The following is a 57,671-nucleotide window of genomic DNA, read 5'->3' as shown; positions in this document are numbered from 1 at the left end:
CTTTCCACCAAGTTCGAAGGGCATCTTTTCCGGTAACCAAACCATTAGTTTCGGGATGACGAATTTTTAATTTTGGACTAAAATGTTGTGCTTCGTCATCATATAACGACACTAATTTTTCTAAGTTATGCGCATTAAATGCTTCAAACCAAAGCATTGCAATCGATAAATTTTTTTCTGCTGACATTGTTTTTTAAATAAAAAACCCCAAAATAAATTGGGATTTATGATTGTAAATATACTTTTTTTGCGTTTGTCTAAAATAATCTAAACACGCTTTCTTTTGACAGACCGTATTTTTTTTAAAACATTAAGAAATTAAGAGAATTAAGTTTGGCTGAATGTTGCTTAATTTCTTAATGGTTCAAAATGGTGTTTAACCGTTCTTTAAATTGATAATTTCCTGTTCTGTCAGGAAACGCCAATTCCCGCGAGGTAAATTCTTTTTGGTTAACCCTGCAAAAGCAACTCGGTCAATTCGCAAAACATCATAACCTAAATGTTCAAAAATGTTACGAACTACTTTTACATTTGGTGATTTTAATTGTAAACCGATTTCGCTTTTTGGTTCGTTTTCGATATAGCTTACTTCCTGAACAAATACTTTGTGTCCGTCAAGCGTAAGTCCTTTGCTGATTTTTTCCAAATCATCAAACTTCAAATTCTTGTCCAATGAAACTTGGTAAATTTTAGTCGATTTTTGATTAGGCAACGTAAATTTCCGAATCATATCAGTATCGTTTGTAAATAATAAAAGCCCAGTTGTGTTTTTATCCATTCTACCAATAGCACCAATTTTTGCAGATGTTGAACCTTTAACCAACTCTAAAACATTACGGTATTCTTGACCTTCATCCAATGCTGTTGTGAAATTTTTGGGCTTGTTTAGCAAGATGTATTCTTTCTTTTCCGGCGTTAAAGTGGCACCATCAAAGTTAACAACATCGCCTGGTTTTACCATATAACCCATTTCGGTTACCGGAATTCCGTTCACTTTCACATTCCCTGATTGGATGTAAATATCAGCATCACGACGCGAACACGCACCCGAATTGGAGATGTATTTATTCAAACGAATTTCGTCAGCTGCTTTTGGTCTTTTTGCTACTTGATTCGGTTTTTTTTCTACTTTATTTGTTGCAGCTGCCTCTACTTTTGTGCTAGGTTTTACTTTTTTCGGACCTTGAGCACGTTTCGCCATGGCAGGTTTAGCTCCGCTTCGTTCGCCTCCGGCTCGGGTTGGCTTATTCGAACTTGGTCGCGAACTATTTGTACGTGAGCCACTTCCTTTATTATTTCCTTCCTTCTTATTCATAATTCTGTAATTTACTTCGTCAGTTCGGCCTTTTTGGCCTCGTGTGGTGCAAAGATACGTATTTCAGTTGCTTTTTTAGGAGCTATTTCCAGCTATCCACTTTATCTTTTGCTTTTTTAGTCATTGCTTCGTGCCTCGCAATGACTAAAAAGCAAAAGGATGCCGTTGCTATCTGGGCTAGGATAAAACTAAAACCGCAACAATCTTCTACCGTGAACCAGCACTTCTGGATTGATTAAAACAATACAGAAAACACCAGAAACCACAAGGAATTTCAGCATATTGTGGAGTTTTAGATAATCGGGTTTGGAGTTGGATTTCCAAAGTTTTTGAAGGAAGAAAATCAAAACAATTAAACTTACGTAAAAATAAATGTCCATATAACCCACTTCAAATATTTCTACAAGAAAATAAATTGGGACTATCGTTAAAGCGGTTAAGAGTGTTATAATTTTTTTGGCTGTGCTTTCGCCAAACATCACCGGAATGGTTTGATAATCATTAGCAATATCGCCTTTTATGTTTTCTAAATCTTTGATCATTTCACGGATTAGCAATAAAAGAAAAAGGAAAGTAGCATGAGCAAATATTTGTGGGTAGATGTTTTTATAATACAATAAAATCGCAAAAAAAGGCAAAACCGCAAGAAAAGCGGCGGTCAAATTTCCAACAACTGACATTTTTTTGAGCTTATGAGAGTAAAACCAAATTAGGAAAATATAGGTTGAGAAAAATAAAACGGCTCGAAACGAAACAAAAAACGACAATAAAAAAACAATAAAATTGACTGTAAAATAAACATTTAGCTTTGTTTTTTGACTTACCAATCGGTCGAGTTGTGATTTGTTTGGTCGGTTGATTAAATCTTTTTTACTGTCGTAAAAATTGTTGATGATATAACCAGAAGCAATCGTTAAACTGGAAACAAGTACGATGATAAATAAATACAAATCCAAGATTATATCGAGGGCTCGTTTTTTTTCAGGCGCTAAAATAAAAATAGCCGATAAGTATTGTGCCAAAACAATAATGGCAATGTTGTAGCCACGAACCACTGAAAGCATACTGACGATTTTCAGCAGTAAATGTTTGGTTTGTCGGCTTAACATTTTTGGGGAAATTAAAACTGGTAAACCACTTCCAATTTATAATCTTTCAAGGATTGTTTTGCTTTTTCTAAGTCTTCAGTAAAGCCTAAAATATAACCACCACCACCAGAACCGCAAAGCTTCAAGTAGTAATCGTTAGTGTCGATGCCATGTTGCCAAATACCGTGAAAGGCTTCCGGAATCATTGGTTTGAAGTTGTTCAAAACGACTTTAGATAATTGTTTTGTATTTGCAAAAAGTGATTTCATATCGCCACCGAGGAAATTTTCTACACAAGCGTCGGTATATTTGATGAATTGAGATTTCAGCATTTTACGGAATCCTTGATCTTTCAGATTTTCCATAAAAATGGTTACCATCGGAGCAGTTTCTCCAATAATTCCAGAGTCTAACAAAAACACGGCACCTTTTCCGGTTGTGCTTTGTGATGGAATTCCGGTTGCTTCAATATTATCTTTAGAGTTGATAAGAATTGGAATACTCAAATAACTGTTTAATGGATCAAGCCCTGAACTTTTTCCGTGGAAAAATGATTCCATTTGAGAGAAAATAGATTTCAGTTGCAATAATTTTTCTCTTGTCAGATTTTCTAAAACGGTGATTTTACTGTTGGCATATTTGTCATAAATCGCAGCGACTAATGCGCCACTACTTCCAACGCCATAACCTTGTGGTATACTCGAATCGAAATACATTCCGCGTTCAACATCTGTTTTTAAAACTTCTAAATTAAAAGTTACTAATTCAGATTGTTCGTTTTGAAGTTGCTCCAAATAGGTTACAAATTTTCTCAAACTTGCATTGGATTTAATGGCTTCCTGTGATGGATTTTCATCCACTTTCAAAGCGCCATTGTAAAAATTATAGGGAATAGATAAACCTTTTGAATCTTTTATAATTCCGTATTCTCCGAAGAGAAGAATTTTTGAGTAAAATAATGGTCCTTTCATAGATTTTTTATTGCTCCTGTTCCAATAGAGTCACAAATATAGTTACCATTTTGACAATAGCCAACTAATTCAGTGGTAATAAATTGCAAAACAGTATCTCTAACGTTTTCGGGGTACAAAACGTGTACGTTTGCTCCTGCATCTAAGGTAAAACATACAGGAATAGTTGTTTCATTTCTAAATTTCCAAATTTTATTTATGATTTCCAATGTATTAGGCTTCATTAATATAAAATAGGGTAAAGATGTCATCATCATGGCATGTAAAGTCAGTGCTTCGCTTTCTACTATTTTGATAAATTCGTCTAAATTTCCGGTTTCTAAAACGGTTTTTATACATGACAAATTTTGATGTGCTTGTGCAAAACGTTGTTCGGCAAAGGGATGATTATGCATCAAATCGTGTCCAACGGTTGACGATACTTGCTTTTCGCCTTTGTCAACTAACAAAATGGTGTCTTGATAGTTGTTGAAATTTGGATGAATGTTTGATGGAAATGTTACGCCAAACAAATCAGAACTATTTACAATTTCGTCGTGTTTTCCCCAAACAACTACATTTCCTTTTACGCTTCGGCACGCGCTTCCTGAACCTAACCTGGCTAAGAAAGAGGCTTTTTGGTTAAAGAAATCTTCATTCATTTCAGGATTCAAAGCTTTCTCCAAACTCATAATATTCATAGACAAGGCTGCCATTCCGGAAGCGGAAGAAGCAATGCCCGAACTATGCGGAAAAGTATTTTGGGTATCAATTATAAAATGATAATCAATTAAATAGGGACAATATTTTTCAATACGTTCGAAGAACTTTTGAATTTTTGGTTTAAAATCTTCTTTGGGTTTGCCTTCAAATAATAAATCAAACGAAAACTTCTCAATAGTAGCACCAATAGTAATCGAACTATTTTTTTTGATAAAAGAAAGTTTGGTAATCGTTTTACAATTATTTAGCGTAAAACTAATAGATGGATTGGCTGGAATTTGCTTATTTTTTTTCCCCCAATATTTTACTAAAGCAATATTACTTGGTGCGCTCCATTGAAAACTTCCGTTTTCGATTGAAGGTGAAAGTGGTTTTGCAATAAAATCCTTTTCGGACAACATAGATTTAAATTTACGCAAAGATACTTTTTTTATAAAACTAACTGATTATCGTTTAGTATATTTGAACTTATATAAATTACTGCTATGCAAAAGATTTTAAAAATAGTTTTGGTTGTTGTCGTATGTGTAACGATTGGTTACTTTTCGGGAATGGTGACAAGAGATAGTATTACCACTTGGTATCCAACTTTGGTAAAGCCTGTTTTTAATCCACCCAACTGGATTTTTGGACCCGTTTGGACTTTGTTGTATATCATGATGGGAATTTCAGCTGGTTTGGTTTGGACAAGTGGTTCTACTGTACAAACAACCAAAAAGGCACTTGGTATTTTTGCGATACAGCTTGGTTTGAATGCACTTTGGTCATACCTTTTCTTTGGTTTGCACAATCCGTTTTTGGCCTTAATTGAAATCATACTACTTTGGTTAATGATTTTAGAAACCTATAATCTGTTCAAAACGATTGACAAAACAGCCGGATTTTTATTGCTTCCGTATTTGGGTTGGGTAAGTTTTGCCACAATATTGAATGCGAGCATTTGGTGGTTAAATAAATAATTAAATAGTAATAGCTTCCGCCACTATAAAACCCGAAGTCCAGGCATTTTGGAAATTAAATCCGCCGGTAATTGCATCAATATTTACGATTTCGCCAGCAAAGAATAAATTTTCATGTAATTTGCTTTCCATGGTTTTGAAATTGATTTCCTTTAAATCAATGCCGCCGGCGGTTACAAATTCTTCCTTAAAAGTGCTTTTGCCATTTACCTGAAATTCGCCATTGGTGAGTTGGTTGGCTAAATCGGTAAGTTGTTTTTTAGATAAATCGGCCCATTTGGTTTCAGTTTCAATTCCAGATGCCAAAACAAAGCTTTCCCACAAACGATTCGGAAACTCAAACGGCGATTTTTTGCTCACTGCTTTCTTGGCATGTTCTTGTTTGAGTTCTTTTAAAGTATCCATCGCTTCTTCAAACGTGACTTCATTAAGCCAATTCACCTGAATTATAAATTGGTAATGCTTATCAAATAATTCTCTGGCGCCCCAAGCAGAAAGCCTCAAAATTCCTGGACCCGACATTCCCCAATGTGTGATTAGTAGCGGACCGGAAGCTTCTAATTTACTTCCTTTTACTTTCACTTTAGCGAAAGCCGAAAGTCCCATCAAATCTTTAATCCGGGCATCTTTGATGTTAAAGGTAAATAGTGAAGGAACTGGTGAAACAATGCTATGACCAAGTTCTGTAAGCATGTCCCATATTTTTGGATTGCTTCCCGTAGTCATAATGAGTTTTTGGCAGGCAAAAGTTTCGTTCCCGAAGTTTCGGGAGGTTTCTACTTTCCAATAGTCTTGAGCTTTGAAAATAGATTGCACACTTTGACCAGTCAATATTTGAATTCCCAATTTTTGCGTTGCCGAAAGAAAGCAATCAATAATCGTTTGCGAATTATCAGAAACAGGAAACATGCGTCCGTCATCTTCAATTTTTAATTCCACGCCATGCTTCTCAAACCAATCGATAGTATCGCCCGAACAAAACTGATGAAAAGGGCCGCGTAGTTCTTTTTCGCCACGCGGATAAAACTTTACCAAATCATTCGGCACAAAGCAAGCATGTGTCACATTACATCGTCCACCACCGGAAATACGCACTTTCTCCAGAACGGTTTTGCCTCTTTCAAGGATAGCAACTTTCAGTTTTGGATTTTTTTCTACAATATTAATTGCCGTGAAAAATCCCGCTGCGCCACCACCAACAAGTATAATATCGAAATTTGAGTTCATAATCTATCCGGAAAATCTGTAATGATACCGTCAACGTTTAACGATTTGACAAAGATAATATCTTCTTGTTCATTGATGGTCCATGGATAGACTTTAAAATTTTTGGATTGCATTTGAATAACGTTTTCTGCCGTCAGTAAATGATAATACGGATGAACAGAATACGCTTTTATGAATTTGGCGAAAGCCAATGCTAAATCTAAATCTGTGTTTGTCAAAACGCCAATGCGGATTTTATCATTTAGGAAATGGACTTGTTGCACCGCATTCCAATCAAAACTGGAAACGATGAAATCTTCATATGTCCAATGTTTTTCAGAAATATACTTTTCGATAAGTTCGGCTACTTTATCTGCAGTATCATAAGCTTTGAGTTCTACATTGATAAAGCATTGCTTATTCACCAATTCAAAAACGGATTCCAAAGTTGGAATGCCAAATTGTTTTAATTCTTTAGCACTAAAATCTTTTACAAAACCAGTTCCAGAAGTTGTTCGGTCAACAGTATCATCGTGAATCACCATCACTTTTCCATCCAAACTTAGATGAACATCAAGTTCAATTCCGTCAACGCCAAGTTCAATTGCTTTTTGGAAAGAGGCCAAAGTGTTTTCAGCAACATAGCCTTTCGCACCGCGATGACCTATTTTTAGCATTCTGTTTATATATTTTTCGGAACCATTAAGGTATTAAGTTGCATTAAGTTTTACTCTTAATTTTCTTAATACCTTAATGGTTTCATTTTTTAATTTTTTTCCAATAATACAATTCCGAAATCAGTATTGAGATTTACTTTTCCTTTAACAACAGTTGCCGTTTTTCCGGAATATGCATCTTTTACTTTGCTTCCATTTGGAAAGATTGTACCTATGGGAATGCTCTTTTGACCTTTATCTAAATCCAATCCAACAACAACTTTATCCGAATAATTTCCTTTGGTAAATTTTCTGCTAAATACATAAGGAGAAGCTGAAATCTGAGCATGAACTCCTCCACCAACGGCAGGATGTTTTTTTCTAAACTTGCCTAATTTCTGCCAATGTGATACTACTTCTTTAGTTGTAGCGTTATTGGCAATATCATCCCAATTCATAAACGAACGCAAAGTTGCATCGCCTTGTGTGCCTTCAATATCAAGCGGACGTGCACTTTCGTCACCATAATATACTTGTGAAATTCCCGGTGTCAATAATAACTTGGTGCCGCTTTCAAAAGTTTTTTCTCGCTTTTTATCAAACGGATACCCATCATCGTGCGACGAAACATAGTTCATCACCGTGTTCCCTTTTAAATCGTTTTGCAAGATGTTGGAATATTTAGAAAATAATTCTTCATAGTTCATTTTGGCCTCATTTCTAAAATCAAAATTGATTAAACCTGTAAAACCATTTTCAAAATAATTCACTTTTTTATCGCCAAAGTCATAGAATTTTTTTCCGCCAATGTTATACCCGTAAACTTCTCCAACAGTAAAAAAAGGATTGCTATCCAACACTTTTTTCGGATTGGTTTTTTTGTATTCGACGAAAGCCTTGTCACAAACTTTTTTAAAATCAGCCCAAACATCTTCGGTTACATGCTTTGCGGTGTCCACTCGGTAGCCATCAATTCCGAACTCGGTGATATAATCCGATAGCCATTTCATGATGTAATATTTTGGTGCTCGTGGATAACCTGTCTTTTTGAAGAAAGCATCAAGCGAAGCCACTTCTTTATCATAACGACCTTCTTTTTTCCATTTGTTGGCTAAAAACGCTGGCAATTCTACATTCTCATTGCTTTCTGTTTTTACATCCGGAAGATTGTCGACCAAAGTACAATTGATATACGTGTCGTATGATTTATAAGTACATTTTGGCGAAGTTCGAACCCAATCATTCGGATAAACAGAATCTTCGGGAGTTACTGGTCCGGTGTGATTAATTACAGCATCGAGCATAATTCTAATGCCTCGAGCGTGGGCTTTCTGAACCAATTCGGCTAAATCTTTTTTGGTTCCAACACTTGGGTCAAGCGCGCTCCAATCTCTGGTCCAATAACCATGAAATGCATACGTGAATCCGGTTCCTTCATCAACGCCATCATGGACTTGCTCTACAATTGGCGTCATCCAAATTACATTGATTCCAAGATTAGTGAAATAACCTTCGTCTAGCTTTTGAATAATTCCGCGAATATCACCACCATCAAAACCGCGAAGTTTCCCAGTTGGTTTGTTTCTGTTGAAAGTATTGTTGTTGGTTTTATCGCCATCGTTAAATCTATCGGTAACGATAAAATAGACATTGGCACTTTCCCAAACAAAAGGAGTTTTTGGTTGCTTCTTCTGAGCGAATAAATTTCCGCTAATGAAACATGCAATTAAAAGTAACAAAACTGTTTTTTTCATAAATTTTATTTTGCATACCTACAAGGTTTTTAAAACCTTGCAGGATATTGCTTTATCTAATCCTAATAAGGTTTTTTTTACAATGTTGGTAAATTGTTAGTATTCAATTTTAACTTCTTGTGTTGTTCCTTTGGTCATTGTAACATTTACTTGTAATGGCTCGTGAAAGGTTTTGTAAATCTGTTCCTGACCATTTACAAAAATTCGTTTGGCTTTGATGTTGTGAATTAATACCGATACAGTTTTGTCTGTAGATGTAAAGTTTTTTCCTGTAACAGTAGCCATTTTAATAACTAATGATTTGCTATTGTTATTGCTATTGAAATTAATTATTTCATATTGTTCCTTTTCAAAAGCGTTTGGCGTTGCGCCATCATCATTGTATAATTTCCCTGAAGAATTGGTAACATTGCCATCAAAATAATAGTGCAGGTTGAAATTGGCTAACGAGAATTTTGTTGTGTTTTGAATGGTTTCAATCATCGGAATAAAACTACCGCCACGAACAAAGGTTGGAATATAATCTTCATTTACTTTTACAGTTTCTGTTGCTCCGGCTGCGTGTTTTTCATTTGTATAAAAATCAAACCAGTTGCTGCTTTTTGGAAAATATACATCTGTTGAAGTCACACCAGCTTTTGTAATTGGTGTCACCAAAAAGTCATTTCCCCAAAAATAGGTTTCAGCAACAGCTGTCAATATTGGATTATTTGGCTCTTCAAAAAACAACGGACGCATTAATGGCGTTCCTTTTTGATTGTTATCGAACGATAAAGTGTAATTATATGGCATTAATTGATAACGCAATTCGACTTGTTTCTTAGCTTTTGCCATTGTAGCAACATCTTTTCGAGCCACTTCCGAAGCAACATCTTCCTGTGCATGCGGACGAAATATCGGGTTGAAAACTCCGTATTGCAACCAACGCAAGTACAATTCGTTATCAAAATAATCGCCTGCAAATCCTCCAAGATCAGAGTGCATATAACCCAAGCCTTGCATTCCCATTTGAAGCGCAATTTCCATTTGACTTTGCAATCCGCCCCAAGAACGACTCACATCACCGCTCCAAGGGACCATTCCGAAACGCTGAGAACCAGAATATCCAGCACGCATCAAAATAAATGGGCGCTGTGTTGGAAAATCTTTTTTATAACCATCAGCGATTAGTTTGGCCCAATTATGGCCATAAATATTATGTACTTCATCTGCTTTTCCGCCAGCCGTAATTACTTTGGATGGGAAGACTTCAGGTTCACCCAAATCGCCCCACATTCCGCCAACGCCTTGATTGATTAGTCGTTTGTAAATATTCCAAAACCAGTTTTTCCCTTCTGGTTTGAAAATATCTACAACACTCGTATTTCCAAAATAAAAATCCCAGGTTGCCGGTTTTCCTCCCGAAGCTTCGGGATTATCAGTTACCAATACTTTTTTGTCAACTGCTTCCTGCCATTTTGATGAGGTTGTTAGAATGAAAGGTTCAGTAATCAAAACGGTTTTTACACCTTTGGCATTCAAATCAGAAATCATTTTATCCGGATTTGGAAAATTGTCTTTATCCCAATCCAAATTCCCCATGGTGCCTTTTACGGTTTTTCCAAACCAATACAAATCCAGAATTATGGCATCAACAGGGATTTTGTTGTCTTCAAATTTCTTAATCGTATTTTCAACTTCTTCCTGAGAATGATAGCCAAAACAGCTTGAGAAATTACCTAAAGACCAACGCGGTAACAAAGGTTGCTTTCCGGTTAAATCAGTATAATTCGAAACTAAGTCCGTCCAATTATCACCAACAATAACTTGATAAGTCTTTCTTCCCGAAATGGTTTCATAGGTTAACGTATTGTCTTTTTTGCTATCCAAATCCAAATAACCAATTGCTGAATTATCAAAATGAACGGCGTATAATTTGGATGACATCACTAACGGAATACAGAAATTCATCAGTTCGGCTTTGGTTTCATACCCATAATGCGCACGATTGTATAACGGCAAGCGATTGCCACGACGGTTCATGCCTAAAGCACGCGCGCCACCACCATAAAGTGCTTCGGAATTATCTAGATTGAAGGACAAGGTTTGGGTAGAATCATTGACTTTGGTATAACCCAATTTTTCGGATATGAGTACTTTACCCTGATTGGAGTAAGTGATTTTAAATGGAACTTTATTTATAACAACCGTTATGTTTCTTGTGTTTAACACTAATGAACTTTCTGTTTTTTTGAAAGTTACATTTACCTTTTCAGGAGTTTTTATAACGGCTTGCGAATTTGGATTAAAAATCTCTCCGTTTGGAATGAATGAAGTTTCCACAATCTTATGAGAATAAGGCTTTACCAAATACGAACCATCTGAAGTTTTGACTTCTAAAATGTTGTTTTTCCAAGAATGGGAAATGTATTTTCTATTTGCATTTTGGGCAAATGAAATTGTGGTAATCAGTAATAAAACAATTATTTTTTTCATGAGTTTTTTTTTAACCATATAAGCCATATAAGTCTTTCTTATATGGCTTATATGGTAAATTTTATTTTAATTCTAATACGAGAACCGATTTCTCTTCAATAGTAATATCGTTTTTTAAATCAACAGTTTTTCCGGATAAAATGTCTTTTCCGGTTTGATAATTTTGGATGCTTTCGTTAAATCGTTTCGTTTTGAACGTTTGATTATTGTTGCTGTTATTGATAACAACCATAACGCTCTCCGCTTCGGTGTAACGGAAATAAACATACACATTATTTTCCGGAATATAATGCGTCATTTTTCCGCTGTGAATTACGGCTGCCGTTTTTCTCCAGTTGAATAATTTAGAGGTGAAGTCAAAATACTTTTGTTGTTCTATTGTTCTTCCAGATTTAGTAAATGCATTATTGCTATCACCATTCCAACCTCCAGGAAAATCTTTTCTAATATCAGCATCGCCTTTGTTTTTGTCTCCAGCCATACCAATTTCGGAACCATAATATAATTGCGGAATGCCGCGAACCGTTGCCAATAAGGTCATTGCCATTTGGTATTTCTTGAAATCGTTTTTATAGATTTCATTAAAACGATTAGTGTCGTGATTTTCGGCAAAAATTAAAAGGTTGTTAGTATTCGCATACAAAAAATCATTTGAAAAATTATCATATACTTTAACCATTCCATCTGTCCAAGTTTCTTTATCTTCATTGAAAACTTTTGTAATGGCATCTTGTAACGTAAAATCCATCACACTTGGTAAATTGGAGTTATAACTCTGAATTCTGCTTATGGGACTGTCTTTTTGCCAATAAGAAATTGCTGCTTGAGTATACATCCATGCTTCACCAACGATATTAAAATTTGGATATTCATCAGTGATATTTTTTGTCCATTTGGCAATACTTTCTTTATCGGCATACGGATACGTATCTACTCTAAATCCATCTAAATCGGCATATTCAATCCACCAAATGGCGTTTTGAGTCAAATAATTCATCACTAAAGGATTGGATTGATTTAAATCGGGCATTGATTTCACAAACCAGCCATCAACACATATTTTGGCATCTATTTTTGATGCGTTTGGATCAGATTGGGTTGTTTTTCGGTCATTGGTTCTGGCATAACCTGGGAATTGATGTAACCAATCGTAAGTTGGTAAATCGTTAATCATCCAATGTTCTATTCCCCAATGATTGGTAACATAATCCATGATGTTTTTCATTCCTCGTTTGTGTAATTCTGCACTTAATCGGACGTAGTCCTCGTTGGTTCCATATCGTGGGTCAATTTTATAGACATCTGATTGCCCATAACCATGATAGGAATATTCTTTGTCATTATCTTCGCAAATAGGTGTTGGCCAAACAGCAGTTGCTCCAAGTTCTTTGATATAATCTAAATTTTTAATAATACCTTCTATATCGCCACCATGTCTTCCGCCAGGTTTATTTCTATCACTTTTTTCAAAAGTTTCCTTAGTAGTATCATTGTTTGGATTTCCGTTTGCAAATCGGTCAGACATTATTAAATAAATCATATCTGAACTGTCATAGCTTTTTCTGAATTTGGAATTTTCTCTTCTTGCTCTAATGGAATAGTTTTTAGTAAACGATTTTTTACCATTTTTAAACGAGAAAACTAAATCTTGAGCTGTAACATCTTTAGTGTCGATAGTTACAAAAACATAGTTTGGATTCTCTGTTTTTCTGATGTTTTCAATAACAACATTATTAGAAACAGCAACGTTATATTGTGCAATATTTTTACCATAAAACATAATTTGAACGCTGGAAAGATTCATTCCGGCATACCAAAATGGAGGTTCAACGCGGTCAATCTGTGCGAATGCGGAAACTGAAATCAGTAAAAAGAAAAGTGCTTTTTTCATAACGTAATGTTTATAAACCATTAAGGCATTAAGAAAAATTAAGAGAAAAACTTAATGGAACTTAATGCCTTACTGGTAATGTCTTTTATTTTTTAAATCTATACAGTCACCAAACTATTAGGTTCTACCAAAACTTCTTTTCCGTTTACGAAAACAGAAATCGCTGTTTCGCCTTCAAGAACAAATTTAGTTTCATTCTGATGAACAGAAATTTTTAAAATTTGGTTTCTGAAATTGATTTTAAACGAATAGTCATTCCAGTCTTTTGGGATTCTTGGTTCGAAATGGAGCGATTCGTTTTTCACACGCATTCCGCCAAAACCTTCTACAATACTCATCCAAGTTCCAGCCATTGATGTGATATGTAAACCTTCTTCGACTTCTTTGTTATAGTCATCTAAATCTAAACGCGAAGTTCTTAAATAGAAAGTATACGCCTGTTCCATTCTCCCTAAAGTTGCCGCCTGAATTGAGTGCACGCAAGGCGAAAGTGAACTTTCATGAACGGTAAATGGCTCGTAGAAATCGAAATGTTTTTCTAATTGTTCTGTGCTAAAGTGATCTTCAAAGAAATAAAAACATTGTAAAGTATCAGCCTGTTTGATATATGGCGAACGCAAGATTCTGTCCCACGACCATTTTTGATTTATTGGTCGTTGCGATTTATCTAAATCGTGCACTTTTACCAATTCTTTGTCTAAGAAACCATCTTGTTGCAAATACACATCATGCTCTTCCGAAAATGGAAAATACATATGGTCTGCTACTTTTTTCCAATGTCCGATTTCAGTTGCATCCAATTTGACTTTACTCATGATGCGGGTAAAATCGGAGCTATATTCTTTTTCAACTTTATTGATTTGTTCAACGGCATAATCTATACACCATTTGGCCAAATAGTTAGTATAGAAATTATTATTTACATTGTTTTCGTATTCATTTGGACCTGTAACACCAAGAATTACATACTGATTTCTATAGGTAGAAAACGTAGCCCTTTGATGCCAGAAGCGTGCAATTCCGATTAGCACTTCTAATCCTTTTTCGGGAATGTATGAGTAATCGCCGGTATATCTGTGATAGTTGAAAATGGCAAAAGCAATAGCGCCATTTCGGTGGATTTCTTCAAATGTAATTTCCCATTCGTTGTGACATTCTTCGCCATTCATTGTCACCATTGGATACAAAGCAGCGCCATTTGTAAAACCTAATTTACCTGCGTTTTCAATCGCTTTGTCCAATTGATTGTAGCGATATGCTAACAGATTACGTGCCACTTGCTGGTCTTTCGTAGCCATATAAAACGGAATGCAATAGGCTTCGGTATCCCAATACGTAGAACCACCATATTTTTCACCGGTGAATCCTTTTGGACCAATATTCAAACGGGAATCTTTACCTAAATAGGTTTGATTTAAATGGAAAATATTGAAACGAATTCCCTGTTGCGCTTTCACATCGCCATCGATAGTAATATCGCTCATTTCCCAGATTTTTGCCCAAGCTTCAATTTGATTATTCAATAATTGGTCGTAGCCAAATGCTAATGCTTTCGCAATAACATTTTGAGCTGCAGCTTGTGTGTTTTCGTGATTCATTGAAACAGTATAGCCACCCAATTTTTGTATAGCCGCCGTTTGACCTTTTGCCGCCGTAACTTCATAAGTAAACTGAACTTTCTCGTTTGAAGCTTCAACATTTGACGGAGAAATATTCTGATTTTCACCATTTAACAAAATACTATTTTGCATGAAAGTTGTAGCCGTAAAATGAGTTTTGAACGTTCTTGCTGTTACAAAAGCTTCATTGCTTGAATTTTTCACATCTAATGGTTCCCAGAATTTTTCTTCCCAGTTGGCATCTTCGTTATGAACTCCGGCGTCAACGTACGGTTTGAAAGTGATTTTGGCATCATTGTTTAATGCTGTGATTTCATAATTGATGACACCAACTTCATCCAAATCCAACGAAAGAAACCGACGAACGTTTACTGAAATTTGAGTTCCGTTTTGGAGTGTTGCTTCGAAAGAACGGTTGTAGATTCCTTCTTTCATATTCAATTCGCGACGGAAGTTTTTCACTGCTGCGCAAGTTGCTAAGTCTAGGTTTTCGCCATTGATTTCGATATTAATTCCAATCCAATTTGGTGCATTTAAGACTTTGGCAAAATATTCGGGATAGCCGTTTTTCCACCAACCCACTTTGGTTTTATCCGGATAATATATTCCGGCGATATAACTTCCCTGGAATGTTTCACCAGAATAGTATTCTTCAAAATTGGCACGTTGTCCCATGGCACCGTTTCCGATGCTGAATAGGCTTTCGGAGGATTTCACTTGGTCTAAGTCAAAACCTTCTTCTATGATTGACCAGTTGTCTGGTTTGATATAATCTTGATTCATTTTCTTTTTCCTTTTATCATTCGATTTTAGTTTATGAACGCTTCTATAAAAGAAGTATCCATAAAGGCAAAATCTTTAAAATTGTATTTTGCTTCGTGTAGAATTTTCTCATCACCAATTCCGATACTTGTCATATTGGCACTATTGGCAGCTTGAATTCCGGCAACCGAGTCTTCAAAAACCATAGAATTCTCGTTTGTTGCGTTTAGTAATTTGGCAGCTCGGAGAAAAACTTCAGGATCTGGTTTTGCATTGGTTACGTCATTTCCATCGACAATAGCATCGAACAAATGCAAAATTTTCACTTTTTCTAAAATTGGTCGGGCATTTTTACTTGCCGAACCTAATCCGATTAATTGATTTTTCTGTTTAATAAATTTTAAAATATTGAGAACGCCGGGAAGAATTTCTGATTCGTCCATGTGCTCAATATAAGCGAGGTAATCTTCATTTTTTTGTTTCAGCCACTTGTTTTTGTTCTCTTCAGATGCTTGAATATTTCCAAGTTTCAGAATGATATCTAAAGAACGAACACGGCTAACTCCTTTTAATTCTTCGTTGTGTTCTGGTGTAAATTCGATTCCTAAATCACTTGCTATTTTTTGCCAAGCTAAAAAATGATATTTAGCGGTGTCAACAATGACGCCATCTAGGTCGAAGATGAAAGCTTTTTTACTCATTTTACTATTTTTAACCTGAAATTGCGTTTTTGTCTGTAATAAAGAAGTTACATAATCCAGCTATAATTAGAGAAATACCAGCTAAAATCATTGCGTTAATATGAGCCTCTCCAATTAATTTATATAAAAAATTAATTCCTCCAAGAGCTGCAATAATTTGTGGGATAACGATAAACATATTGAATAAACCCATCATCATTCCCATTTTCTTTGGATTAACAGAACTTGATAACATGGCATAAGGCATTGATAAAATACTTCCCCAAGAAAATCCTATCAAGATAAATGAATAAACTAAAGTTGTTGGGGTTGCATAATACATATAAATAAACCCTAATCCACCAAGAATCAATGATGCCATGTGGATATATTTTCTGTTTATTTTGTTTTTCATGGTGTAAAAAGTCAGCAATAATGCAAATGCCATTGATGACAATCCATAAACTCCAGTTGAAGAGCCAACTAAGTCAGCAGCATCATTATAAACTTTGTCTTTTGCTTTGTAATCTTGTTCATTGGATGCATCTAGATAGACAACTTCTTCTTTGGTATTTTTTAACACATTACCTTCTTTATCTAATTGCGCATACTCTTTAACATTTGGCTTTGGAGAGTTGAAAACATGCTCCGTTAATGCAGGTGTAGATAAGCTCCACATGGTAAAAAAAGCAAACCAACTGAAAAACTGAATTAATCCAAGTTTTTTCATTGTTGACGGCATTTCTTTTATGCTTGCCATTAAATCGGGAATGAACCTCGATTCTTTTTTTTCTGACTTAAATTTTTCTAAATCAATAGGTGGATCCTCTTTTGTTGTAAAAATTGTAAATAAAATACTGATTAGGAAAACAAAAGCGCCAATTGAAAAAGCAACAACAACTGACGGAGGAATTACTCCAGCTTCGGCTTCATTTGTTACACCTAATTTATTAACTAACCAAGGTAAATTACTCGCAATCCAAGTTCCAATTCCGATAATTAATGTTTGAATTACAAATCCGTTAGAGCGTTGAAATTCTGGTAATTTATCGGCAACTAAAGCTCGAAAAGGTTCCATGCTAATGTTTATAGAAGAATCAAGAATCCATAATAATCCAGCGGCAACCCACAAAACAGGGGAATGAGGCATGAAAAATAATGTTATAGATGCTAAAATGGCTCCGATTAGAAAATAAGGTTTTCTTCTGCCATATTTTGGACTCCAAGTATTGTCGGATAAATATCCGATTATTGGTTGAACTAAAAGTCCGGTTAAGGGTGCAGCAATCCATAAGCCGGGAATGCTGTCTACTTCTGCGCCAAGAGTTTGAAATATTCTGGACATGAAACCTCCTTGCAAAGCAAATCCGAATTGTATTCCCAGAAATCCGAAACTCATGTTCCAAATTTCCCAGAAACCTAATTTACGCTTTTCCATTATCGTAATTTAATGATTTATAATACGATAAGCGCGATGCTTATCAAAACTTATTTTAGTTCGAAGTAAAAGTAAAAGCTTTGATAATTGTCGTAAAGATAATAAAGAATTTAAATTGTGTTGATTTTAAGTAAAAAATTTGCAACCATATAATTACGAAAACGTTTTTTTGTTGATAAAATTATAGTGTGGATTCTCTTTCCACCAACTCGGTTTCGATGACTTCGGTGCTGTATTGCTCGTCTTCTTCCTCTTCTGACTCTAGTCTTTCAATAAGCATTTTTGCTGCTTTTCCGCCCATTTTTATACCATTTTGACTTACTGTAGATATACTTGGTGTTGAATATTTTGAAATGATTCCGTCTGTGAAACCAATAATTGAAAGTTCTTCCGGTACTTTGATGTTTAGCTTTCGGGCTATTTTGATGGCGGTTACGGCAAAAATTTCATTTACGGCAAAAACAGCATCCAAATTGTTATTAGTCAATAAGTCTTCGATTAAAGGTTCGAAATTTTCGGTATCTTCAATTTTAAGGATTAAACTTTCGTCAACATTTATATCATTGTTTTTTAATGCTTTAACATATCCTTGAGTTCTAAGTTTACCAACACTTACATAGTCAACGGTTGTTATCAAGGCTATTTTTTTAAATCCTTTATCGATAAGAAATTGAGTGGCGTTAAAAGCAGCCAAATTATCGTCAATAATTACTTTGTCACACAAAATATCATTGGTAACTCTATCAAACATTACCACTGGCATTCCTTGATTGATAACTTCAACAATATGGTGAAAATCTTTTTTCTGCTGGGTTTCTTTCGACAGTGACATGATAAAACCGTCAATACTTCCGTTGGCTAACATTTCCATGTTGATGACTTCCTTGTCAAATGATTCGTCAGATAAACAAACTAACACATTATATCCATTTTCATTGGCAACATTTTCAACGCCACTAATAACGGTTGCGAAAAAATGATGAATAATTTCAGGAATAATAATACAAATTGTCTTTGTTTTTCTGTTTTTTAAGCTGAGGGCAATATTGTTTGGTTTGTAGTTGTATAATTTAGCAAATGCCTGAATTTTTTGTCTGGTGTCTTCGCTAATTTCTAAACTGTTTTTTAGCGATTTTGACACCGTAGATATTGACACGTCTAATTCTTTGGCAATTTGTTTTAGTGTTACTTTTCTTTTCATGTTGTGAATTTGATAAATACTAATTTCTGAATAAAGGTATATGATATTTTTTATTCTATCAATTTTACTATTAATTAATTACAAAAAGCAAAAAGTTTTCAACACGCAAACGTTTTCGAAGCTTATTTAACGGCTGTTTTTTATGTAAATTGAAATTTTTACATAAATTTAGCATTCGAAGTAAATGTACAAGCACAAAATTATTTTTTAACCTAAACAAAATGTATGAAAACAATTTACAAAAAGTTGTTATTTTTATTCCTATTGTTGCCTTTTACTGTACTAGCTCAAAGTACTTTAAGCGGAACTGTTGTTGATAAAGCTACAGGACAGCCAATACCGGGAGTAAATGTAAATGTACAAGGTTCGCCAACTGGTGCATCAACTGGATTTGATGGTAATTACCAACTGTCAAATGTTAAAAACGGTAACAAAATTGTGGTATCTTTTATTGGATACAGAACGCAAACGATTGATTTCACCGGACAAAAAACACTAAACGTTTCTTTAGAAGAAGATACCAATCAACTTAAGGAAGTTGTAGTACAAGTAGGTTACGGTACTGTTAAGAAAAAAGATGCTACCGGATCTGTATCGCAAATTTCTGCTAAAGAATTTAATAAAGGTATTAACGTTACTCCTGAAACTTTAATTAGCGGTCGTATTTCGGGTGTTAATGTTACCGGAGGAGGAGCTCCGGGAGCAAAAGCTGATATTAGAATTCGTGGAGGATCTTCTTTAAATGCTTCAAATGAGCCTTTAATTGTATTAGATGGTCTTCCGTTAAGTAATGCAGTGCCAAGTGGTTCTACAAGTATTTTATCTACAATTGATCCTAATGACATTGAATCGTTTACGGTTCTTAAAGATGCTTCTGCTGCTGCAATCTACGGATCGAGAGCTGCAAATGGTGTAATTGTTATTACAACTAAAAAAGGAACTAAAGGTGGCGTAAAAGTGAACTTTAGCTCGCAGGTTGGTATTAATACAGTAGCTAATACAGTTGATGTAATGAATGCAGATCAATTTCGTCAATTGGTAAATACAAAAGGTACTTCGGATCAGAAAGCTTTATTAGGTACTGCAAATACAAACTGGCAAGATGAAATTTTTCATACTGCATTAACAACCAACAATAATATCTCTGTAAGTGGTGCTTTATTTAATAAATTACCGGTAAGATTATCTGTTGGAAATGTTGATAATCCTGGAATCCTAAGAAACACTTCTTTTGAAAGAACTACGACATCGATATCGTTAAATCCTGTTTTATTTGATAATCACTTAAAAATTGATATTAGCGGAAATTTATCTTTCAGTAAAAACCAATTTCAGGATGAAGGTGGCGTAATTGGTAGTGCTATCGGATTTGATCCTACACAACCGGTTTATGAAGCAGGTTCTCGTTACGGAGGTTATTTTGAATGGTTAGAGCCTACAGGAAATCTACCATTATTGCCTGCAAGAAACCCTGTTGCCAGATTAAATCAGGATAACAGAAGAGCTACTTCAACCAGAAAATGGGGGAATGTCAGATTAGATTATAAATTTCATTTCTTTGAAGATTTAAGAGCTGTTGTAGAAGCAGGTATCGATAGATTTGACAGTAGCGGATTTACAGAAGTAAGCACTCAAAGTGCTTTAGGATATCAGCCAAAACCATTTAATGGACCTGATTATGTAAACTTAGGAAACTACAGTAACTATACTGATATGCTTCAAAATAAAAACTTAAATGCTTATTTTAATTATACTAAAGATTTAGGAAAACTTAAAATTGATGCAACTGCGGGTTATAACTACCAATTGTTTCAAAAAGAAAAATATCAATCTGGAGAAACAAGACAGCCGAATCCTAATGAAGATGTTATTACAGATCCGGACGTTAATTTACAATCGTTCTTCGGACGTTTGAATTTAGGTTATGACAGCAGATATTTATTGACTTTAAATTATAGAAGAGACGGAACTTCTCGTTTTTCTGAAGATAACAGATGGGGTAATTTTGCAGGGGCTGCTTTTGCCTGGAATGTATCTGAAGAAGCTTTCTTAAAAGGTAATTCGACTCTTTCGACTTTAAAATTAAGAGCTGGTTACGGTTCAACAGGACAGCAGGATATTCCACCTCAATATGATTATTTACGTAGAGTAACGTTAGGTACAATTAATTCTCAATATGTTTTTGGAAATACTATTTATAGTACGGCCAGACCTGAAGGATATAACGAAAATATCAAATGGGAAGAATTAACAGAGATGAACCTTGGTGTCGATTACGGATTCTTTAATGATAGAATTACAGGGACAATTAATTACTTTGATAAAAAATCAAGTGATTTATTAGCAGAGATCGCAATTCCTGATGGTGCCAATTTGAGAAATCAGGGATATGTAAATATTGGTAGTGTAAGAACTAAAGGGGTTGAGTTTAGTATTGCTTCTGATATTGTTAAAAATGATAATTTAACTTGGAATGTAGCTTTCAATACGACTTACATCGATCAGGAAATTGCTGATTTAGGAATTACAGTTCCAGGTTTTCAGGGATATTTAACAGGAGATAACATTGCTGGTGGAAATGGAAATAAAATCCTGATTAACTCTGTAGGATATGCGCCAAATTCATTTTTTGTATACGAGCAATTGTATGATGCAAACAAAAAACCAATCGCCGGAGCTTATGCTGATAGAAACGGGGATGGAAAAATTGATGCAGGTGACCGTTACAGAGCTGGTAAAACAATGCCGGACTATACTTTCGGTTTATTTTCTACTTTAAACTACAAAAAGTTTGATTTTACAATGAACTGGAGAGCAAGTGTAGGCAATAAAATTTTTGATAACGTAAGTTCTAACTTCGGATATTCTGATGCAGGTTTAAGAAGACAAACAGATTTGTCTAATGTAAGTTCAGATTATTTTAATACCGGTTTTACTTTTGAAGATAATGGAACACAACGTTACCTTTCAGACTATTATATAAAAGATGCTTCTTTTATCAAATTAGATAACGTAACGCTTGGATATACTTTTGATAAAACAATCATCAAAGCTGCTTCTTTAAGATTTACAGCTGGTGTTCAGAATGTTTTCATTCTTACAAAATACAATGGTTTAGATCCTGAGAAATTCAACGGAATTGATAATAATGTTTACCCAAGAGCGAGAACTTTCATATTTGGAGTAAATGCCAATTTCTAATAGTAGATTGAAAATCAAAAATTTAAAAACAAACAAAATGAAAATATCATTTAAATATATATCTTATTTTTTCCTATTCGTTTTAGGATTAAGTATGACGCTTACTTCGTGTACGGACGACTTAAACGTGACGCCAAAGGATGATGATGAATTTTTATCTGAGACCTTTTTTCAAGATCCGGCATCGTATAAACAAGTATTAGCTAAGTTATATGCAGGTTTATATGTTGGAGGTAATGATGGTGACGGTGATGCTACAATACCAGGAAAAAACCCTGATATTGCGGGACTTGGGGGTGACTTTAGCAGTTATTTAAGATTGCTTTTTGTAACACAGGAATTTACTACAGATGAAGCCATTATTGCTTGGGCAGATGGTACTTTACCAACTTTAAATTCTCAAACATGGGCTCCGGCTAATGAATTTTTAGAAGGAACATTCTCAAGAGCATTTTATCACATTAGTGTTGCAAATGAGTTTTTAAGACAAACTACTGATGAGAAATTAACAGCAAGAGGTGTTGATGCAAATTTAAAAGCTGATATCGCTAAATTTAGAGCAGAAGCTCGTTTTTTAAGAGCTTTCTCTTATTATAACTTAATGGATTTGTTCGGAAATGTGCCAATTACAACAGAAAATGATCCTGTTGGATTCTTTTATCCGGTACAAAAATCAAGAGCAGAAGTTTTTGCTTTTATCGAATCTGAATTGAAAGACTTAGACAATAGTTTAGTGGCTTCAAAACAAAATGAATATGGTAGAGTAGATAAAACGGCTGCTAAATTTTTATTAGCACAGATTTATTTAAATTCTAAAGTATATACAGGTGTAGAGAGAAACAATGAAGCTGCAACATTATGTAGTGAAGTTATCAATTCTGGATATACTTTTGCAAACGTTCCTTACCGTTATTTGTTCTCTGCAGATAATAATAGAAATGGTGCTGAAAGTGAATTTATATTCCCAATTGTTGGAGATGGAAACGCAATCAGAGCTACTGGTGGAGGAATGAGTTTCATTATGCACGCTTCTATTGGAGGTAGCATGGATGCTGCTTCAAGAGGTATGGATGGTGGATGGCAGGGAATCAGAACTCGTAGAGAGTTTGTAAATCTTTTCCCTGATGCAACTGCAACTGCTGATAATAGAGGAACATTTTATACAGCTGGTCAATCAAAAGATATTAATAATGTTGGAACTTTTACAGACGGTTATGCTGTAACAAAATACATCAATAAAAATGCTGATGGATCTGCAGCTCAAAGAAATGATATCCCGGATATCGATTTCCCAATGTTCAGATTGACTGACGCTTATTTAATGTATGCTGAAGCAACTCTAAGAGGCGCTACTACCGGAAATCTAAACACAGCCTTAGGTTATGTAAACCAAATTAGAACCAGAGCAAATGCACAAACAATTACTTTAGGTGAATTAACACTTGACTTTATTCTTGATGAAAGAGGTAGAGAATTGTTTTGGGAATGTCACAGAAGAACTGATTTAATTCGTTTTGGAAAATTTACCGGTGGATCTAAAATCTGGCAATGGAAAGGTGGATCTGTAAACGGTAACTCAACAGCATCATTTAGAGATTTAATGCCTATTCCTGCAAGAAATATTCAGGCAAATCCAACATTGAAGCAAAATACAGGATACTAATTTTATAAAACATTAAAATGAAATATATATATAAAATTTTAATCGCATTTATTGGTGTATTGGCGATTTCATGTAATGCTGATGATGTAGAAAACAGATCTGTTATTGAAGCAGGAACACCTGCGACATTATTAACACCACAATCTGGTTTTAGTATTGTACTTTCAAAAGAAACAGAGAAAAATATTGCTACAACTGTTACATGGAACAAAGCAACATATACAGGAACCCAGACAGTACTGAATTACACTGTTCAAATTGCAAAAGGAGGAACTAATTTTGCTAATCCGATAACTTTAACGAATACAACTGGAGTTTCGGAGGAAATAACGGTAGGAGAATTAAACTCGGCATTAGTTAATGGTGGTTTTGTTGAAAAAGAAGTAAACGATGTTGATATTCGTATTAAATCTGTGGTAGGGGCAAGCGGGCTTCCTCAATATTCTAACTTTTTTACGATCAAAGCAACTCCTTATCATATTCCATTGGCTAGTTCTCATTGGTTGGTAGGTGCTGCTACTCCGGGAGGATGGAGTTGGAATGGTGATTCAGAAACAGAATTTCCTTTAGTTGCCGGACAAACTAACATCTATGAGGTAAATATTGTTCTTAAAAGCGGCGAAGCTTTTAGGGAGTTTTTAGGAAACAACTTTACAAGTGATGGTAACTGGGACGCAAGTCATAATTATACTTACTATACTGGTTTAGGTTATACTATTGATTCTGAATTAGTAGATGCAGGTGATGGTGATCATAATTTTAAATATACCGGACCAACAGGAGCCAGACTATTGAAAATTGACAACGTTGCAAAAAAAATAACATTAGATTAATTTTTAATGGACATATTGAAAAGGCTATCTCTATGATAGCCTTTTTTTATAATACTAACTAAACCAACCACATTATGAAAAAAACTATACTATCAATATTTCTTTTATTGACGGCAATTACATTTGCCCAACAGCAAACGGCCAGTTATTCTGTAAATCCTTCGCCTTTTGATGAAACTACTTCTATTACCATTACAATTAACGGAAGCAGTATTAATGAAGCAACCTGGGGAATTACAGATCATTCTCTTTATTTATGGGCATGGGCTTTTGACATCAATGATACCACACAAAAAGGAACTCCAAACAACGGATCCTGGGAAGCTTCAAGTGATGCGAGTAAATTAACCTACAATGCAGGTGCAGATACTTACACTAAAACTATTACGCCAACAACCTATTATAGTATTACAGGAATTGGAAAAATTGGTTTTTTGGTTAAAGCAAAAAACGGAACAGGTGACAAAAAATCACAAGATATTTTGGTCGAAGTGGGTTCTTTTCAGGCAACTTTAACTGCACCAGCTGAAAATAGTACAACAATTATCGCTTCAGGTTCAAATTTTAATATTACAGCTACGAATACAAATGGTGTGGCGAGTTATACATTAAAAGCAAACGGAACGACAATCAATACGAATGCAAGTACAGCTTCTTATTCATATAATCATACAAATATAACGAGCAATCAAAGTTACGAATTGAGTATTGTTCAGGGAGCAACAACTCTGGTTAAAAAGTTCTCAGTTGTAATAAACCCAAATACGGTTTCTCAGGCAATGCCGGCCGGTTTAGTTGATGGAATAAATTATAATGCTGCAGATGCTACAAAAGCAACTTTGGTTCTCGATGCACCTTTAAAAGATTTTGTTTACGTTGCCGGAAGTTTTAATAACTGGCAGCCTTCATCGGCGTATGCCATGAAAAAAGATCCAACTTCGGGTAAATTTTGGCTGGAATTAACCGGATTAGTTTCAGGAGTAAACAATACCTATCAGTATTGGGTTGTTGATGCGACACCGCTTGCCAATTCACCGGCATTGGTAAAAACAGCCGATCCTTATTCGACTTTGGTTTTGTCACCTTATGATGATGTTGGAATTCCTTCGGCTTCATATCCAAATATGCCCGTTTATCCAACAGGACAAAACTTTGAAGTAACGGTTTTAAAAACTGGACAAATGCCATACAATTGGCAGGTTACGAATTTTACGAAACCTGAAAAAGAGAAATTAGTAGTGTATGAAGTTTTGGTTCGTGATTTTGATGCAGCCAGAAATTATCAAAGTTTAATTGATAAAATCGATTATTTTAAAAATCTTAAAATAAATGCCATCGAATTAATGCCCGTAATGGAATTTGAAGGCAATGAAAGCTGGGGTTACAATACTTCATTTCACATGGCTTTGGATAAATTTTATGGAACTTCGGATAAATTAAAAGAGCTTATCGATTTATGTCATCAAAACGGAATCGCTGTTATTCTTGACGTTGCCTTAAATCATGCTTTTGGAAGAAATCCGATGGTGAGAATGTGGATGAACGATCCTGATGGAGATGGTTTTGGTTCGCCAACAGCCGAAAATCCATACTTTAATACTGTTGCAAAACACAGTTATAGCGTTGGTGAAGATTTTAATCATCAATCGTTGAAAACACAATATTATGTAGACCGAGTTATCAAACAATGGATTGAAGAATATAAAATTGATGGTTTCCGCTGGGATTTAACCAAAGGATTTACGCAAGCCTGCACCGCTGCAGATGAAACTTGTACAAATGCATACCAACAAGACAGAGTAGATATTCTAAAAAAATATGCCGATTATTCATGGAGTCTTGATCCTACACATTATACGATTTTTGAACATTTAGGAACGGATGCAGAAGAGAAAGAATGGGCAAATTATAAAATTACCGAAACACCAAGCAAAGGAATTATGATGTGGGGAAAAATGACAGATCCGTATAATGAATTGTCAATGGGATACACCAGCAATATTTCAAGAATGACAAGTGGCAGTCGCGGTTTTCAGGCAAATCGATTAATGGGTTATGCAGAAAGTCACGATGAAGAACGTTTGATGTACAAAAATGTACAATACGGAGCTTCAAGCGGATCTTATAATGTAAAAACTTTAAATACAGCTTTGTCAAGAATGTCGGCAATTGGAGCCGTTTCTTTACTGGTTCCCGGACCAAAAATGATTTGGCATTTTGGAGAATTAGGTTGGGACGATTCTATTTTTACCTGTAATAATGGTACTGTAAATACAAGTTCAGATGCTACATCGGGAGATTGTAAATTAGACACAAAACCGCAGCCACAATGGGTAGATAATTGGTTAGGGAATTCAAACCGAAATAAAATTTACAACGATTGGGCTAAAATGATTACACTAAAAACGACAGAACCTGTTTTTTTAGGAACGCCTACAATTGCAAATGGAAATTCATTGGCGGTGAATATAAAAATCACGAATGTTAATTCTTCATCACAACTGAAAGATGTTTTAATTCTGGCCAATTTTGATGTTACGACTCAAAATGTTGTAACAGGTTTTCAATATCCGGGAACGTGGTACAATTTAATGGATAATACGACTATAAATGTTACCGATGTAAATGCAACGATAAGTTTGCCTCCCGGAGAATACAGAATTTATGGTAACAAACAAGCCAATTTAGCGATAGAAGATTTTGAAAAGAGAAGTACAGTTAGTTTATATCCAAATCCGGTTTCTAATTATTTTACCTTAAATATTCCGGCATCAAAAGTTCAGGTATATGCAATATCCGGTCAATTGGTAAAAAGTTTTGTTTCTGACGGAAGTACCGATTTTCAATTTAGCGTAAGCGATTTAAAAACGGGATTGTATGTAGTAAAAACTTTAGATCAGGATAATAAAATTCAGGTTATGAAATTTATTAAAAAATAAATTTCACATTAAGATTTTGGTTTTGTTAGTAATTTGAAAGGGTTGTCTGGAAACAGGCAACCCTTTTTTTTCTATTATTTCTTCTCGTTGTATTCTCCAATTACGGCAAAATAACCAAAAGTTCCCAATCCTAAAACAATTAGTGGCGTTAGGATAAAGAGAATGATGATTCCAAAGACTAAATCATCTTGTTTATCTGATAATAGTTTGGGTAAGCCAAATTCAAAGACACAAAAGTAAGCGGCGGCAACGGCTAAAATAACCCATAAAACACCTAAAATTTGTTTGATCGCATTCATCATGTTATTAATATTAAAGGTGATTTGTTTTGTTTTTATTATCAATATATACCATTCCAATTACAAAGCATATCGAAGCAATTACAATAGGATACCAAAGTCCGTCGAGATAAAAATCCGGTTTTCCTGCCTCTTTAGAATGCGTTACGAAATAGGTTGAGATTGCCGGAAGCAAACCTCCAAAAATTCCGTTTCCTACATGATAAGGAAGAGACATCGAAGTATATCTGATTTTTGTTGGAAACATTTCTACTAAAAATGCCGCAATAGGTCCATACACCATTGTAACAAATAAAACCTGAATAAAGACCAGAAAAATCAAAGTCCATTCGTCATTTGAATTGATACTGATTGAAGTATTTACCAAAGCTTCTTTCTTGTTTACTACATACGTTTTTTTCTCTAACACGGTTGTTCCGTCTGTATAACTTTTTTGAGTCGTAACAATCGAATCGTTGATTTTGCTTGCTTCAACAGTATGTTTTGTATCTTCTATAATTTCAGTTTTGTACTTTACATCAGTCGTTTCGTACATCATTTTATAAATGGGTCTGTAAAATAAAATAGCAAGCAGCATTCCGCTCATCATGATATATTTTCGACCTATTTTATCACTTAACCATCCAAAAACAATAAAAAACGGAGTTCCTAATAATAAGGCAATTCCAAGTAATTCATCAACCTGAGACGAATCAACGTTCATTACCGTTTTCATGAAACTCATTGCATAAAACTGTCCCGTATACCAAACTACACCCTGGCCCATTGTAGCACCAAATAAAGCCAATAAGACGAATTTTAAATTATAGCGGTTTCCAAAACTTTCTTTTAAAGGATTTGTACTCGTTGTGCCTTCCTTTTTTGCCTTTGCAAATACAGGAGATTCATCCATGTTTTTACGAATCAAATACGAAACACCAACCATAACAATCGAAACCCAAAACGGAACGCGCCATCCCCACGAATCAAAATCTTCAGCAGAAAGCACATTTTTGGTAGCCAGAATTACCATTAAAGAGATGAATAGTCCAACAGTTGCCGTAGTCTGAATCCACGAAGTCCAATATCCTTTTTGTCCAACGGGAGCATGTTCTGCTACATAAGTTGCAGCGCCGCCATATTCTCCGCCAAGTGCTAAACCTTGTAATAAACGAAGGATTAAAACCAATAAAGGAGCTAAAAAACCAATAGTTTCATAACTGGGGATACAGCCTATTAAAAAAGTAGAGCCACCCATTAATAATAAAGTAGCCATAAAAGTATATTTCCGGCCAATAATATCGCCAAGCCTTCCAAAGAACAAAGCTCCAAAAGGGCGAACTACAAATCCTGCTGCAAAAGTGGCCAAAGTAGATAAAAAAGCTGCTGTTGGATTATCACTCGGAAAGAATTTTGTTGATATTACGACCGCCAAACTCCCAAAAATATAAAAATCATACCATTCGATCATTGTACCCATCGATGAGGCTGAAATCACTTTCCAAATGCCTTTTGTAGAAGTTTTACTCATAAAATAACTATTGTGTTCTTGTTAATAAATAAAAGTATAAAGTATTATTTTACGAATATATAAGATATTTTTTTATTTAGTTGATACTTTTTTAACAAAAACAGCTTAATTATTAACTTTGGTTTTTTTGGTAATTAAAAGTTTACAAAAGGATGATTTTTTAACAAAAAGAACGCAAAGTAAAAAAATCGCAAAGTTCGCAAAGTAAAAATGATGAAAAGATATAGCGAATTGATGAAATTAGCATCAAAGAAAAAACAAATACCATATTATAGACATAACCAACGGTTTCAACCGTTGGAACGCAATAAATTTCCATAATCTGTATCTCAAGGTTGAAATTTTTTGGAATTTAGAATTTAAAAAAATTGGAATTTAAAATTTTCCAGAAGTATTAAAAAACAAAAAACCCGAATATTGCTATTCGGGTTTTGGTGGTACCTCCAGTCCCGAGGCTTCGGGAGAACCAGGGACACATTATGATTTTCTTTTAAATAAAATATCTTTTAAAATAGAAGGGTCTGCAATTATTTTGTTGTTAAAAGTTTTGCTTTTCATTCTTTTAATAAAATTTTCTAAATAAATGGCTTCTTCTCTATCAATACAATCAAAGGTTAAAACAATTTTCCAATCTTCAGCTATTTTGGTAAATGAGTTAGAATAAAAATGATTTTGATGCTTCGAAATTCTACTTTCTAAATTGTTGGTTTCTCCAATATAAAATTTTTGTGATGAATCAGAATAAAGAATATATTTAGACTCGAATATTGAAAAACTTATAAATTGGTAAATTCATAATATAAATTAATTGGGATCAATACTAAAACCTGTGGAGAGAAAAAAAATTACCACGGAGAACGCAAAGTTTTTTAAATATGCAAAGTTTAATAAAAACACAAAGTTCACAAAGCTTTGTCCATTTCGTGGATTTTTTTGGAATTTGGAATTTAAAAAAATTGGAATTTAAAATTTTCCAGAAGTATTAAAAACAAAAAACCCGAATATTGCTATTCGGGTTTTGGTGGTACCTCCAGGGATCGAACCAGGGACACATGGATTTTCAGTCCATTGCTCTACCATCTGAGCTAAGGTACCGTTGTGCGGTTAATGCGGGTGCAAAGATAGAATCATTTTTCGTTTATCCAAAACATTTTTTTAAAAAAATCAATTCGTACCTTCGCATTCATAAAAATACAAACATGGTTTTAGCGGTTGATGTTGGAAATACTCGAATTAAAGCGGCTGTCTTTGAGGGAAGTAATGTTCTTGAAAATTTTGTTTTTGAGAAAAATGAGCTCGAAAAAAAAATTGAAAAAATTTTAAAAAAATTTCAAAACTGCTCTGATTTGGTTGTGGCATCAGTTGGAAATGTCGAAAAACAATCTTTTTTGTCTTTCGAGCATCAACTAAATATTCATTTTTTAACACATGAAGATATTTTTCCCTTCGTAAATAAATATGCAACTCCAAAAACGTTAGGAATAGACAGAATGGTTTTGGCTGCCGGAGCAACTTTGCAATTTCCAAAACAAAACAGATTAGTTATTGATGCCGGAACTTGTATTACCTACGATTTTATCGACGAAAATGACAATTATTTGGGCGGAGCCATTTCTCCCGGACTGCGTTTGCGTTATGAAGCCTTGCATAATTTCACGGCCAGACTGCCTTTGCTCACTTTAGAATCACCGGATTCCTATATAGGAAACTCCACTCAACAAGCCATTCACTCTGGAGTTGTTAATGGTTTCGTCTATGAAATTGATGGTTTTATCGATGAATATCGTGCAAACTTTTCAAATTTTATAATAATTTTAACGGGTGGCGATGCAGATTTTTTGGCTAAACGATTAAAAAATACCATATTTGCCAATTCAAATTTCCTTTTGGAAAGTTTGAGCCAAACATTTCAATATAAAATCGACAATGATTAAAAAAATTATAATAAGTGCTTGTTTACTTATCTCATTCGTTTCATTTGCTCAGCAAGGTACTTCATCGCCATATTCTTTTTACGGAATTGGAGAATCAAGATTTAAAGGAACTCTTGAAAACCGTTCTATGGGTGGAGTTTCAGTAGAGCAGGATAGTATTCACTTGAATATTGAAAATCCGGCAAGTTATGCCAGTCTTGGACAAACGACGTTTACAGTTGGAGGAACTTTTGCAACTAATAATATAAAAAGTGATACTGAATCTTCAAAAGCACAAAGATCAACTTTTGATTATTTAGCATTAGGAATTCCGATGGGAAAATTTGGAGCTGGTTTTGGTTTGGTTCCGTTATCTTCTGTAGGATATAAAATCACAGACCTAGATCCGGCTCAGGGCGGAATAAACAGCCGACTTGAAGGAAAAGGTGGTGTAAACAAAGTATTTTTGGGTTTAGGATATAAAATCACGCCAAAATGGAATATTGGTGCCGATGTACAATATAACTTTGGTAAAATTTCAACAACTACTATAGAAGCCGTTACCGATGTTCTAAGTGCGTCACGAGAAATCAATGCTTCTGAATTATCAGGAGTAAATTTTAATATTGGTACAATGTATCAAACCAAAATTGATAAAAAATTAAATTTATATACAAGTTTAAATTACACTTTTGCAAGTACATTAAGATCAAACAGTACAAGAGTTATTGAAGTTGATGGAGATCCTGATGCTATAACCGGAGATCCTGTTGAAAACACTTTGAAATTACCAAATAGAATCAGTTTTGGTGCAGGTGTTGGAGAAGCCAGAAAATGGTTAGTGGGTACAACCGTAGCTTTTCAGGGAACTGGAAAACTTGAGAATTATTATAATACAAGCAGTAATGTTCGTTACGAAAACTATTCTAAATATGCTGTTGGAGGATATTATATTCCTAATTACAGCTCGTTTTCAAGTTATTTAAGCAGAATTACTTACAGAGCAGGTCTTAAATTTGAGAAAACCGGTTTAGTAGTTAACAATGAATCTATTAATGATGTTGGGATGACTTTAGGTGCCGGATTTCCAATTACCGGTACTTTTTCAAATGTAAACTTCGGAATCGAGTTTGGTAAAAAAGGAACAACATCAGCAGGATTAGTTCAGGAAAACTATTTAAACTTTAGTTTAAGTTTCTCTTTCAACGATAAATGGTTCGTGAAAAGTAAATTCAACTAAGCATAAAGTTTTATGTTTTTATAAGCTCATTACAATTTATTACATTTGGCAAATGAATTTACCAAAGAGATATATAATAAACGCTGTCACAGTTTTTGCTGTGACACTGTTTTTTGGATGCGAAAGTAATTTTAAAGAAGTTCAGAAAATTAACTTTTCAGAGTTCGTTCCCGGAAGTGATGCCGATACTGTAGATATAAAATATACAGATTCCGGCCGTATAACGGGGGTTTTGAAAAGCCCAAAAATGCTGGATTACTCCAATCTTGATTTTCCATTTACAGAATTCCCTAAAGGAATTGATGTTACTTTGTATGATAAAAATCAAAAGCGTACTTTTATAAGATCAAATTATGCCGTTTCATACAAGCCAACCGGGATTATCGATTTGCAGGGAAAAGTAAAAATTACCTCAGAAACAGGTCAGATGTTAGAAACAGAACAGCTTTATTTTGATCAGAAAAATGAATGGTTTTATACCGAAAGAAAGTTTAAACTGACTGATGCTAAAGGAGTTTCTTACGGACAGGGAATTGATTTTAGTAAAGATTTTAAAGTGATAAACTCACAAAGAATAACCGGCGAATTAGAAGCCGAAGAAAAAATATAATCATGAATTATTTAAAATATACACAATACGTTTACATATTAATAGCCGTTGCATTTATTTATGACGGAATTACAAAACTGAATGACCCTACAACTAATGCCTGGTTAAGCTTTTTGATTGCCGGAGTAAGTGTTTTTATGTTTTTCTTCAGAAGAAAATTTTCTAAGAAATTTGATGATCATTATAAAAAACAATAAAAATGGAAATTAGTATTATAATACTATGTTTAATACTATCAGCCTTTTTTTCAGGAATGGAAATAGCTTTTATTTCTTCCAATAAAATTTATCTTGAAATAGAAAAAAAACAAGATAATTTTCTTTCCCAAATCCTAACAAAACTAACCGAAAACCCTTCAAAATTTATTGCTGCCATGCTTATTGGCAATAATATAGCCCTTGTGGTTTATGGTTTTTTTATGGGTGATATAGTCTTAAAATGCATCACCGCTTTTGGGTATCAATTCTCAAATCTGACAAGTTTATTGATTCAGACTTTAATCTCAACTTTTGTGGTTTTGATCACGGCTGAATTTTTTCCGAAAGTCTTTTTTCAAATTTATGCCAATTCCTTAATTAAGTTTTTTGCCATTCCGGCTTATTTATTTTATAGATTGTTCTATTATATTTCAACTTTTTTTATCTGGATTTCAGATTTTATTTTAAAAAAATTCTTTAAAACAGAAGGAGATCAGGTTCAGCTATATTTTAGTAAAGTCGAATTAGGAAATTATATAACAGAGCAAATGAGTTCTGTAGAAGATAATGAAGAAGTAGATTCTGAAATTCAGATCTTTCAAAATGCTTTAGAATTTTCCGGTGTCAAAGCGCGCGATATTATGACACCGCGTACAGAAATTGTTGATATTGATTTGTTTGCAACGGTTTCAGAGCTTAAAGAACTATTTATAGAAACCGGTTATTCTAAAATTGTAGTAAGTCAAAATTCACTCGATGATATTGTGGGTTATGTTCATTCTTTTGATTTGTTTAAAAAGCCTAAGACAATTAAGTCGGTTTTAATGACGGTTGAGTTTGTTCCGGAAACAATTTCGATAAAAGATGCTTTAAATTTGTTAATTAAAAAGCGAAAAAATGTAGCCGTTGTTTTGGATGAACACGGAGGAACTTCGGGAATTATCACAATTGAAGATATTGTAGAAGAGCTTTTTGGAGAAATTGAAGACGAGCACGATTTAGACGAAGAATTGATAGAACAGGAATTAGGAGAAGGCAAATATTTGTTTTCTACACGTTTAGATGTTGAATATTTGAATGAAACGTATAAATTAGGTATTCCCGAAGAGGATTCTTACGGAACTTTAGGTGGATTTATCGTAAATTCGACAAAAGAAATCCCTCAAAAGGGAGATAAAATAGTCATTGACAGCTTTTATTTTGTGATAGAAGAGGCGTCAAACAAGAAAATTGAATTAGTAAAAATGACTATAAAAGACTGATTTTTTCATAAATTAAAAAAAAATGTCGAAAATAAAACTCTAGTTGTATTGTTATTAACTAGATAATTGTATTTTCGCAAACTGAATATAAAATTAACGATAATAAAAATGGCAGTTTTAGCAAAAATTAGACAGCGTTCCGCTTTATTGATAGGAGTTATTGCACTTGCATTATTTGCATTTATAATACAAGATCTTTTCACAAGAGGAAGCTTCGGTCAGAGTTCAAAAGATGTAGGAAGCATCGATGGAAAAGATATTTCATTTGAAGACTTTAGAGTTAAAGTTAGTAATGTTGAAAAAAGTGGGCAAGGGATTACTTCCACTGAAGCTGCAAACAGAGTTTGGGACCAGGAGGTTTCAATCGCTTTATTGTCATCTCAGTTTGACAAATTAGGATTGAGAGTTGGTGAAAAACACCTTTTGGAAGTTTTAAAAACAGATCCGAATATTGGAAAAAACCCAATGTTCTTAAATGCAGCAGGCGCTTTTGACGTTGCTAAATTTAAAGAGTATTTTAAAACAAATCCTGAAGCGGCACAATATATCTCAGCAAAAGAAAAAGATGCTGAATTAAACGCAAAATTTCAAATCTACAATACATTAGTAAAATCAGGTCTTTACACTACTGCTAGTGAAGGAAAATTGAAATATGAAATGGAAGCTAACAAAGTAAACTTTGCTTATGCTGCTGGATTATATTCTTCTATTAAAGACAGTGATGTAAAAATTTCTGATTCTGATATTGTTGATTATATGAAGAAAAACGTGAAAAAATTCAAAGCGGATGAAACTCGTGAAATTCAATATGTTTTAGTTGAAGACAAAGCTTCAAAAGAAGATGAGGCTGAAATTAAAGCAAAAATCACTTCTTTATTAAACGGAAGAGTAGAGTACAATGCAAAAACAGGTAAAAATGATACTTTGCCAGGTTTTAGAAACGCAACAAACATTGCTGAATTTGTAAATGCAAATTCTGATGTTCCTTACGATTCTACTTATGTAGCTAAAAATGATTTGCCTGCAGTTGATGCTGATAAATTATTCAGCTTACCAGCCGGATCAGTTTACGGACCATACGTTTTTGGTAAATATTATGCTATTTCTAAATCTTTAGGATTTAAAGCTGGCGTTAATGCAAAAGCAAGTCATATTCTAATTGCATATGATGGATCTCAAACTCCAAATGCTAAAGAAAAAAGAACAAAAGAAGAAGCTAAAGCTAAAGCTGAAGAAATTTTAGCTCAGGTTCAGGCTAATCCTGATAGTTTCATGATGTTGGCTTTTACAAGCTCTGATGATTCATCTGCACAGCAAGGTGGTGATTTAGGATATTTTGGTCCAAACCAAATGGTAAAACCATTCAATGATTTTGTATTCAATAACGGAATTGGAAAAATTGGTTTAGTTGAAACTCCTTTCGGATTTCACATTATCAAAGTTACAGATAAACAAGATGGAATTCGTTTAGCTACAATTGCTCAAAAAATTGAGCCTTCTGAAACTACTTCTGATAAAGTATTTACATTGGCAACTAAATTTGAAATGGATGCTGCTGATAAAGATTTTAACGCAACTGCAAAAGCATTAGGTTTAAAAGTTGGTGCTCCGGTAACTGCAAAAGCTATGGATGAAGCGTTTGGTCCGTTAGGAAACCAACGTAACATTGTAAGATGGGCTTTTGATAAAGAAACTAGCATTGGTGATGTAAAACGTTTTGAACTAGCTAATATTGGTCACGTAATTGCACAATACAAAAGCGAAAACAAATCAGGTTTGGTATCTGTTACTGTTGCAAGACCTTATGTTGAGCCAATCCTGAAAAACAAGAAAAAAGCAGAAATGCTTAAAGCTAAAATGACAGGTTCAAGCCTTGAAGCTATTGCTAAAAGTGCTGGTGTTGCAGTTCAACAAGCTGCGGATGTAACTATGGATAATCCTGTTTTACCTGGTGGAGTTGGGCAAGAGCCTAAAGTGGTTGGAAATGCATTTGCTTTAGGAGCAAATAAAGTTTCTGCTCCAATTGAAGGAAATACCGGAGTTTATGTTGTAAAAAACATTAGTACAGTAAAAGCTCCTGCTATTACTAATCATGCAGAGTATGTGGCAAAAGTAAAATCTCAAAGTGCATCTGATGCAAGCAGAATTTTACCAGCCTTGAAAAACAATGCTAAAATTGAAGATAACAGATTACAATTTAACTACTAATTTTTAGTAATTAAATAAAATAAAAATATAAAACCCGAAACGTTCATTTGAATGTTTCGGGTTTTTTTTATGCGTTTAATTTTCACAGTAATTTTTTTTCAAATTTTAAAACTTTAATAGAGAATTACTCGTATATCATTACGAATATGAAGTATCCGCAAATTGTTTTAATTAGGAATTAGCCGTTTTTCTTTTTCAATTTATTTAAATAAATTCCGAGTATTTTTGTAATAATTATCTACCTATTTTAGATAGTTCTATAGGAATAATCGAAATATAATTTTAAAAATTTGTGATATTCAAAATATTACAGTTAATTTGTCCAAATTTTCAACAAAAAAATACTAACTAAATATTGCAAACGACAATGAGTAACTACTTTAATAATCAGGGATTTAATATTTTTTATGTTTAAGTTTTTGTTTAGAAGAAAAGCGAAAGTATATACCAAAATTGAAAATCATATTTTTGGGATTATTACTGAACTTTTAAAAGTGAGCAGTACTGACATCAATGTTGATGAATTGGGAGGTAAGTATTATTTAAGTAATGAAGAGCAACATTTCAAGGTTACTATATTAAGTAACGATTATGTAATCAGACTTACTAATACCCGCGATTCTGTTGCTGAAAAGTACGATAAATTTTTTGTGGAAGATGTTTTGAAAGCTGTAAAAGAAGAAAAACATCGGAGAATGGAACTTGTCTATGATTCTATTACAAACAGTATAGAAAAAATGGCAGAGCGTCTTCATAATACGCTGATAGAATCTAATGAGCAGGAGACACAAAAAGTACGTCGCCTTGAAACCTCTAAACAGGTTAGGAATAAAAAGGTAAATTAATATATGCCACAGAGGAATGATTTATATTTGTAAAATCATTTCATTATAAGTAAGAATAGTTTCGTATCCTTTTGAAATAAAATATTTCTTTGGATCTTCTTTAGAAACTACCATTACAAAATCGCCGCCCCAAGCCCCAAGACTTTTTATTACGCCATTAAAATCTGAAAAAGCAATTTCTTTAATAGTTCTTGTTTCCAGAATATTACTTAAATGAATTTCATGTTTTTCTACCGCTAATGCAAATTCTTTTACCGTTTTTGCATTTATGATAGCTTCAGTAAGTTTGTTGTTTTTAGTAATGTTTTCTGCTAAATGCTCATTTCGGTTATTGTAGTATGCATTTATTGCCGCTTTACTGTTTTGCTTTTTATTCAAATAAACAAAATAGATGTTTTCTTTAAAGTCAGGATTGAAAGTAACCTGTTTTACAACATTATTTTCGATTTGATATAGTACAGGAGTATCATTTTGTGCGCAGGCAATGTCATAACCGCTTCCGCCAAAACTGTTGTTAAGCAATGTAAAAGCATTGATTTTTGTCCATTGTGCTACATTATTCAAAAGAGTTGATGAAGTTCCTAATCCCCAATTTCTTGGAAACGTAAGATGTGTGCTAATTTTATATCCTTCAAAATTATTAATGAAATCAGGATTTAAAAGATAGGCTTCGTGTAAAATATTGATTAAAGTTGTTTTTACAGTCTCTGTTTTTGAGTCAATATTGTTTATGATTTCGGTAAAAGAAATAGTATCCTCAAACCAAAGATGATTGTCAAAATCGAAACTTTTCCATTCAATTTGTTGATTTGAACCATTTTCGACTACTAAATCCTGACCAAATTTTGTTGGCAAAGCAAAGGCATTAGCACCATCTAAAACAAGATATTCTCCGGAAATTAAAAGTTTTCCGTTACTGTAAAAGGTCTTCTTCATTCTATAAATATTTCAATAAATTCCAATCTTTTAAAATTCCAAATTCCAATTACAGTTGGGATTTGGAATTTTATTCGCAAGCTATATTATTTGGAATTTCTAGATTGTTATTTTCTTAAACTCTCAATAAATTCTACCACTGCACTATGCGAAACGGTATTTTTCTTGAAATGAGCTTTTATTAAAAGACGTTCTTCTTCGTTGGCTTCAAACTGGTTGATAATGTTGTTTAAATGCATTTTCATGTGTCCTTCCTGAATTCCGGTTGTAGTTAAAGAACGTAAAGCAGCAAAATTTTGTGCCAAACCTGCAACGGCAACAATTTGCATTAATTCTTCTGCAGATGGTTTTTCGAGCATTTCAAGACATAACTTTACTAAAGGATGTAATGAAGTTAATCCGCCAACGGTTCCTAAAGCAAGCGGAATTTCGAGCCAAAAAGTAAATATTCCGTTTTCGATTTTAGCATGCGATAAACTTGCATATTGACCATTGCGTGATGCATAAGCATGTACACCGGCTTCTACAGCCCTAAAATCGTTTCCTGTTGCCAAAATTACAGCATCAACACCATTCATGATACCTTTGTTGTGTGTTACGGCTCTAAACGGCTCTACTTCTGCAATTTGAACTGCCTGAACAAAACGCTCGGCAAAATCCTGCGGATTTGTAATATGTTTTTCGGTTAAATCTTCAATAGGACAAGAAACTTCGGCACGAACAAGGCAATTGGGAACATAATTAGATAAAATGCTCATAATTACTTTAATAGTTTCATCTTCTAAAAACAAATCAGCATTTTGAAATTCTTCTTTTAAAGTCGTTGCAAATTGCTCTAAACAAGAGTTGATAAAATTTGCTCCCATGCTGTCTTTGGTTTCAAAAGTAGCATGAAGCTGAAAATAATTTTCGAGTAAACTTCTTTTATCTTTTAGTTTTATATCTAAAATTCCGCCTCCACGCTGTTGCATGTTTTTGGTAATACTTTGTGTATCAGAGAAAAATTTCGGTTTAATTTGATCAAAGAATGATTGTAGTTTCTCTGCGTCTCCATTGAAGGTAAAATGAACCTGACCAATTTTTTCGGTATTAATAACCGTGGCTTTAAAACCGCCGCGAGTTGCCCAGTATTTTGCTGATTTTGAAGCTGCAGCTACAACAGAGCTCTCTTCAATTGCCATTGGAATGGTTTTGTATTTTCCGTTGATTAAAAAATTGGGCGCAACACCAAGCGGGATATAAAAGTTTGTAATGGTGTTTTCTATGAATTCATCATGCAATTGTTGAAGCTTCTCGTCTGAATTCCAGTAATTTCTTATTATATTAAGTGCTTCATCAGGTGTAGAAAAATATTCATTGGCGATCCAGTTTATTTTTTCTTTTTTGGATAATTTCGAAAATCCGGCAACAGCATTGTTCATTTTCAGTATTTTAAATAATAATGTTGCGGCAAAGATACCAATTTAAGGGTTTTGTTTATAATCTATTTAAAATTGAAAAATACGCAATCGTTATTTTTTTTAACATTTAACACTTAAAATGTGTATTATGTTTATTTTTTTCACTAAAATTGGGCTCTTTTTTATATTTAAATTAATTCAAATGAATACAAGTAAAATTACTGTTATACTTTTGTTTTTAGTTGCTACTGTTTTCGGGCAACAAAAAATTACTGTTGAGAATATTTATGGTGGAGCTTTTCGTGCAAAAGGAATGGATGAATTGCAGTCGTTGAAAAATACAGACCAATATACTGTATTGAATGTTGACCAGGCTGCCAGAAGTATGCAAATTGATTTATACGATTTTGCAACGCTGAAAAAAGTATCAAATTTAATAGATACAAAAAACCATAAGGAACTGGCAGACGGAATTGATAGTTATACTTTTGATGCTTCAGAAAAAAAGATTTTGATTGCTTGTAATTCAAACCAAATTTTCCGCCATTCGTTTACTGCAGATTATTTTTTATATGATATCGCTTCAAAATCATTAACGAAGCTTTTTGATTTTCAGGTTCAGGAACCAACTTTTTCTCCTGACGGAACTAAAATCGCTTATGCTAAAGAAAACAATCTTTATGTGTATGATGTAGCTTCAAAAAAATCTACAGCTGTTACTACAGATGGAAAGAAGAATGCTGTAATTAATGGTATTACGGATTGGGTTTATGAAGAAGAATTTGCTTTTGTCCGGGCTTTTGACTGGAGTAAAGACAGTAAAAAACTAGCTTATATTCGTTTTGACGAAAGTGCCGTTCCGGAATTTTCAATGTCAATCTTCAAAAAAGATTTATATCCAACAATCGAAACGTTTAAATATCCTAAAGCAGGAGAAAAAAATTCGGTAGTTTCATTACATATATATGATGCGGCTGCAAATGCAACTAAAAAGGTTGATTTAGGAAATTATAATGACTTTTATATTGCAAGATTACAATGGACAAATGATAATAATACATTATGTGCTCAGGTTTTAAACCGTCACCAGGATAATCTTGATTTATTATTTGTAGACGGAACTACTGCCGCTGCAAAAGTGGTTTTAAATGAAAAAGACAAAGCTTATGTTGATGTTACAGATAACTTAACTTTCTTAAAAGACAACAGTTTTATCTGGACAAGCGAAAAAGACGGTTTTAATCATATTTATGTGTATGATAAAACCGGAAAATTGAAAAATCAGGTTACAAAAGGAAACTGGGAAGTAGTATCTTACTACGGTTTCGACGAAAAAACTAAAACTATTTTCTATCAATCTACAGAAAATGGTTCCATCAACAGAGATATTTACAGAATTGGTTTAGACGGAAAAAATAAAGTACGTTTAACTTCAAAAGTTGGAACAAGTGCTGCGACTTTTAGCCCAAATTTCCAATATTTCATTACCACTTTTTCTAGTAATTTAGTGCCAACGACTTATACTTTAAATGAGTCAAAAACAGGAAAAGAAATTCAGGTTATCGAAAACAATCAGGCTCTTGCTGATAAATTGAAAGCGTATAACTTGCCTGCAAAAGAATTCTTCGTTTTAAAAACAGCTAAAGGAAATGAACTTAACGCCTGGATTTTGAAACCAAAAGATTTTGATCCTTCAAAAAAATATCCGGTTTTTATGTACCAATATTCTGGTCCCGGATCTCAACAAGTAAACAACGACTGGAATAATTCTGATGATTATTGGTTTCTTTCGCTTACACAACAAGGTTATATTGTAGCTTGTGTTGATGGTAGAGGAACTGGTTTTAAAGGTGCTGATTTCAAAAAAGTAACACAAAAAGAATTAGGAAAATACGAAGTAGAAGATCAAATTGATGCTGCAAAAGTAATTGGAGCTTATCCTTATGTTGATGCTGCAAGAATTGGGATCTTCGGATGGAGTTATGGAGGTTTTATGGCTTCAAACTGTATTTTTCAAGGAAACGATGTTTTTAAAATGGCAATTGCTGTTGCTCCGGTAACAAACTGGAGATTTTATGACAGTGTTTATACAGAGAGATATATGCAGACTCCGCAGGAAAATGCGAGCGGATACGACCAAAACTCTCCAATAAATCACGTTGATAAATTAAAAGGTAAATTTTTATTGATTCACGGTTCAGGTGATGATAACGTTCATGTGCAAAATTCTATGCAAATGATGGAAGCGTTAATTCAGGCTAATAAACAATTTGATTCTCAAATATATCCAGATAAAAACCACGGTATTTACGGAGGTAAAACGAGAATTCAGCTTTATAACAAAATGACTAATTTCATCAAAGAAAATTTATAGTATAATTTTATCAACCTTAAAAAATAGTGAATAATATGGAAGAAACTCAAGTAAAAACGGCGCATCCAAAGGGACTGTGGGTTTTGTTCGGGACGGAGATGTGGGAGCGGTTCAATTTTTATGGAATGCGGGCTTTATTGACTTTATTTCTTGTAAACTCATTATTAATGAAAGAAGAAGAAGCCTCGCTGATTTATGGTGGTTTTCTTGGTCTTTGTTATTTAACTCCGATGTTAGGAGGATTTATTGCCGATCGTTTTTTAGGTAATAGAAATTGTATTTTACTGGGCGGATTATTAATGGCCATAGGGCAAATGTTATTATTTACCAGTGGAAGTATTTTTGAATCTAATCTGGCTGTAGCGAAAGCTATTATGTATTGCGGATTAGGTGTTATTGTTTTTGGTAACGGATTTTTCAAGCCAAATATTTCAAGTATGGTGGGAAGCTTATATCCAAAACAAGAAAAAACAAAACTGGATACTGCCTTTACTATTTTCTATATGGGAATTAATATCGGTGCTTTCTTAGGGCAGTCTATTTGTCCTTTGTTAGGAGATGTTAAGGATTCTGGAGGAATTAGAGATATTCATGCTTTTAGATGGGGTTTCATGGCGGCTTCTGGTGCGATGCTTGTAGGAACTGTTCTTTTTTATTTTTTGAAAAACAAATATGTGGTTACTCCGGAAGGAAGACCATTAGGAGGTTTGCCTTCTAAGAATGTTGCAGCAGATTTTGAAGAAGGAGAATCGCAAAAAGCTAATTTTTCTAATAAAGCTTTGGCAACTGCGGGAATTGCATTTATTGCTTTAGGTTTCTTTTTTCATTATGCCGTAGGTCAGAATTTAATTTATACTTTGATTTATTCCAGCGGTTTGGCTTTGGCCGGATTAATTATTTCTGATACTTCTTTAACTAAAATAGAAAGAGACAGAATTATTGTGATTTATATTGTTTCGTTTTTTATTATTTTCTTTTGGGCTGCATTTGAACAAGCAGGTTCTTCATTAACTTTTATTGCTGATAATCAAACAGACAGACATTTTTTTGGTTGGTTAATGCCACCATCAATGGTTCAGATTTTTAATGGATTATTTGTGGTTGTAATGGCTGTTCCATTCAGTATTTTATGGGATTCGTTACGAGCAAATCAAAAAGAACCAATTTCGCCTGTTAAATTAGCAGTTGGATTGGTAATTATTTCTGTGAGTTTCTTTATGATTGCAACTCAGGTTTCATATATAGGAACTTCCGGATTGCTATTGGTAAAATGGCTTATCTTATTATATTTCTTAAACACATGTGCAGAGTTATGTTTATCTCCAATTGGCTTGTCATTGGTAGGTAAATTGTCTCCAAAACGTTTTGCATCTTTATTATACGGAGTATTTTTCTTGTCGAATGCATCTGGTTATGCTTTAGGCGGAACTTTAGGTTCTATTTTGCCTGCAACCGGAGATAAATTTGTAAAAGCAAAAGAATTAGGAATTGATCTTCAGGCAGTTTTAGATAATAAAATTGTTCCAACTGCAGAGCAATTAACTCTTTTGGAAAAACACCAAATAAGTGCACATAATCACTTTTTTGCAGGATTCGAAATTCATAATTTATACGAGTTTTTTATGGTATTTGTTGTTCTTACCGGACTTGCTGCTTTGTTGCTGTTCGCTTTGACTCCGTTATTGAAAAAAATGATGCATGGCGTTAGATAAGATGGAACACAAAATAACTTTAGAAGAAATTCAGGATTTTAAAGGCACTTATCCAAAACAATTGTGGTATTTGTTTTTTGTTGAAATGTGGGAACGTTTTTGCTTTTACGGAATGCGTGGCGTACTTACTTTTTTTATGGTAGATCAGCTTTTATTAAAAGATGAGCATGCCAATTTACAATATGGAGCTATTCAGGCTTTTGTATATGCCTTTACATTTATCGGCGGTATTTTTGCCGATAAGGTTTTAGGATTTAAAAAATCATTGTTCTTTGGTGGAATTGTTATGATTCTGGGAAATCTTTTGATTGCTTTTTCGCCACAAACTATGTTTTACTATGGTATTGCATTTTCAATTATTGGAACAGGGTTTTTTAAGCCAAATGTTTCTTCGATGGTAGGAGAGTTGTATCATGAAGAAGACGGAAGAAGAGATGCCGGTTACGGAATGTTTTATGCCGGAATAAATGTTGGAGGACTTTTAGGAGGCGCCTTGTGTATTTATTTAGGAAAATACTATTCCTGGCAATTATGCTTTTTATCTGCTGCTATAGTAATGTTTTTAGGTTTAGTTACCTTTTTATTTACTAAAAAGTATTTAGGTCCAATTGGAGATTCTCCATTGTTGGATTTAGCACCGGGAAAAAGAAGAATTCGTGAAATTGCAGTATATGCTTTGTCAATTTTAAGTTTGCCGTTTATTTTTATAATGGTAAAAAATACAGATTATACAGATTATTTCATGTATACAATCGGAATAGTTGCCGTTCTGTATTTTACTTATGAATTGATTAAACTTGGAGATGTAAAATTGCAGAAAAAGCTTTTTGCAGCCTTTTTGTTTGTATTCTTCTATTTATTATTTAATGCAATTTATGAGCAAAGCGGAGGATCGTTATCGCTTTTTGCAAAAGATAATCTAAGTAATAAATTATTGTTTTTTACAATTGATCCAAATGTGGTAAACAATAGTTCTAACACATTCTTTGTAGTGGCTTTAAGTCCGCTGATTGGTTTGTTGTGGATCTGGTTGGGAAAAAGAAGAATTGAACCAAATACTTTAATCAAATTCGGAATTGGATTTTTGTTTTTAGGAGCTTCATTCTATATCTTTTATCTAACTAAGTTTTTTGCAAATTCAGAAGGTATTGCGTCTTTAAACGTGTTTACTTTTGCGTATTTAGTTACGACTATTGGTGAGCTTTGCTTAGGGCCAATTGGAATGTCGATTATTACTAAATTGTCTCCAAAAAGACTATTTGGTATGATGATGGGATTATGGTTTCTTGCAAGTGCATTTGGGCAATTATTTGCAGGGAAATTAGGTGCCGAAATATCAAGATCAAATACCGGAGTTACGTTGCTTTCTAAGCTTCAGTCGTATACAGAAGGATATTATCAATTGGCTATTTATTCACTTGTTGCAGGAATTGTTTTAATTGCAATTTCACCTTTGATTAAAAAATTAATGCAAGAAGTAAAATAGACGACATTTATCGATTGTTTTTTTGTTTAAATTTGTCAAAAAATAAAACAACCATGAAAAAAATATTTTTAGTTGCCTTGTTTATAGTGGGAGCTTTTACTTCTCAAGCACAAGAATTAAAATGGTATACAGATGTAAAAGAAGCCATTACTGTAAGTAATAAGGAAAATAAACCAATGCTATTGTTCTTTACAGGAAGTGATTGGTGCGGATGGTGCATTCGTTTGCAGAATGAAGTTTTAAAGACTGCAGAGTTTACAAAATGGGCAAGCGATAATGTTATTCTGGTTGAGTTAGATTACCCAAGAAGAACGCCTCAAACACCTGAAATAAAGAATCAGAATAATGAATTACAACAGGCTTTTGGGATTCAGGGATTTCCAACGATCTATTTTACCAGTGCAGAAGCAAAAGATGGTAAAGTAAATTTTAAAGGCCTTGGACAGACCGGATATGTTGCCGGAGGACCATCTGCATGGTTAGCAGTTGCAGACGGAATTGTGCATCCGAAAAAATCGTAGTAAAAGTTTATTAAAAAACAATAATTTCAGAAACTCCCTATAGCAATATAGGGAGTTTTTTTGTTTAGTAGGAAAAGGTATCGTTTGCATTTTTGAAAATTATTATTTTAATATTTAATTAGTGGTAAAAAAACACATAGTGTATTTTTTGTACTAATAAAACTTGGAAAATTAAAATATTATGTTAATTTCGTCATGCTAATCTAACCAAACCTATAACATGAATAAAAAACTACTTATCCTACTCGTTTTTTTTGGTTCATTTATGCTACATTCTCAAAATTTAGTATGGAGAACAAATATGACTGATGCTATTGCAATAAGTAACGAACAAAAAAAACCAATGTTGATTTTCTTTACTGGCGCGGGTGCGCCTGATAATCTTCAAAATGAAATTTTTAAAACACCGGATTTTGCTGTTTGGTCTCGTGATAATGTTATCTTGGTAAAGCTGGATTTATCCGATATAAATGCTTCTGAGGGTGATAAAGAACAAAATGTTAGGCTTAAAGATGCTTTTGGTGTAGTTGAATTACCCGAAGTTTGTTTCGCTAGTGCTTCTGTTAGAAAAAACAAAACTACTTTTAGTGCATTAGGAAAAATTGCTTATAAACCAGGCGGTGCTAAATCATGGATATCTGAATCGAATGCGATTCTGCATCCAGTTGAAAGTGAATAAAAATCAAAATTTAAATTAAGTTTCTTAGTTTAATTTGTAGAAATCCCTTTTCATTATATATATGAAAAGGGATATTTTTTTTAAATGTTTCGTGATTCATTATCAGGGGTTTTATTATTTAAAGATGATTTTTTTTTTAATTTGATATTTTTTGACCATTTTATTAATAATTTCTTTTTTATTATAATTCATCTACTTTTTTAACTTAAATCAACTTGCTTTTTAGTGTAATTATGTTAAATTGGTTCAATTATTATAACCAAACCTTATATTTTATGACCCGAAAACTACTTATCCTACTGTTCTTTTTAGGTTCGTTTTTAGTACAATCACAAGGCCTTGTCTGGAGTACAAACCTGACAGATGCGATTGCAGTAAGTAATGAACAAAGAAAGCCATTATTGATTTTTTTCACTGCCTCAAACGCACCTGAAAAAATCCAGACCGAAATTTTTAATACGCCCGATTTTTTAAATTGGTCAAATAAAAATGTTGTTTTAGTAAAACTTGATTTATCTGATGCTTCTGCATCTCCAAGTGTTAGAGAACAAAATATTTCTTTAAAAAATGCCTTTGGGATAGAAGAATTGCCCCAGGCATGTTTTGCTACAGCTTTAATTAGAACAGGAAAAACAAATTTTAATTCCTTAGGCAAAATAGGTTATAATTCTGCAGGTGTAAAAGCATGGATTGCAGAATCGAATTTGATATTAAATCCGGAAGAATAAATAAAATCTTAATTTAGTTTGTAATATCCCTTTTCGCGAATTGCGTGAAAAGGGATATTTTTTGTCAGACAACTTGTTTTCCAATGTTTTTGAATAGAATATGAATTTGTTGCATCTGCAATTACTGTTTTAGGTTTAAGTTGATGCAATACGCGATCTAAATTTATTTTTGGAGATTGGGTAAGAATTATGATATCAGGCTGAATTTTATTTTCATAAACACCAGTGCTATCTATTAAAAGAATTTTTTTGCCGTTAAAAAAAAAGGTGTTTTTAATTGTTGTTACATCTTTCAGCCGGGCAAAATTTCCAACCAGATAAGCATCTGTAATATTATTTTTTTCTCCTTTTTTTAGAAGACTGTCATTTGTAAAGAGCAAAACATCTTTTCCTGTTTTTTTTGTAATCATTGTTTTTTTAGATGCGTTAAAAACGATGAATTCATGCTGGCTTTCCGTTTCTTTTTTCGTGTACAGAAATGATATTTGTAATAAAATTATACTGATAAGAAATGTAAACAATTTGCCGAAACCCGGTTTTTTAAACCATATAATAGCTGTAATGGTCACTAAATAAAACGTAAGTAAATAGTAAGAATTAAAGCTGATATTGCGAATTACAAACGAATCAAAGGAGGCGACATAATGAATAATGAGATTTAAGAGATAAATACTTTTTTCAAAAATTTGAACGATGAATAAAGGACAGCTATGAAAAACAGAAATTACCATAACAATAATTCCGGCAATCATTATAAAAGATAAAACAGGTAAAATAAGAATGTTGGTTACAAAGAAAAGTCCCGGAAACTGATGAAAATAATACAGGCAAATAGGGAAGGTACCTATTTGCGCGGCGAATGAAACAGTTAAAGCTTCCCAAAGATAATTAAGGATTTTATTTTTTGGAGAGTAGATGTTTTTCAATAAAGGCTGTAGCCACACAATAGAAAATAAAGCGATATAACTTAGTTGAAACCCAACATCGAATAAGAAATAAGGCTCAAAAAGTAAAATCAGTAAAACGGAAACAAGTAAAGTGTGATACGTATTGGTACTTCTATGCAAATGATTTCCAATGGCAATAAAAGAAAACATAACTACAGAACGCAAAACCGGAGGAGAAAGTCCTGATACGATTGCAAAAAGACCCAATGAAATTAGAATACAAACAAGCTTGATAAAAGAACCCTTTTGCGTGTTTGGGATTGGTTTTAAAACAAATAGAATAAATAACATTATAAATCCAACATGTAAACCTGAAACCGACAAAACGTGTGTAGCACCAGAGTATTGATAATCCTGAATAATATCTGCTGAAATTTCTTGTTGCTGCCCCAGGATTAATGCCATTGCAACATTCATTTCGGCTTTATTGAAATTGGCTTTTTCAAGATTATAGACAATTCGGGTATTTAAACGTGAAGCATAAAACCAAATATCTTTTTTGATCTTTCTGTTTACGGAAATATCTGATTTTGAAGCGTAAACCTGAGCATAGATTTGTTTGTTCTCTAAATATCGGCCATAATCAAACTGATTTGGATTTTTAGGAAAACCATTGTGTTGTAAAATTGTTTTTGTCTTTATTGTATTTCCGATTACAAGAGGGTTTCGCAAACTATCTTTCTGTATGTTTATGATAATTCTGCCCGAATATTTTTTTTCGTTAATAGTATTTATAAGAGCAACATAGCGATCATTATAATCGTTGCTTTTGATTTTTTCGCGTAGTGTAAAAGTTATGGAATGTGGAACTTTGAAAGCCTGATCGTAATTGATATAATTCGATTGGTTGAGAGAATCTGTATTGATTAGCAAAGTAGTCATGCCAATGCAAAAGGAAAGATAATATGCACTAATGCCAAATAAAAGGTTTTGCCTCTTATTTTTAGAAATAAAATATAAAACCGAAATAAAAACCACAGCGATAATTACGCTAATTATCTCGGCTAAAATGGATGGCTGCCAAAAATAACAGACCAAAAGACCAAGAATAAAACTAAGGGTAATTTTTACCAAAGGAAAATCAAATACTTTCATGATTTAAAAGTATTGAAAATTTTGTAAGAAAAATAATATTTTTATTTAATAATATTAATCAATGATTCTATTGATCTGTACAAACGAATTTTTGTAATAAGCTTCTTTGGTTGACGAAATTATGACACCTTTTGAAGTTGAAGAATGAACAAATTTTATTTCATTAGAATTAACTTCGGTAATTAAACCAACATGATTGATTTGACTGCTTTTATTGGTTTTGAAGAAAATTAAATCGCCTTTTTTAGCATCATCAAACTTGATTATTTTTCCAATTTTAGCTTGTTCGTAAGAACTTCTGGGCAGTTTTATATTTTCAGATTCAAAAGTGGTAAAAACTAAACCAGAGCAATCAAAACCAGTTTTGGTTGTTCCTCCGGCTTTGTAGCGCACGCCAATATTGTCTGTAGCCGTTTCGATTAAATGGTTTACAACGTATTTATTTTCTCGTTTTGATTCTGTTTTATTTACTGCAGATGAAGTTGATTTACAAGAAATAAACAACAAACATACAAACAGAAAAACGAGTATTTTTTTCAAAACAAAAAGGTTAAGATTTTAAATCGGCCACAATAAGTTTTGCGGTTTTTTTGCTTGCGCCAACTCCGCCTAGTTTTTGCTCTAAAATATCATAATTTTTCAGCAGGTTTTCGCGGTATTTTGGTTCCAGTAATTTTTGCAATTCTTCTTTGATTCGTTTTTTGTTACAGTCATCCTGAATCAATTCAGTTACAACTTCCTGATCCATAATCAAATTGACAAGCGAAATATATTTTAAAGTAATAATACGTTTTGCGATTTGGTATGAAGCCCAGCTTCCTTTATAACAAACTACTTCTGGAACTTTAAAAAGAGCCGTTTCTAAAGTTGCAGTTCCTGATGTTACCAATGCAGCGGTTGAAGAGCGAAGTAAATCGTATGTTTTATTGGAAATAAATTTGATGTTTTTATTAGTAATAAATTGCTGGTAAAACTCATAATCCTGACTTGGAGCGCCGGCAATAACAAATTGATAATCCTGAAAATCATCAACAACACTTAGCATCAGACTTAGCATTTTGGTAATTTCCTGTTTACGGCTTCCGGGTAAAACAGCAATAATTGGTCTGTCGCTTAATTGATTTTCTTTTCTAAAAACAGCTTCATCAAATGGCGGCTGATTCTGAATTGCATCAATCAAAGGATGACCAACAAAATCTACCGGAAAGTGATGTTTATCTTCATAAAAACTTTTTTCGAAAGGCAAAATCACAAACATCTTATCGACATCTTGTTTGATCGCTTTAATTCTGTTTTCTTTCCACGCCCAAATTTGTGGAGAAATATAATAGTGGGTTTTGTAATTTAACGCTTTTGCCCATTTTGCAATACGCATATTAAAACCCGGATAGTCTATAAAAATAAGAACATCAGGCTGAAAATCAGTAATGTCTTTTTTGCAAAAAGTAATGTTGCTTAAAATGGTTTTTAGGTTGAAAACAACTTCAATAAAACCCATAAAAGCCAATTTGCGATAATGTTTTACCAAAGTTCCTCCGGCTTTTTGCATTAAATCACCTCCCCAAAATCTAATTTCGGCCTGAGGATCTTCCTCATGTAATGCCTTCATTAAATTTGAACCGTGTAAATCTCCTGAAGCTTCGCCAGCTATGATGTAATATTTCATAAAAGTTTTTTTGAAGATGTGTTTATATTTAAAACACAACAAAATTTTTGCAGTACAAAGATAGAATTTAAATAAACAATGTAGAAATCGCCAAAACAATTACAGCAAAAATGACTCCTCTGGCCATAAATTCCTTGTTCGTTTTTAGAAAAACTGTAAAAACAATCAGATCTAAAGTAGTTCCCAGAGCAATTACTTTTCCTAAATAACCATATTGTTTTATGGTCTTAATTCCGGTTGAAATTTCAAAGTCAGTAAAGAGTTTTATAAATAAAAAGCTCCCAAGTAAAGCGATAAAAATTCCGATTATGAAACCAATAAAAATATCTTTTTTATTCATTTAATTTCCAGGTATTAAGTTGTTGCATGGTATGATGTGCTGTTAAATCAAACTGTACGGGAACTACAGAAATATATCCGTTTTCCAGAGCCCATTCGTCAGTATCTTCGCCTTTGTCTTCGTTTACAAATTTTCCGGTTAGCCAGTAATAGTCTTTGCCAAAAGGAGTTTGACGTTTATCAAATTTCTGTGCATAATAAGCCTTCGCCTGACGACAAATTTTTATTCCTTTAATTTCATCTTCCTTTAATTTTGGAAAATTCACGTTTAAAACAACACCTTTAGGTAGTTTATTTTCAAGAGTTTCTAAAGTGATTTTTTTGATGAAAGATTTTGTGGGTTCAAAATCAGCATTCCAGTCAAAATCTAATAACGAGAAACCAATCGCCGGAATTCCTTCAATTCCTGCTTCGACCGCAGCGCTCATTGTTCCTGAATAAATGACATTTATAGAAGAATTTGATCCGTGGTTAATACCGGAAACACACAAGTCCGGTTTTCTTTTCAAAATCTCATTTACTGCCAGTTTTACACAATCTACAGGAGTGCCGGAACAGCTGTATTCTGCAATAGTGTCATCTTCTTTCGAAATTTTGTCAAGATAAAGCGTATTGTTGATTGTAATGGCGTGTCCCATAGCGCTTTGAGGTTTATCTGGCGCAACAACAATTACCTCGCCAATGGTTTCCATAACACTTATCAAAGCCCTGATTCCGGGAGCCAAAATACCATCATCATTGGTAACTAATATAAGTGGTTTTTCGTATTTCATAATAAAAAATGATGTTGTTATTCGGCCATTACAGCAGTATTATAAGACAAATGTAGTGACAGATTTTGGTAGAATACTAACAATTAAAATAAATTTTGTCAACTAAAGTTAAGATGGCTTTGGTACTTCAAACATTTTTATATCTTTAACAAAAAATTATAGTGAGCTTGGCTTTGTTGGCACAGTTTTTACCGTAACTTAGATTAAAAAATTTGATGAATGCTATTATTAAGTTTATGAAAAGAAATTATAAAATACTTATAGCCGTATTATGCTTGTCTCTAACCTTATTTGCTTTTAAAATTAATGCAGATAAACAAGAAGATCCGGACCCAAACAGAGATAAAACGCTTTTAGAATTGCTTGCTTTTGTTATTGAAAAAGGACACTACAGTCCGGCTGAAATAAATGACGAGTTTTCTAAAGGAATTTTCAAGGATTATATCGATGCGCTTGACCCTTCAAAAAGATTCTTTTTGCAGTCTGATATTGATGAGTTCAAACAATATGAATTGCAGTTGGATGACCAGTTCTTAAATAAAGATCTTACGTTTTTTAATCTTACTTATACCAGATTAATGAAACGTATGGAAGAAAGCAAAAAACGCTATAAAACGATTTTAGCCCAACCTTTCAATTATAATGTTGATGAGACTTTTAATGCAGATTATGAGACGATTCCGTATGCGAAAAATGCAACAGAAATCAATGAAAGATGGAGAAAACAAATTAAGTTATCGACACTTTCTTCGCTTGTAACAAAACAAAAGCTAGAAGAGGATAAGAAAAAAACAGATCCTGCTTATAAAGCAAAATCTTTTGAAACGTTAGAAAAAGAAACACGTGAAAGTTCGTTAAAATCTTTAGATGATAACTTTAGTCTTATTAAAGATTTAAATAAAGAAGATTGGTTTTCGGTTTATGTAAATTCAATCATGACGCGTTTTGACCCGCATACAAGCTATTTTGCACCTGAAGAAAAAGATCGTTTTGATGTAAATATCAGTGGAAAATTAGAAGGAATTGGAGCAAGATTAACTAAGAAAAATGATTTTACTCAAATTGACGAATTAATTTCAGGAGGCCCTGCGTGGAAAGGAAAACAACTTGAAGCCGGAGATTTAATTTTGAAAGTTGCACAAGGAAACGAAGAACCTGTAGATGTTGTGGGAATGCGTTTGGATGATGTTGTGAAAAAAATTAAAGGTCATAAAGGAACTGAAGTAAAACTTACAGTTAAAAAAGTTGACGGAAGTATCAAAGTTATTTCAATTATCAGAGATGTTGTTGAAATTGAAGAAACATACGCAAAATCAAGTATCGTAGAGAAAAACGGATTGAAATATGGTGTAATTTATTTGCCTAAATTTTATATCGATTTTGAAAATAAAGATGGTCGTGATGCCGGAAAAGATATCGCTCTAGAAGTAGAAAGGCTGAAAAAAGAAGATATTAACGGAATCGTTCTTGATGTTCGTGATGATGGCGGTGGATCTTTGTCTACAGTAGTTGATATTGCCGGTTTATTTATTGAAGAAGGACCAATTGTTCAGGTAAAATCTGCCGGAAAAAAGAAAGAAGTTTTATACGATAAAGATAAAAAAATAGAGTGGGACGGACCATTAGTAATTATGGTTAACAGTTTCTCTGCTTCTGCTTCAGAAATTTTGGCTGCTGCAATTCAGGATTACAAACGTGGTATTATCATTGGAAGTAAACAAACTTACGGAAAAGGTACTGTGCAAAACGTTCTTGATTTGAATCAATTTGTTCGTAACGCAAGTTATGGAGATTTAGGTGCCTTGAAAATTACAGGACAGAAGTTCTACAGAATTAATGGAGGTTCAACTCAATTAGAAGGTGTTCATAGTGATGTTGTTATGCCAGATCGTTATGCTTACTTAAAAATGGGCGAACGTGATATTGACAATGCAATGCCTTGGGATAAAATTGACCAGGCTGATTATAACACTTGGACAGAGAATCAAAAGTTTAATCAGGCAATTGCGAATAGTACAGGTAGAATTGCTCAAAATCCTCAGTTTAAATTAATTGAAGATAATGCAAAATGGATTGATATTAAAAACAAAGAGAATACATACAGTTTAAACATCAATAGTTTTAAAGCTACACAGGAACAAGTTGAAAATGAAGGTAAAAAATACAAACCAATTTCTGACTATAAAAACAACCTGGTTTTTAAATCTTTACCTTATGAAGAGCTTGAAATTAAAAATGATGCTACTTTAAAAGAAAAAAGAGAAGCATGGCATCAAGCCTTATCTAAAGATGTTTATGTTGAAGAAGCTTTAAATGTTTTGGATGATTTACAAACTAAAAGCAGTGTTGTAAAAGGTAGTTCAGGTAAGATTAAAAAAGATAAATTAGTAAAATCTTAATTTTTTAGAAAATTAATTTGTTATGAAAACGCTCCGAAAGTTTATATTTACGGAGCGTTTTTTTATGAATTTTAATATAAAATAATATGATAAAAAGTTTTGTGTTTAGTTTGATAGGTTTGGCGTTGTTTTCTTGTAAAAGCGATGTTAAAGAGAAAAGCGATAAGGTAAAAGAGGAGTCTGAAAAAGAGGAATCAACTTCTTTTGTTTCAAATCAGGATAGCAGTAATTCAGCCTATAATGTTACTTATTTGCCAACATCAACAACAAATCAGATTGTAACACATAAATATTATACACTTTCATATAATGAGAAATTTGAACAGGCTGAATGGGTTGCGTACGAATTAAAGAAGGAATATCTGAAAAATAATGATTTTAAAAGACCTTATTTTATTGAAGATCCAAAAGTAACCACAGGTTCTGCGGATTGGAGAAATTATAAAAAATCAGGTTATGATAAAGGCCATCTTTGTCCGGCTGGAGACATGGAGTTTAATCAGGATGCCTATAACGACACTTTTTACACATCAAATATTTCACCTCAAAAACACGATTTTAATAGTGGAATCTGGAATAGATTAGAACAAAAAACGCGTTATTGGGCAGGTAAGTATAATGATGTTTACGTTGTTACGGGCGGAATTCTGAAAGATTCGGATAAAAAAATAGGAACAGAAAAAGTATCTGTTCCTAAATATTTTTATAAAATTATTTTAGCTAAATCAGGGAAAGAACATAAAGCAATTGCTTTTTTAGTTCCAAATGAAGATAGCGATAAGTCACTTTATGATTTCGTAGTTCCTATTGAAACTTTAGAAAAAATGACCGGTATTGATTTCTTTCCTAATCTGAAAAATTTAAAAAGCAGTAAGGACTTTTAAGTCTGAAATAGTTTGAGTTGGGTTTTCGGCTTTAAAAACAAAGCTTCCGGCAACTAAAACATCTGCTCCGGCTTCTACTAATTGTTTTGCATTTTTATTGGTTACACCGCCATCAATTTCTATAAGAGTGGAAGCGCCTTTTCTTGTAATTAAATCTTTTAGTTTTTTAACTTTAGCATAAGTATTTTCGATAAAAGACTGACCTCCAAAACCAGGATTCACACTCATAACACAAACAAGATCAATGTCGTTAATAACGTCTTCTAAGAGATCAATATTTGTATGTGGGTTAATGGCAACTCCTGCTTTCATTCCTTCGGCTTTTATAGCCTGTAGTGTTCTGTGTAAATGTGTGCAGGCTTCATAATGTACGGTTAGATTATTTGCGCCTAAATCTGCAAAAGTTTTAATGTATCTGTCTGGATCAACAATCATTAAATGTACATCGATTGTTTTGTTTGCATGTTTTGAAATTGCTTCTAAAACCGGCATCCCAAAAGAAATATTCGGAACAAAAACTCCATCCATAATATCAATATGAAACCAATCGGCCTGACTGTTGTTGATCATTTCGATATCACGTTGTAAATTGGCAAAATCAGCTGCAAGAACAGAAGGAGCAATAAGTGTATTCTTCATTGTGTGTAGTTGTGTGTGTTGTTTTTTTTTTGCAAAGATAAAATTTTTTAACTGAAAGCTCTTTTGTAGTGATCATTTAACCGTAAAGTTTGTAAGGATTTACGCCCAGGTACGTCAATTCAATAAACCCAGCTTGCGAACTTTTGCGTTTTTGTTATGTTTCATATTCAAAAAACTTGCGCTCTTTGCGGTAAAATCCTATTCCGATATAAAATAAAAAACTCCGGTAATCAGCCGGAGTTTCAATCATCAATCAAAAAACGAACAGTCAATCAAACTGTTGTTTATTTTTAAATTCCAAATTATTTTCTTTTCGAATAAAATTCCAAATCCCAACAAAAATTGGAATTTGGTCCCGATGCTTCGGGATTAAATATTGAAATTTATATTGTTTAACCTAAATAGGTTTTAAGAATTTTACTTCTTGAAGTATGTTTTAATCTGCGGATTGCTTTTTCTTTAATCTGACGAACACGCTCACGAGTTAAGTCGAAAGTTTCTCCAATTTCTTCCAAAGTCATTGGGTGCTGATCTCCAAGACCAAAATATAAACGAACAACATCTGCCTCTCTGGGAGTTAATGTTTCTAATGAACGCTCAATTTCAGTACGTAGTGATTCGTGAATTAATTCTCTGTCCGGGTTTGGAGATTCTCCAGAACGTAAAACGTCATAAAGGTTAGAATCTTCTCCTTCAACAAGAGGTGCATCCATTGATAAGTGACGACCAGAGTTTTTCATAGACTCTTTTACGTCATTTACAGTCATGTCAAGTTCTTTTGCAATTTCTTCAGCAGAAGGCGGACGCTCGTTAGATTGCTCTAATAAAGCGTACATTTTGTTGATTTTATTGATAGAACCAATTTTGTTTAATGGTAAACGAACGATACGTGATTGTTCTGCCAAAGCCTGAAGAATCGATTGACGAATCCACCAAACTGCGTAAGAGATAAATTTGAATCCACGAGTTTCATCAAAACGTTTTGCAGCCTTGATCAAACCTAAGTTACCTTCGTTGATAAGGTCACCCAATGTAAGACCGTTGTTCTGATATTGCTTGGCAACAGAAACCACGAAGCGAAGATTGGCCTTTGTTAATTTTTCAAGTGCAATCTGATCACCTTCACGAATACGCTTCGCTAATTCAACCTCCACATCTGAGGTAATCAGGTCTACCTTTCCAATTTCTTGTAAATACTTATCCAGGGATTGACTCTCCCGGTTCGTAATCTGCTTACTAATTTTTAGTTGTCTCATTGGGCATTTAACATGTTATAAGAAATGATTAGTTCCGAAAATGTCCTAAAAAAGCATCCGGCCACACTAATCGACCGGCAAATATACGTCATTTTTAGGCTTTTCCTTCATAATTTAAAGGATAACAAGCGTTATCCTCTTAATTCGATGTATGTTTTTATCTTTTGGTTCTACTTATTCTCAAAAAGCTAACAATAGGTTAGGAAACTAAACGGCAATCGGTGCTTTGATGGATGGATGAGCCTGATAATTCAAGATCTCAAAATCCTCAAATCGATAATCAAAAAGGGAATTCGGTTTTCTATTAATCTTCAAAGTAGGTAATAAAAAAGGCTCTCTGCTAAGTTGAATCTTCGTTTGATCTAAATGATTGGAGTACAAATGAACGTCTCCTCCAGTC

47 protein-coding genes and 1 tRNA gene (1 of these 48 running past the window's edge) are annotated in these 57,671 nt (G+C 33.5%); 20 read left to right on the top strand and 28 right to left on the bottom strand.

Going from position 1 to position 57,671, the window contains the following annotated elements; translation table 11 throughout:
• The 5 genes from RMN97_RS05260 to RMN97_RS05240 all read right to left on the bottom strand — a co-directional run.
• A protein-coding gene (locus RMN97_RS05260; RefSeq protein WP_309613477.1) for a nuclear transport factor 2 family protein crosses the window boundary here: on the bottom strand, positions 1–187 show its 5' portion. Its footprint begins 176 nt before the window's first position; the window shows 187 of its 363 coding nt (coding positions 1–187); its start codon is at positions 185–187; the stop codon falls past the left edge of the window.
• A 189-nt stretch (positions 188–376) separates the two neighbouring features.
• Positions 377–1,315, bottom strand: coding sequence for a pseudouridine synthase (locus RMN97_RS05255; RefSeq protein ID WP_309613476.1), 939 nt, complete (start codon positions 1,313–1,315; stop codon positions 377–379).
• A gap of 188 nt (positions 1,316–1,503) precedes the next feature.
• A complete protein-coding gene (locus RMN97_RS05250) occupies positions 1,504–2,424 on the bottom strand; it encodes a geranylgeranylglycerol-phosphate geranylgeranyltransferase (protein ID WP_309613475.1) in 921 nt (306 codons plus the stop codon).
• Positions 2,425–2,435: 11 nt separating this feature from the next.
• Positions 2,436–3,374 carry a mevalonate kinase gene (locus RMN97_RS05245; protein ID WP_309613474.1) on the bottom strand — a complete coding sequence of 313 codons (939 nt, stop codon included), beginning with the start codon at positions 3,372–3,374 and terminating at the stop codon, positions 2,436–2,438.
• Positions 3,371–4,477, bottom strand: coding sequence for a diphosphomevalonate decarboxylase (locus tag RMN97_RS05240; RefSeq protein WP_309613473.1), 1,107 nt, complete (start codon positions 4,475–4,477; stop codon positions 3,371–3,373). The genes RMN97_RS05245 and RMN97_RS05240 overlap by 4 nt, the downstream gene beginning before the upstream one ends.
• An 84-nt stretch (positions 4,478–4,561) precedes the next feature.
• On the opposite strand from RMN97_RS05240, the gene RMN97_RS05235 reads away from it, so the two are divergent.
• Positions 4,562–5,035 (top strand): TspO/MBR family protein, encoded by a 474-nt coding sequence (locus tag RMN97_RS05235; RefSeq protein ID WP_309613472.1) that lies wholly within the window; start codon positions 4,562–4,564, stop codon positions 5,033–5,035.
• Here the strand turns inward: RMN97_RS05235 and RMN97_RS05230 are convergent, their stop codons facing one another.
• The 9 genes from RMN97_RS05230 to RMN97_RS05190 all read right to left on the bottom strand — a co-directional run bounded on the left by RMN97_RS05230 (position 5,036) and on the right by RMN97_RS05190 (position 18,717).
• Complete coding sequence (locus tag RMN97_RS05230; protein ID WP_309613471.1) at positions 5,036–6,262, bottom strand: NAD(P)/FAD-dependent oxidoreductase; 1,227 nt, start codon at positions 6,260–6,262, stop codon at positions 5,036–5,038.
• Positions 6,259–6,918: a glycerophosphodiester phosphodiesterase family protein gene (locus RMN97_RS05225; RefSeq protein WP_309613470.1), complete on the bottom strand. Its 660-nt coding sequence runs from the start codon at positions 6,916–6,918 to the stop codon at positions 6,259–6,261. Before RMN97_RS05225 ends, RMN97_RS05230 begins: the two co-directional genes overlap by 4 nt.
• An 89-nt stretch (positions 6,919–7,007) precedes the next feature.
• The gene (locus RMN97_RS05220) at positions 7,008–8,651 is read right to left on the bottom strand and encodes an alpha-amylase family glycosyl hydrolase (protein ID WP_309613469.1); all 1,644 of its coding nucleotides are present in this window, start codon (positions 8,649–8,651) and stop codon (positions 7,008–7,010) included.
• Between the two features lie 96 nt (positions 8,652–8,747).
• Positions 8,748–11,126, bottom strand: a complete 2,379-nt coding sequence (locus RMN97_RS05215) for a TIM-barrel domain-containing protein (RefSeq protein ID WP_309613468.1) — start codon at positions 11,124–11,126, stop codon at positions 8,748–8,750.
• Positions 11,127–11,187: 61 nt separating this feature from the next.
• Complete coding sequence (locus RMN97_RS05210) at positions 11,188–13,017, bottom strand: glycoside hydrolase family 13 protein (protein ID WP_309613467.1); 1,830 nt, start codon at positions 13,015–13,017, stop codon at positions 11,188–11,190.
• Between the two features lie 98 nt (positions 13,018–13,115).
• On the bottom strand, positions 13,116–15,419 hold the full coding sequence (locus RMN97_RS05205) for a glycoside hydrolase family 65 protein (RefSeq protein WP_309613466.1): 2,304 nt from the start codon (positions 15,417–15,419) through the stop codon (positions 13,116–13,118).
• A 26-nt stretch (positions 15,420–15,445) separates the two neighbouring features.
• Positions 15,446–16,099 carry a beta-phosphoglucomutase gene (gene pgmB / locus RMN97_RS05200; RefSeq protein WP_309613465.1) on the bottom strand — a complete coding sequence of 218 codons (654 nt, stop codon included), beginning with the start codon at positions 16,097–16,099 and terminating at the stop codon, positions 15,446–15,448.
• A 10-nt stretch (positions 16,100–16,109) separates the two neighbouring features.
• On the bottom strand, positions 16,110–17,516 hold the full coding sequence (locus tag RMN97_RS05195; RefSeq protein WP_309613464.1) for an MFS transporter: 1,407 nt from the start codon (positions 17,514–17,516) through the stop codon (positions 16,110–16,112).
• Between the two features lie 181 nt (positions 17,517–17,697).
• On the bottom strand, positions 17,698–18,717 hold the full coding sequence (locus tag RMN97_RS05190) for a LacI family DNA-binding transcriptional regulator (RefSeq protein WP_309613463.1): 1,020 nt from the start codon (positions 18,715–18,717) through the stop codon (positions 17,698–17,700).
• Between the two features lie 225 nt (positions 18,718–18,942).
• Between RMN97_RS05190 and RMN97_RS05185 the strand changes: the two genes are divergently transcribed.
• From RMN97_RS05185 to RMN97_RS05170, 4 genes are all read left to right on the top strand, one after another.
• Positions 18,943–21,918: a TonB-dependent receptor gene (locus RMN97_RS05185; protein ID WP_309613462.1), complete on the top strand. Its 2,976-nt coding sequence runs from the start codon at positions 18,943–18,945 to the stop codon at positions 21,916–21,918.
• A gap of 37 nt (positions 21,919–21,955) precedes the next feature.
• Positions 21,956–23,581, top strand: a complete 1,626-nt coding sequence (locus RMN97_RS05180; RefSeq protein WP_309613461.1) for a RagB/SusD family nutrient uptake outer membrane protein — start codon at positions 21,956–21,958, stop codon at positions 23,579–23,581.
• 17 nt (positions 23,582–23,598) lie between these two features.
• Complete coding sequence (locus RMN97_RS05175; RefSeq protein WP_309613460.1) at positions 23,599–24,414, top strand: SusE domain-containing protein; 816 nt, start codon at positions 23,599–23,601, stop codon at positions 24,412–24,414.
• 74 nt (positions 24,415–24,488) lie between these two features.
• Positions 24,489–27,353, top strand: a complete 2,865-nt coding sequence (locus tag RMN97_RS05170) for an alpha-amylase family glycosyl hydrolase (RefSeq protein ID WP_309613459.1) — start codon at positions 24,489–24,491, stop codon at positions 27,351–27,353.
• A 74-nt stretch (positions 27,354–27,427) separates the two neighbouring features.
• Here the strand turns inward: RMN97_RS05170 and RMN97_RS05165 are convergent, their stop codons facing one another.
• The 4 genes from RMN97_RS05165 to RMN97_RS05150 all read right to left on the bottom strand — a co-directional run bounded on the left by RMN97_RS05165 (position 27,428) and on the right by RMN97_RS05150 (position 30,257).
• The gene (locus tag RMN97_RS05165; protein ID WP_042563404.1) at positions 27,428–27,652 is read right to left on the bottom strand and encodes a DUF6814 family protein; all 225 of its coding nucleotides are present in this window, start codon (positions 27,650–27,652) and stop codon (positions 27,428–27,430) included.
• Positions 27,653–27,665: 13 nt separating this feature from the next.
• Complete coding sequence (locus RMN97_RS05160) at positions 27,666–29,162, bottom strand: MFS transporter (RefSeq protein WP_309613458.1); 1,497 nt, start codon at positions 29,160–29,162, stop codon at positions 27,666–27,668.
• A gap of 477 nt (positions 29,163–29,639) precedes the next feature.
• Positions 29,640–29,912 carry a GIY-YIG nuclease family protein gene (locus tag RMN97_RS05155; RefSeq protein WP_309613487.1) on the bottom strand — a complete coding sequence of 91 codons (273 nt, stop codon included), beginning with the start codon at positions 29,910–29,912 and terminating at the stop codon, positions 29,640–29,642.
• A gap of 269 nt (positions 29,913–30,181) precedes the next feature.
• Positions 30,182–30,257: transfer RNA gene (locus tag RMN97_RS05150), tRNA-Phe, on the bottom strand.
• A 104-nt stretch (positions 30,258–30,361) separates the two neighbouring features.
• Between RMN97_RS05150 and RMN97_RS05145 the strand changes: the two genes are divergently transcribed.
• The 7 genes from RMN97_RS05145 (at position 30,362) to RMN97_RS05115 (ending at position 37,437) form a co-directional block, all read left to right on the top strand.
• Positions 30,362–31,096: a type III pantothenate kinase gene (locus RMN97_RS05145; RefSeq protein ID WP_309613457.1), complete on the top strand. Its 735-nt coding sequence runs from the start codon at positions 30,362–30,364 to the stop codon at positions 31,094–31,096.
• The gene (locus tag RMN97_RS05140) at positions 31,089–32,315 is read left to right on the top strand and encodes a hypothetical protein (protein WP_309613456.1); all 1,227 of its coding nucleotides are present in this window, start codon (positions 31,089–31,091) and stop codon (positions 32,313–32,315) included. Before RMN97_RS05145 ends, RMN97_RS05140 begins: the two co-directional genes overlap by 8 nt.
• A 52-nt stretch (positions 32,316–32,367) precedes the next feature.
• Positions 32,368–32,925 (top strand): LPS export ABC transporter periplasmic protein LptC, encoded by a 558-nt coding sequence (gene lptC / locus RMN97_RS05135; RefSeq protein WP_309613455.1) that lies wholly within the window; start codon positions 32,368–32,370, stop codon positions 32,923–32,925.
• 2 nt (positions 32,926–32,927) lie between these two features.
• A complete protein-coding gene (locus RMN97_RS05130) occupies positions 32,928–33,122 on the top strand; it encodes a hypothetical protein (protein ID WP_309613454.1) in 195 nt (64 codons plus the stop codon).
• A gap of 2 nt (positions 33,123–33,124) precedes the next feature.
• On the top strand, positions 33,125–34,384 hold the full coding sequence (locus RMN97_RS05125; protein ID WP_309613453.1) for a hemolysin family protein: 1,260 nt from the start codon (positions 33,125–33,127) through the stop codon (positions 34,382–34,384).
• A gap of 108 nt (positions 34,385–34,492) precedes the next feature.
• Positions 34,493–36,592, top strand: coding sequence for a peptidylprolyl isomerase (locus RMN97_RS05120; protein WP_309613452.1), 2,100 nt, complete (start codon positions 34,493–34,495; stop codon positions 36,590–36,592).
• A 407-nt stretch (positions 36,593–36,999) separates the two neighbouring features.
• On the top strand, positions 37,000–37,437 hold the full coding sequence (locus tag RMN97_RS05115; RefSeq protein WP_309613451.1) for a hypothetical protein: 438 nt from the start codon (positions 37,000–37,002) through the stop codon (positions 37,435–37,437).
• A gap of 21 nt (positions 37,438–37,458) precedes the next feature.
• On the opposite strand, the gene RMN97_RS05110 is transcribed toward RMN97_RS05115, so the two are convergent.
• Positions 37,459–38,373 carry a GYDIA family GHMP kinase gene (locus tag RMN97_RS05110; RefSeq protein WP_309613450.1) on the bottom strand — a complete coding sequence of 305 codons (915 nt, stop codon included), beginning with the start codon at positions 38,371–38,373 and terminating at the stop codon, positions 37,459–37,461.
• A gap of 107 nt (positions 38,374–38,480) precedes the next feature.
• The gene (locus RMN97_RS05105) at positions 38,481–39,794 is read right to left on the bottom strand and encodes a hydroxymethylglutaryl-CoA reductase, degradative (RefSeq protein WP_309613449.1); all 1,314 of its coding nucleotides are present in this window, start codon (positions 39,792–39,794) and stop codon (positions 38,481–38,483) included.
• A 181-nt stretch (positions 39,795–39,975) separates the two neighbouring features.
• On the opposite strand from RMN97_RS05105, the gene RMN97_RS05100 reads away from it, so the two are divergent.
• The 6 genes from RMN97_RS05100 to RMN97_RS05075 all read left to right on the top strand — a co-directional run bounded on the left by RMN97_RS05100 (position 39,976) and on the right by RMN97_RS05075 (position 47,273).
• Positions 39,976–42,147 (top strand): S9 family peptidase, encoded by a 2,172-nt coding sequence (locus tag RMN97_RS05100; protein WP_309613448.1) that lies wholly within the window; start codon positions 39,976–39,978, stop codon positions 42,145–42,147.
• A 35-nt stretch (positions 42,148–42,182) separates the two neighbouring features.
• Positions 42,183–43,859 carry a peptide MFS transporter gene (locus RMN97_RS05095; RefSeq protein ID WP_309613447.1) on the top strand — a complete coding sequence of 559 codons (1,677 nt, stop codon included), beginning with the start codon at positions 42,183–42,185 and terminating at the stop codon, positions 43,857–43,859.
• 1 nt (position 43,860) lies between these two features.
• Positions 43,861–45,345, top strand: a complete 1,485-nt coding sequence (locus tag RMN97_RS05090) for a peptide MFS transporter (RefSeq protein WP_309613486.1) — start codon at positions 43,861–43,863, stop codon at positions 45,343–45,345.
• 53 nt (positions 45,346–45,398) lie between these two features.
• Positions 45,399–45,866, top strand: a complete 468-nt coding sequence (locus RMN97_RS05085; protein ID WP_309613446.1) for a thioredoxin family protein — start codon at positions 45,399–45,401, stop codon at positions 45,864–45,866.
• Positions 45,867–46,086: 220 nt separating this feature from the next.
• A complete protein-coding gene (locus tag RMN97_RS05080; protein WP_309613445.1) occupies positions 46,087–46,545 on the top strand; it encodes a thioredoxin family protein in 459 nt (152 codons plus the stop codon).
• 275 nt (positions 46,546–46,820) lie between these two features.
• The gene (locus tag RMN97_RS05075; protein WP_309613444.1) at positions 46,821–47,273 is read left to right on the top strand and encodes a thioredoxin family protein; all 453 of its coding nucleotides are present in this window, start codon (positions 46,821–46,823) and stop codon (positions 47,271–47,273) included.
• A gap of 8 nt (positions 47,274–47,281) precedes the next feature.
• Here the strand turns inward: RMN97_RS05075 and RMN97_RS05070 are convergent, their stop codons facing one another.
• The 5 genes from RMN97_RS05070 to surE all read right to left on the bottom strand — a co-directional run bounded on the left by RMN97_RS05070 (position 47,282) and on the right by surE (position 52,093).
• The gene (locus RMN97_RS05070; RefSeq protein ID WP_309613443.1) at positions 47,282–49,315 is read right to left on the bottom strand and encodes a ComEC/Rec2 family competence protein; all 2,034 of its coding nucleotides are present in this window, start codon (positions 49,313–49,315) and stop codon (positions 47,282–47,284) included.
• Positions 49,316–49,369: 54 nt separating this feature from the next.
• Entirely contained in the window at positions 49,370–49,855 is a 486-nt protein-coding gene (locus RMN97_RS05065; RefSeq protein WP_309613442.1) for a C40 family peptidase, read from the bottom strand.
• A 10-nt stretch (positions 49,856–49,865) separates the two neighbouring features.
• A complete protein-coding gene (gene lpxB, locus RMN97_RS05060) occupies positions 49,866–50,981 on the bottom strand; it encodes a lipid-A-disaccharide synthase (protein ID WP_309613441.1) in 1,116 nt (371 codons plus the stop codon).
• A 67-nt stretch (positions 50,982–51,048) separates the two neighbouring features.
• Complete coding sequence (locus RMN97_RS05055; RefSeq protein WP_309613440.1) at positions 51,049–51,321, bottom strand: hypothetical protein; 273 nt, start codon at positions 51,319–51,321, stop codon at positions 51,049–51,051.
• A complete protein-coding gene (surE, locus tag RMN97_RS05050; RefSeq protein ID WP_309613439.1) occupies positions 51,314–52,093 on the bottom strand; it encodes a 5'/3'-nucleotidase SurE in 780 nt (259 codons plus the stop codon). Before surE ends, RMN97_RS05055 begins: the two co-directional genes overlap by 8 nt.
• A gap of 215 nt (positions 52,094–52,308) precedes the next feature.
• Here surE and RMN97_RS05045 point away from each other — a divergent pair, with 215 nt between their 5' ends.
• Both RMN97_RS05045 and RMN97_RS05040 read left to right on the top strand, forming a co-directional pair.
• Positions 52,309–54,492, top strand: a complete 2,184-nt coding sequence (locus RMN97_RS05045; RefSeq protein WP_309613438.1) for a carboxy terminal-processing peptidase — start codon at positions 52,309–52,311, stop codon at positions 54,490–54,492.
• Between the two features lie 86 nt (positions 54,493–54,578).
• The gene (locus tag RMN97_RS05040) at positions 54,579–55,376 is read left to right on the top strand and encodes a DNA/RNA non-specific endonuclease (protein WP_309613437.1); all 798 of its coding nucleotides are present in this window, start codon (positions 54,579–54,581) and stop codon (positions 55,374–55,376) included.
• Here RMN97_RS05040 and rpe read toward each other — a convergent pair.
• From rpe to RMN97_RS05025, 3 genes are all read right to left on the bottom strand, one after another.
• Entirely contained in the window at positions 55,353–56,015 is a 663-nt protein-coding gene (gene rpe / locus RMN97_RS05035) for a ribulose-phosphate 3-epimerase (RefSeq protein ID WP_309613436.1), read from the bottom strand. The genes RMN97_RS05040 and rpe overlap by 24 nt on opposite strands.
• Positions 56,016–56,407: 392 nt before the next feature.
• On the bottom strand, positions 56,408–57,271 hold the full coding sequence (locus RMN97_RS05030; protein ID WP_309613435.1) for a sigma-70 family RNA polymerase sigma factor: 864 nt from the start codon (positions 57,269–57,271) through the stop codon (positions 56,408–56,410).
• A gap of 207 nt (positions 57,272–57,478) precedes the next feature.
• Positions 57,479–57,671: thymidylate synthase (locus tag RMN97_RS05025; RefSeq protein ID WP_309613434.1), on the bottom strand; the 193-nt coding region annotated here is incomplete at its 5' end.

This window comes from Flavobacterium sp., assembly GCF_031381455.1.
Lineage (GTDB): Bacteria > Bacteroidota > Bacteroidia > Flavobacteriales > Flavobacteriaceae > Flavobacterium.
Note: the sequence above shows the minus strand (reverse complement) of the source record. Positions and strands in the feature narration are given on the sequence as shown.

Excerpts from the sequence above, each read along its gene's own strand:
- RMN97_RS05255 (WP_309613476.1), bottom strand. The coding sequence starts at position 1,315 with ATGAATAAGAAGGAAGGAAATAATAAAGGAAGTGGCTCACGTACAAAT.
- RMN97_RS05250 (WP_309613475.1), bottom strand. The coding sequence starts at position 2,424 with ATGTTAAGCCGACAAACCAAACATTTACTGCTGAAAATCGTCAGTATG.
- RMN97_RS05245 (WP_309613474.1), bottom strand. The coding sequence starts at position 3,374 with ATGAAAGGACCATTATTTTACTCAAAAATTCTTCTCTTCGGAGAATAC.
- RMN97_RS05240 (WP_309613473.1), bottom strand. The coding sequence starts at position 4,477 with ATGTTGTCCGAAAAGGATTTTATTGCAAAACCACTTTCACCTTCAATC.
- RMN97_RS05235 (WP_309613472.1), top strand. The coding sequence starts at position 4,562 with ATGCAAAAGATTTTAAAAATAGTTTTGGTTGTTGTCGTATGTGTAACG.
- RMN97_RS05230 (WP_309613471.1), bottom strand. The coding sequence starts at position 6,262 with ATGAACTCAAATTTCGATATTATACTTGTTGGTGGTGGCGCAGCGGGA.
- RMN97_RS05225 (WP_309613470.1), bottom strand. The coding sequence starts at position 6,918 with ATGCTAAAAATAGGTCATCGCGGTGCGAAAGGCTATGTTGCTGAAAAC.
- RMN97_RS05220 (WP_309613469.1), bottom strand. The coding sequence starts at position 8,651 with ATGAAAAAAACAGTTTTGTTACTTTTAATTGCATGTTTCATTAGCGGA.
- RMN97_RS05215 (WP_309613468.1), bottom strand. The coding sequence starts at position 11,126 with ATGAAAAAAATAATTGTTTTATTACTGATTACCACAATTTCATTTGCC.
- RMN97_RS05210 (WP_309613467.1), bottom strand. The coding sequence starts at position 13,017 with ATGAAAAAAGCACTTTTCTTTTTACTGATTTCAGTTTCCGCATTCGCA.
- RMN97_RS05205 (WP_309613466.1), bottom strand. The coding sequence starts at position 15,419 with ATGAATCAAGATTATATCAAACCAGACAACTGGTCAATCATAGAAGAA.
- pgmB (WP_309613465.1), bottom strand. The coding sequence starts at position 16,099 with ATGAGTAAAAAAGCTTTCATCTTCGACCTAGATGGCGTCATTGTTGAC.
- RMN97_RS05195 (WP_309613464.1), bottom strand. The coding sequence starts at position 17,516 with ATGGAAAAGCGTAAATTAGGTTTCTGGGAAATTTGGAACATGAGTTTC.
- RMN97_RS05190 (WP_309613463.1), bottom strand. The coding sequence starts at position 18,717 with ATGAAAAGAAAAGTAACACTAAAACAAATTGCCAAAGAATTAGACGTG.
- RMN97_RS05185 (WP_309613462.1), top strand. The coding sequence starts at position 18,943 with ATGAAAACAATTTACAAAAAGTTGTTATTTTTATTCCTATTGTTGCCT.
- RMN97_RS05180 (WP_309613461.1), top strand. The coding sequence starts at position 21,956 with ATGAAAATATCATTTAAATATATATCTTATTTTTTCCTATTCGTTTTA.
- RMN97_RS05175 (WP_309613460.1), top strand. The coding sequence starts at position 23,599 with ATGAAATATATATATAAAATTTTAATCGCATTTATTGGTGTATTGGCG.
- RMN97_RS05170 (WP_309613459.1), top strand. The coding sequence starts at position 24,489 with ATGAAAAAAACTATACTATCAATATTTCTTTTATTGACGGCAATTACA.
- RMN97_RS05165 (WP_042563404.1), bottom strand. The coding sequence starts at position 27,652 with ATGAATGCGATCAAACAAATTTTAGGTGTTTTATGGGTTATTTTAGCC.
- RMN97_RS05160 (WP_309613458.1), bottom strand. The coding sequence starts at position 29,162 with ATGAGTAAAACTTCTACAAAAGGCATTTGGAAAGTGATTTCAGCCTCA.
- RMN97_RS05145 (WP_309613457.1), top strand. The coding sequence starts at position 30,362 with ATGGTTTTAGCGGTTGATGTTGGAAATACTCGAATTAAAGCGGCTGTC.
- RMN97_RS05140 (WP_309613456.1), top strand. The coding sequence starts at position 31,089 with ATGATTAAAAAAATTATAATAAGTGCTTGTTTACTTATCTCATTCGTT.
- lptC (WP_309613455.1), top strand. The coding sequence starts at position 32,368 with ATGAATTTACCAAAGAGATATATAATAAACGCTGTCACAGTTTTTGCT.
- RMN97_RS05130 (WP_309613454.1), top strand. The coding sequence starts at position 32,928 with ATGAATTATTTAAAATATACACAATACGTTTACATATTAATAGCCGTT.
- RMN97_RS05125 (WP_309613453.1), top strand. The coding sequence starts at position 33,125 with ATGGAAATTAGTATTATAATACTATGTTTAATACTATCAGCCTTTTTT.
- RMN97_RS05120 (WP_309613452.1), top strand. The coding sequence starts at position 34,493 with ATGGCAGTTTTAGCAAAAATTAGACAGCGTTCCGCTTTATTGATAGGA.
- RMN97_RS05115 (WP_309613451.1), top strand. The coding sequence starts at position 37,000 with ATGTTTAAGTTTTTGTTTAGAAGAAAAGCGAAAGTATATACCAAAATT.
- RMN97_RS05110 (WP_309613450.1), bottom strand. The coding sequence starts at position 38,373 with ATGAAGAAGACCTTTTACAGTAACGGAAAACTTTTAATTTCCGGAGAA.
- RMN97_RS05105 (WP_309613449.1), bottom strand. The coding sequence starts at position 39,794 with ATGAACAATGCTGTTGCCGGATTTTCGAAATTATCCAAAAAAGAAAAA.
- RMN97_RS05100 (WP_309613448.1), top strand. The coding sequence starts at position 39,976 with ATGAATACAAGTAAAATTACTGTTATACTTTTGTTTTTAGTTGCTACT.
- RMN97_RS05095 (WP_309613447.1), top strand. The coding sequence starts at position 42,183 with ATGGAAGAAACTCAAGTAAAAACGGCGCATCCAAAGGGACTGTGGGTT.
- RMN97_RS05090 (WP_309613486.1), top strand. The coding sequence starts at position 43,861 with ATGGAACACAAAATAACTTTAGAAGAAATTCAGGATTTTAAAGGCACT.
- RMN97_RS05085 (WP_309613446.1), top strand. The coding sequence starts at position 45,399 with ATGAAAAAAATATTTTTAGTTGCCTTGTTTATAGTGGGAGCTTTTACT.
- RMN97_RS05080 (WP_309613445.1), top strand. The coding sequence starts at position 46,087 with ATGAATAAAAAACTACTTATCCTACTCGTTTTTTTTGGTTCATTTATG.
- RMN97_RS05075 (WP_309613444.1), top strand. The coding sequence starts at position 46,821 with ATGACCCGAAAACTACTTATCCTACTGTTCTTTTTAGGTTCGTTTTTA.
- RMN97_RS05070 (WP_309613443.1), bottom strand. The coding sequence starts at position 49,315 with ATGAAAGTATTTGATTTTCCTTTGGTAAAAATTACCCTTAGTTTTATT.
- lpxB (WP_309613441.1), bottom strand. The coding sequence starts at position 50,981 with ATGAAATATTACATCATAGCTGGCGAAGCTTCAGGAGATTTACACGGT.
- RMN97_RS05055 (WP_309613440.1), bottom strand. The coding sequence starts at position 51,321 with ATGAATAAAAAAGATATTTTTATTGGTTTCATAATCGGAATTTTTATC.
- surE (WP_309613439.1), bottom strand. The coding sequence starts at position 52,093 with ATGAAATACGAAAAACCACTTATATTAGTTACCAATGATGATGGTATT.
- RMN97_RS05045 (WP_309613438.1), top strand. The coding sequence starts at position 52,309 with ATGAATGCTATTATTAAGTTTATGAAAAGAAATTATAAAATACTTATA.
- RMN97_RS05040 (WP_309613437.1), top strand. The coding sequence starts at position 54,579 with ATGATAAAAAGTTTTGTGTTTAGTTTGATAGGTTTGGCGTTGTTTTCT.
- rpe (WP_309613436.1), bottom strand. The coding sequence starts at position 56,015 with ATGAAGAATACACTTATTGCTCCTTCTGTTCTTGCAGCTGATTTTGCC.
- RMN97_RS05030 (WP_309613435.1), bottom strand. The coding sequence starts at position 57,271 with ATGAGACAACTAAAAATTAGTAAGCAGATTACGAACCGGGAGAGTCAA.